Below are 57,671 nucleotides of genomic sequence, written 5' to 3' on the forward strand. Positions count from 1 at the left end.
CTCAGAAGCATCTTTGTACGCGGCCTTCATGTCGATCCGCGCCTGGTTCTCACTGAGTGAATGCGCGTTGGCCAAGGTCTTAACATCGCGTTCGAACCAGTTCTCGCGCGTCTGCCGGTCGACATCGGCGCCATTGCGGATGCGCGACAGCACCAGATCGCCATTGATGCCCATCGCTTCGAACCGCTCGGTCACTTGCCTGTCGGCGTCCTTCAGCACCGCATTGGTGGCCGCGCTGCGCGGATCGTTTGCATCAGCGCGCTCCCGACCATCTGAGCCTGCCCGCTCCTGTCCGATGGGCTGTGTGCGCGTTGGATCTGTTGCGTCCCGCGCTGCTGCCCGACGCTGACGTGTCGGATCCATGTCATCGCGGCCTACCTCAATTTCGTCATCCCGTTCCAGCCGCTTGCCAAAGAACGCCCTGGTCTCTTCATCCATAAGCGGCTCATAGTCCCGCAGAACCCGTGAAATCGCGGCCTCTGTCTGACTGCGCTTGTCTTCGTCCTCCATGACCTCGGCCTTGGCGTCCATGCCGGTGATAAACCTACGGACATCGGTTCCAATGGCCTTCATCTCATCGTCGATGGCCGGGGCTTGTGTCGGATCCATCTGGTTGGCGACTTGCGTATTCATGTCGATTTCCTCTGATCTCAGAACCCCGTCCGTCACCAGGATTGCAGCTGCGCCGAGTACAGCTTTGCTCAAGGCCCCCAGGGTCTCGGCACGCCCTGGGTATTGGGTTGTGAAAATGCCCTGCTCAAAACCGGCGTGATGCGACCGGAGTGTTTCGCCAAGGGCGGCATAGTCTGCATTGCGTTGATCGCTCATGACCTGCAGCTGGTCCGGCGCGGCGACTTGCTGTCGGCCGATGCCAAAAAACGGAAAACCGCTGCGCTGCTCTGGGGCCGGCCGCTCGCGCAGATCCCGGCCGTCGCGCCTTGCATGAACCCGCGCGCTGCTTTCACGCTCCGGGCGCAGGTTGCGGCTGAACCGGCTGGTGGCGGTCAGGACTATGCCAACGTCTCGCGCGGTCTCCACCTGCAGGTCACGCAGATCCTGCGTTGTGATCCCGTACCGGCTCAACTGAAGGGTCTTGCCAGACGCCCCTGCCCGGCTGATCACCAGATGGGTATGCGGATGGCCGGTGTCGTCGTGATGGGCCATCACATGTTTGTAGCGGTCGCCGTATTCGCCATTCGTCAGACGCGCGCCGAAACTGCGCGCGGCCTGCTTCGCTGCCTCCCGGTCAGTGTCCTTGGGGTAAGACAGGATGACGTGATAGGTGTAGTTCGTGACCCGGGCGTCCATCCGGTCCCAGTCCTTCGCCCATTCGTCCTGGACGTCGCGCAGACCCTCCATCCCATGCGTCAGCTCGCCGGTGTCGCCACGCTCCAGTTCGACGGTGCCCTTGCGTGTGATGTAGGACAGCTGGCCGCCCAGACGGCCGGATGCCGTGACACCGCCACCGCGAACAACCTTGACCACCGCCTGATTGGTCAGAAGTGCATTGGCAATCATTCTAGCCGCGCCACCTGACGAGCTCTGCCATTGCGGTGACCGACCCCGCGACCGCGCAGGGTTTTGACCAGGACGCGGTTTCAGGTTCGGGATAAGCTGAAACTCGCCAAAGAGCGCCTCCCAGGCCGGGTCATATGCCGTGGTCAGGCTGGTCATACTCTAGCCTTCGCCCTGGGGGATACACGTGATGCGCGCTGTTTCTCCGCCAACCGCTCGATTTCCAGCGCACGGGTAAAAGATCGTTCATGGGCAGCATCGGAATAGTCTTCGATCAGACGGCGCAATTCCCGAACCTCGACTTTCATGGCCTCGATCTGTTCTTCGGTGCGTTTGTTAAGGCGAAACTTCCCGGCATTTGCGGCGCGGGTCATCTGGTTGAGGTTGTTCGCCATACCGACCAACTGCACCAGGTGCTCTTTGAAGTGCTGTGTTCGAAACTCTTCTTTCGACGGAATACCAAAGGCTATGCGGATACAGACACGCACCAATCCTGTCACACTGCGCAGCTGCATGGCCTTGCTGCGTTGTTTGAGGAACGCCAATTCGTCCTCATCAAAGCGCATTGTTGTCGTGACTGATTTGGGTACGCCTTGTGGCATCGGGGCTTTCTCCACGATCAGAAATCGTGCGTGGCCCCGTCAGACCGCGCGTATGGTGTTTCAAGTTTAAGTTGATTTGGTAGCCGACTGCAAGTCCAACAGATTGTCGATAGCACAATCTGTATTATCCCGCAAAGTAAGCGTAGGATGTAGACGGTCCGTAGCGCGAGGCACAGCCGCTTGCCGCGTACTACACACCGACCGGCGTCTGCTCCATGGCGAATGCCATTACGCTGTCGCCGTCTGGCTGGCGGGCTTTGCCAGATGGCACATGGCACCGGACCATTGGCAAGTTCCAAATGCCTGATAATCGCCAACCATCTGGCATATGGCAAACGTCTGTTGGCAATACCCTTTTGGCATTCCTAGTTATAGACGGTTGAGTATTGCTTAGAAAAGCAATAGCGTAGTTTTCAGCGCGGGTGACGGGTCGCGCGATAACTTGCAATCGCGAGCCCGTTTGTGGCACGCCGCTGCGCGGCGAGGCTTTCGGGCGCAGACCCGGAGACCAAATTGAAAATCTATGCAGCCGCAAACTCCAAAGGTGGGGCGGGAAAGTCTTCCATGCTCGTCGCCTTCGCTTCCGCTTTGCACCATCAGGGCAAACGTGTCCGTATCCTTGATCTGGATTCACAAGGAACACTCTCGGAATGGTTGAATCCGAATAACGGGCTGGAGCCGCTCCCCGCCGATGAACTTCTGATCGAGGCCGGGCAGTTTGCCAAGGAAGACGCAGAAAATGCGAAACTCGCTTATGCCCACATTCTTGCGGCCGAAGAGGCGGGGGGCTTTGACTACCTGCTGATCGACACCAAAGGTGAGCCCAGCATGACCGCCGCGATGGCGATGGCTGTTGCCGACATGGTGCTCTGCCCGTCTGATGGATCATCGGCAGAATACAAGCCTATCCTGGTCACATACAGATCGTGTGAGGCGGCTTTGCAGCAAATTGGCAGCACTGCGGACCCGAAAGAAAAGTTTCGGATTGTGTTCACCCGGCAATCTGTCGCGCAGTCAGCCGGAATTCAGAAGGGCAAACAGGCGCTGGCAAAGCAGTTTCACTGTGTCGGCGGAATCGCCGACACAGCCGCTATGGATGACGCGCTGCGGACGGGCACAACGATCGGGCAGTTGATGGGCTTTGCTGAAGAAGCCATGGAACAGGCGGATACGCAGTCAGCCAGGTCGAACGCCCGCCGTATGGCGGATCGGTGCCAAAAGGCGCTGAGCAACGCTGATTTTGTGTTGAAGGCCTTGAAAGAAAGCGAGGCCAAACATGTCGCGGCCTAAGAGTATAGACAGCCTGCTAAACGGAGCTGCGTCAGACATCGCGCCAACTGTGACGGATCTGAGTAAGCGGGAAAAGACCGAACCTGCAGCTGAGGCAAAGCCGGAATCTGAGCCTGTCTTAGAGGCGAAGACTGAGCAGGTGGCAGACGGGACATCGACCGCAAAACCAAAACGGTTAAATCCGGCCCCTGCGAAACCAAAGCAGAAAGAACCTGCCCAGCCCGAAGACCTAGGTGCCACTGGGCAACCGATCAGGGTTCAGATATCAACTTCAGACGGCAGTGAGATTGCGGCGGCACTGGAAGAGGTCCGATCCAACATACCTGCCGCCTTCCAGAAAAACTTTAACCTTGGAGCCTTTTTCAAAGAGGTCCTGCAAGACAACGATGCCGCCATTGCGGCCATGATCCGGCACAACCTGAATGGGGATGCACGATGAGCAAGCGTAAAAAAGCCACGAATGAACCCAAGAGTGTCGTGCGGACTCCGATCCGGTTTCAGGTTTCAGCCCTTGAAGGCGGTGAAGTAGAGAGGGAATTTCTGGACCTGCTGGAAGATGTTCCGCCTGCATTGCGAGCGGGTGTGAACGTCGGAAGGTTGTTCCGGCAAGTGATGTTGGAAAACGACAAAGAAATTGCCAAGATGATCAGAAAAACGATGCAGGAAAGAAAGGTACATTGATCCCGTTTGATCTGTCGTGACAAACCTCCAATGTCACGCTGGTGGTCAGGGCACCGCTGGCCGAGGGTTAACCACAGGCTGACGCGGAGATATTTGGGGTCTCTGCTTACAGCCTGCTTCGGTCAGGCCAATTTCGCCCGGGGCTGAAATTGACCGGACTGGATAACCCTCGACCCCGCCAGCGGAGACGACTTTCCGAGAAAAATAGCCCAGCCTCAAAAGAGGCTGAGCTGGTCGCCCTGAATTGCCGGGCCATCACCCAGTGTTTTAATGCGCTCCTTGCGGGCCGCTTGCTCTTGTGCGGCACTTTCTGCATCAACATTGGCCTGAGCTTCCCGTTCTGCGCGTTGCTTCGCAAACGGATCACCATTCGCCGCAAAGAACACAGGCGCAGCGGCGGTGTACGCGCCCGCATAGGTTTCCAAACTGATGCTGTTGCCGTGAATGACCTGACCCGCTAGCCCGCGCGCGGTGAGTTGCAGGTAGGCCATGTGATAGGTCGCGCGTGACAACTCGGTTGCCCGGAACCAGACGCTTGTTTCCAATTCAAAGCCCATACCCTCGATGGTATCGGCCACGGCCAGCAACATGCCGCCCGCCCCGGCGGCGGGTTCGTCAATCGTTATGAACCCTTCCGCCTCGATGATCGCTTTGGCATTGGTCAAGGTCATTTCCGCCATCATGCGCGACACTTCATAAGGCGTGAAAAACTGGCCCAGCTTGGCATCCAGTACGCCAAGCTCACCCGCGACCATGCCGAGAAAATCACACCCACCGTTGCCGATCGTGCCCGCCATGATCGCCAGCAGTTCGGGCATCCGGCGGATGTCGTCTTTGTTGCGATAGCGCCCGACCACCTCCATATACTGGTTCTCAAGCGCGTCTCTTTGGGCTTCATCGGGGCAGGCACGCTTTGCCAAGGCGCAATAGGACAGTTCGCAGAAATCACGGAAAATCTCGTCCCGGTGCTTGGATCGGTCAAGCTCGTTGATGATCCGGACAAAATCATTGACCGCCGCAATCATGCTGACGCCTTGATTTCGGACGGGTCATGAACGGCCTGCTCATAGACTGAAACCGAATGGCCGCAATCGTCGCAGTCCCAAGCGTCATAAACCGCAGAAAGCTCCCATTGCTGTAGCTCTGCGTTCCATTCTGCATGGGCGTCCCGTCTCACGTTCTGCCCGCCGCAGTTCGAGCAATGGACGGTAAAGGGGGCGCTCATGCGCCGCCCCCTTTCAGTTCGGCCATTTTCTCGGTCAGCGTCCAAAGCGCGCGATTGAGCGCCTTGTTCTGGTCGATCCCGGCAACGGCGCGGGTCCGCTGACGGCGGGTCCGCCCATCGGCTGTCCGGACACGCCCGTAAATCCCGCCTCGGATGACATTTTCCTGAACCACGTTGAACGCGGTCCACAGATCGGCGGTGCGGTCGGTGTTACGGCGCGTGCTGAGCAACCGTGTCGCATCAATCGGCGCAGGTTTTCCACCTTCTTTGGCCGCATCGGGAAAACGCAACTGGTGTGCGGCTTCGGCCAAAATCTTCCGTTCCGCGTCGTTCACGGTGATGGCCTTGAAATCTTGCACCTGCTCCGTGATTTCTTCGGCATCGTCCAGAACGGTAAACGCGCCTTCAATGACTTCGGACACCGCGTTTCCCGAGTGCCGCACCTTCACCTCGTTAAAGGTATCACCCACCATCAGGCCATTGGCGCAGACAAACCGGAAATAGCCGGGGATCATCTGATAGCTGCTGGTCCCGTCATTGGCGTTGACCAGAACTATTTCGAAGGACTCGCCATCGCTGTTCGTGATCGAGCGGTGACGAAGCCTCAGCATGTGCTTGGTAAACGCAGCCTTGCCCGGTACACGGGTGTTCGCCTGCTGGGCATAGAACGGGTCAAACCCTTCTTTCCGCAACCCGTCCAGAACGTTTACGGTCGGAACCGGCACAAAGCGGTCGGATCGGCTCTCGTGACCTTCGGTTGCGAAAATTGACGGGACAGCATGGCGTAGCTGGTCGTTGGTCAACGCCTCCCCTGTCACCAGTCCGCCGCATGACATGCCCCGCATGTAACGATTGTAAGTCATCAGGAATGTTCCTCTGTGGTGATGCGGTGGCCGATCTGCGCCCGACCTGTCCGCTTGCTGTTGGTTGTGAACACAGCAGGCCAAGGAAACGGCCTGCTGGACTGACATCAGCGACCCTCGCCCCTCCGCGTGTTTCCCGGCGAAGGAGGGGGGCCGATGGAAAAGATCCGGATCTGATCAGAGGACTGGGGGTCAGGCTGAAAAACGGAAGGTTTGCGCGCTCTGCGCGTGAAAGCCGTTTTTCTGCTTGAGGCGCATGGGAAAGAGAAATGTGAGCCGCGCCCATGGCGCGGGTCTCTCTTCGCGCCTTCCCTCTGGGCTGGATCAGATACGAGAGCTTTTCGGCCCCCTGACGTTCGGGAAAACAAGCGCCGCAGACCGCTTGTCGGTCTGCGCTTTGCTCGATGTCTATCGAGCGTGGTCCTTGCAAAAGGCGAAGCGAACGGGCGTCACCCGAAGGGCCGAAACGGACGTGACCAGACGACTTGCGGCCGCGGTGAAGGCTGGCTCGGATGAGACAGGTTTCACAGCACTCGGGCCGCAGGGAGAATGGGCGTGTGTGGTTCGGGGCGTAAGCCGGTAAGGCCGGCTGGAGCCTAGCACGCGGTCATGCGCTGAAGGCGCGTGATTTGCCCTGATCACTATGTTGACTCCCGGCCACTCAGTTGATTGGGAAAAGCCCACTCAAGAATACCCGACGCGATCAGGCTATCAGGCGTTACTATTGATGCGTCGCTAAGCATGTCCCAAGACTGCTCTGCGGTGGCAGCATCTAGATCACCTTCAGGCGCTCTGGTTCCGGCCAGAAGCCGGAGCACAGGAACGGGCGACTTGCGCCGCCCTGCCCTTCGGCTATTCGGTTACGCCGTCCTCGTCGTTCCGCTTCGGGAAGGCCACCATTTCAACACCGGGGAACATGCTGTGTTTGACGGTGATCGACTTGATTTCGCCGGAAACGTCGTCGGTGTTTACGAAGAGAACCCCGCAGCGGTCCCAGTAGTTCGTACCATCTTTTTCACCGGTTTTGACATTCAGCTTCAGAGTTTGAGTTGCCATTTTCAGATCCTCGCTTTTGAGTGTTTCGATGAACATGGCTTTTGCGGGCACTAAGGGGATGTCAGCGGTTATTTTGTTTCGCGATGCAAAGCCGGGCTTGTCCGGCTGCGGAAAATAGCCGTTGAAGCTGCTGATCTGTTGCCAGATCAGCAGCGCCATTCCCGACTGCTCGCATATGTTCATCTTGAAGAAATACGGGGAGCGAGGATCATCACTGGCAACGGAGTGAAGACTGTCAGACCTGTGAAACGGCACGAACTACCGGGGCCGATGCGAGTGAAAGGCTTGAGCACCGATCCACATCTGATGGCGGCGAAACCAAGTCGATCCATCACACGCGCATTGCTCAGATCCGCGAGCTGATGGCCTTCTTGAAACGGGATGACCTACAAGAGATTGGTACAGCGCGTGGTTGCGCAAGTCGCCCTTTTCTATCAGCGGAGGCGGTGGGCCGCGGATGTCCTGGTGCCACGGTTCGGGGATGCACCGGACGCAATAGCGGCCGTCACAGCGAAGCGACCAGTCGGGCCGGCACATGGGGCAACGACCCCAGGTGCCAAGCGACAACAGAGGAACATCGACGCCGGTACAATGACAAAAGAATGGCCCGACGATGCGGGCCACCAGTCTAACCGAAGGAAAATCTGGAGGTAATGAAGCCAGCTTAGCGCTTGCGGGCCCGATCCACAACGCCGTCATATGTGATTGCCGCAATGCGATCGTCGGTGCGGCGGGACATTTCGATCCCGTCGCCGGTCATCGTTGACTCTGCGTGCGGCGTCCATTTGAAAATGCTGCCATCCGCTTCAACATGGGTTTCATCCTCGGCGGACCGGCGTTTAATCGACCCGTCATGCCGGATTTCAATGATCGTGTTGTCGGCCATGCGGACGGTCACCGAATGATCGTCCATCGCAACACCCTGCCACCATTTATCGGCATCACGACGCACAACGATCCGACTGGGATGCAGTTTGATTTGCACATCCTGGGTGTCTTCGGGATCAGCGGATTTGACGACGACAATGGCCTCCTGCTCGGTGACATCACTATGCAGAGATGCGCTGCCGTTCTTCGGCGGCCAAAGCTTCGGTTCCTCGCGTTTGCGCTTTTTCTGGTCCTTGTGGAACGCGATATACATCTGCGCAGATTTCCACACGCGGCGGATTGTGCTCTCTGCAGCGGGTGGCGTGGTGACTTTGGTCATGATTGCCAGTCCTCGTAGATCAGATTTTCAATCCGGCGAAACTCTTTGACATTGTTGGTGATGAGCGTCAGGGAGCGCGAAACCGCCTGCCCTGCGATCAACAAATCATAGGCCCCTATCGGCGTGCCTTTCCTGTACAGATCAGCGCGGATCAGGCCAGCGGCTTTCGCATCGGCGGCTGACAGGTCAAGCACTTCAAACCTGAGCGCATCCACACGCGCCACATTCTCAGCAACCTTCGCGCTTTTGTAAGCACCCCAATAGAGCTCATACATGACGACAGACGGCACCGCGAAGTCACCTGGAACATGCTCGGACAAGCTGGAAATCAGGCTGCTATTGGCCGCGATGATCCCAATGACGGCGTTGGTGTCGAGCAAGAATTTCACCTGAACACATCCAGTTCGGGGCGATCCTGCGGCGGTACATCTTCTTCGGCGGCCTGCGCCGCATCCTCATCGAGCGGACCCAGCTTGTGCAACTCGTCCAACCACTCCCAATCGTTTTCGATGGGTTCAAGAATGACCTTTGAGCCTTCGGCCCTGATCCGCACTTCATCTGTCTTGAACCGGAATTCTTTTGGCAACCGAACCGCCTGAGACCGGCCGGTCATGAACACTTTTGCAACCGCAGTATCTGGCATTGTCACCTCCATTTGGTATCTATCATAAATATATATCGCCTTGCCCCTCCATACAAGCTAAAGCTGACTGAAAACCCGCCTCCATCGGCTGTTTTCCGCGTTCGCTTTCAACCCGTTACCGCCTGCAGAAACATCATCGGCGTGGCAGGGCGCTTGCGCGCCCCGCCTGCGGTTTTTAGACCATGCCCTCGGGCACCCATGTGGCGATCCGCTTCTCGACCGCCTTGCTCAGCTTCATCGCCGCACGGGTCTCCGGGTCGTTGAACAGCGCATCCATCTTCTTGCGCTTTTCGCCCACCTTGAGGCTCTCGAAATTGTTCACCTGATAGTTGCCCTCCTTGAGACCCAGAACGGTGCGCCAGATGTCGTTGAGGTATGGTCCTGCAATCCGGCTAAAGAAGTTGTCGAAAGTTGGCGTCCAGACTGCGCGAATGTCGGTCTTGACCTCTTTGTCGATCAGGGTTTTCAGCGTCTTGTCGCCGCCGCTGAGAAGCCCCGCCAGATGCCGGATCAACTCAGCCTGAACGTGGTCGTCACCCTTTTTGCGGAACTTGCGGAACGCCTTCGCCAGATCGCGGTCAAAGGCATCGCCGTCCCATTCGGTTGGTGTCGTCAGGCGCTCATCCAATTCGTAACCGCTGCCCTCGGTGGTTGGCCAGTTCGGTACATCGCTTGCATTCAGGCCAATTGGATTGCCGTATTTCGTACCGCCTGAAACCTGAAAGGCCAGCAGGGCAAGGATCAGATCAGGATCGTTGACGGCGGCATGTTGGCGCGCACCTGTCACCACGCGGGCCAGATCATCAACCAGCGCCTGAGACATGCGCGGCTTACTGGACGTGTCGATGGCATCGGACGTCTTGTGCTTCGATGCGGCCAGTACGCCCGCAGCAACCGCCGCCTCTTTGTCCTCGGGCTTCACCAGCCCTTCGATCACGCTCAACTCACCCGAATTGCTGACATGCAGGATGATCCCGGCGCAATCCTTTTGAACGTCTGAGTAGCTTCCGTCCAGAATGGTTTGCAGCGCCTGCAACTCGGCTTCGCCTGCCGCGTCCAGAACCTCCGCCTCTGCAAGTTCGGCCAGTTCGTCATAGCGCTCGGCCTGTTCCTCGGTCAGGTCGCCTTGCTCGGCATAGATGCGGGCGCATTTCATCTGGTCGATATCGTAGCCGCCAAAATAGGTCGCATCGACGACCTCAGCCCATTTCCAACCCTGTTCCTGACGGACTGTGCGTGCGGCCACCGCCAGCTTGTCGGCGAAGCATTGATCAAGGATTGCCTCATCATCCAGCAGGGTCTTTTCGGCGAACAGATCGCCAGACACACGGCCACCGGCCTCTTTGTAGGCATCCAGACCAACATATTTTGCCCGCCGATCCGACGCGCTGACCGCATCCGGTTTCAGCATGTTCTTGATCTGGTATTCCGACAAGTGGCCTTTCCGGACCTGTTCCAGCACTTGCAAAATCAGGTCGGCGTCGTCGCAGATCGTAAACGCAGCCGCCTCGCCAAGGTTGATTTCCGTGGCAGCAAGTGCGTCAATCACCTGTTCCGGCAGGCCTGCCAGTTTCAAGCGCTTGTAAACATGGCCCTCTGTCACGGCAAAGGCGCGGGCGATGCCAGCGGCGGGCGCACCGGCCTTGTCCATCTTGCCATAGGCGCGGATTTCCTCGGCAGGTGACAGGTTCTTGCGCGTGATGTTCTCCGCAGTCGCCCATGTCTGGGCGGTTTCAACATCGGGCGCAATCATCACCAGCGGGTTCGCCAGTTCCGGGCGGATGTCGGCAAGGTCGTCGTGCTGTTCAGCCAGAGATTGCAGCGCGCGCAGGCGACGCCCACCAGCCACGATTTCAGCGCCGCCCTTGTCGTCGGCCAGACCGGCGATGCTCTGGATCAGGCCAACAGTCCAGATGGATTCCGCCAGTTCAACAATCTCGGCCTCTGGTACGGTCTGGCGCGGGTTGATGGGGGAAAGTGTCAGCGATGCCAGCGGAAAGCGGGCCTCGGTTGCAGTGATATTGGTTTGCTTAGTCATAGGGGTAACCCTTTTCTCATTGTGAAGTTTCGTGGTAAGGGTGCCCTACCCCTTCCGGGGTAGAGCGAGGCCGCTTAGGCGGCGGCGTGTTTCTTCAAGAAGGCGCGGGCGATCTTGGTGGAGAGGCCGCCCTTCTTGAGGTTCTTCCAAGCCAACTGACGTTGACGCTCAATGGTGTATGGGTTCAAATTCTCACCTTCCTTTCTGTTGTGGTGATGGTGGAGGAAGGGCGTTCATCGCCCTCCCCTTGGGCCTGCTCGACAGGCCAGCCTCGGCGCGGGTTAGAGAAACCCTGCTGCCGAACTCAATAATCGCTTGGGAATAAGATGGTCAGGACACGGCGCGTCTTGCTCAGATCGGTCGGCGCGGGTGTTCCGTACTGATATTTCTCGTCGTACAGATCGATCTTGAACCAGACCTTGTGGCCCATGACTTCCATAAATCCCATCTCATGGGTTCCGTGGGGATCGTTGTCCTCTTTGAAATCGTCATAGGTGGCGATTTGGTTCAGGCAAGCTGCAACAAAGCTGGAACCCATATTGTCGATAGCGGTTGTCTGAACGATGATCCCCTCTCCACCCTCGGGTAGACGCTTGCGGAAAGCGTCATTCTGCTGAGCGATGAGGGCATAATCGACCTGACCTGCTTCCTCGGTCTGTTTTGCGATTGCAGCCATAGTGGACCTCTCTTTCGTGGTGATGCGGTGGCCGATCTGCGCCCGGCCTAGCCGCTTGCGGTTTGTTATGAACACAGCAGGCTAAGGGTGAGGGCTTCACCCGAACGCCTGCTGGACTGACATCGACACCCGCACCCATTCAAGTTTTTCCCGGCGAAGGAGGGGGGCCGATGGAAAAGATCCGGATCTGATCCGAGGACAGGGGGTCAGGCTGAAATCGGGCAAATTTGGGAGGGACCTGCGCGCTGGCGCGTGGGAGGAACCGGGATTTTCACGATTTCTGCTTGAGGCGTACAAAAACGGAGAAATGCGAGCCGCGCCTGTGACGCGGCTCTCTCCTCACGCCTTCCTCCTGGACCGGATCAGATACGAGAGCTTTTCGGCCCCCTGACGTTCGGGAAAACAAGCGCAGCAGACCGCTCCGCGGTCTGCGATCGCAGTAGATGTAATGTCAGGGTTGGGGTGAGCGCGCGAGGCGCGTCGACCCCCTGCCCTGTCAGTTGATCAATGTGAGCCGCGCGCCGCGCGCGGGTCTCAATTCACCGTTTGCATGGTCCTGTCAGAAAACAAAAGCACGCGTGTTACCCTCCATCGGCGGCAACACCACATTTAGTATGCGATCTTTACAGTTGCACAATATCCTTGATTTTGAACCCCTTTTGTTCTATTCTTTAGTGACGCTGCCAAAGGGAAGAACACATGTCCGGATCTGCCAGTTCAGAAACACAGACAGCACTGCCTGCAACGGCCAAGCAACTTGCCTATGCACGCAAGTTGGCAGAGCAACAAAACGTCGTTTTGCCATGGGAAATCCAGCAAGATCGGCGCGCGATGAGCCAGTGGATCGACACGCAGAGGTCAGCACCTCGCGTACGCGACACCCGGCCAAGCTCCAAGCAGGTGGCTTTCGCGGAACGCATCGCCCGGATCAAGCGCAGTCCGGTTCCGGACGAGTGCTTTCGGGATCGCAATATGATGTCCCGCTGGATTGATAGCAACAAGCCCTGAACAATATCACGCTGGGTTGGCATCTTTAGCGTTGTATTGCCCTGTTGGAAGAACCTCCGATGCGGTGCTTTCATACATGCCTTGCTGCGTACCAATCCATTGAATAGAGCGCATCCTCTGACCATGAGATCCAACGACTATGCTCCGACCGGAACATAGCCTCGTCGGAGTTTTTGTGTTTCAAGTTTATGGAGCGCGTCAGCAGCCTGGGTTTCGACTTCGAGTAATCGCGCGCTAAGCTATCGTTACCGCCGTTCAATACCTTCATAGCCCCAAAGTCGAACAATGATGGTGTTCGTCGCACCAAGTTAGGGTGATGCAACCCTGACTCAACACGTTACGATTGGCACTCCCAGCATCCAAATCACTGCACCAAACTGGATTTCTATTGATTCCGTCCCCAGAATAAACGCCGCAACACACTTACCGAAGAAACAGATGCCCATATGTTTGTGTTTTTTCTGACTTCTAAGTTGGGTATGACGCGTATATGTTGTGCCTCCGGAAATCCGCTATAGAATAAATTGTGCATGTACGCATCGATTCAGATTCCCAAACCCACTGATGAGCATGTCCTTGAGCGAGCTCCAATTGAGTTATTCCGCAAGCTGCTAAACGATCCGAATACAAATACCTACGGCCGTCGCGGACAAGCTCAACAGGGAGTGGATATTGTCGGAAAACGCGACGGAAACCCAGAAAAATTCGTCGGCATTCAGTGTAAGCTAAAAGGGCACGACAAAGAGTTAACTGAGGAGATAGTAAGAGAGGAAGTCACTAAGGCTCTCTCGTTTTGTCCGCTTCTAGCGGAATACTTCATAATTTCCACAGCTCCAGATGATGCCAAGCTCCAAAAACTAGCACGCGAACTGGAGCTAGAAATAAAGTCGGAACATGATCGGCTAATTTCGATCCAAGTCTGGGGTTGGGATAGCGTCCAACGGGAAATTCAGAGGTTTCCCGAGGCTATAAAGGCGTTTTGCCCGGACTACACATGGCACTCAGACGGCATAAAAGATGGGATTAGTCAGATTGGCGCGGGCCAAGCTGCTCTGCATGATAAGCTGGATGCGTATATGCAGGTTACTCAAGCTGGAGCAACTGTCCCATTAGGTGCGCTTGGGGAAACGACACCCCCCGACCCACTTGAAAAACACATTGATCAAGAGATCGATAGCTATCGGGAAATTGCGAATTCTGGCCGTCCGCTTGATGCAATTGAGATGTTTAAGAACCTCGAAGATCGCCTCGAGAAAAATGTGGGTGGGCGCCTCAGGTTTCGCATAAAAGCCAACGTTGCTTCGTGTATGTTTGCACTTGGTGAGGGCGATGCCGCGTCAAAACTTCTTGTTGAGGCATGCGCACTGGCTCCCGAGGAGCCAAAAGCTAAGGCAAATTTGGCGATGGCTTATTTGATGCAGGGCAACTGGCGACAAGCACGGTCAGTTTGTGAAGAAGGGTTGTCAAAAGACGAAACCAACGAAGATCTCGCTGGGTATTTGGTTCAAGCTCTTCGGCAAGACCCAAAAGCGTCCAACCCATTGAGCTTAGTGCCGGAGTGCGTTCGATCATCAAAGCCAGTTCAAATTGCTTATCTCTTTTATCAAAGGCAGCGAGAGTTAACCCCGGATTGGTGGAAGTTTGCTAAAAACCTGCGCAATCAATATCCAGATGAAAACTATGTTCGTCAGGCGGCAGCGGAAGCTATCATTGACGAGGTTCTTACTGAGGAAGGAATTTCCAATAAGTACAACGTCCCACAACATAGAATTTCTGAACTCCAAACAGCGCAAGCTGATCTGCTCCACCTTTGGAAGCAGCATCAGGCGAGCCAAGCAGTTGTGCAGTCAGAGGAATTGGGGCTGTTTGCGAACCTGATACTAAGCTGTGATTTGCTAACTGATATCGATAACTTCACAACGCTGGTCAACGACGCTCACGACGACGTACTCGCGGACGAAGCGGTCGCGATCCGCGTAGCTCAGATGGCATTCAATATTGGCGACAATGAGATTTTCAAAGGCGCTATCGGTCGTCTTTCATCTGAAAAGCCAAAATTTCATTTTTCTTTTTATCACGCTCTCCAGGAGAGAGATTGGAACACGATTAAAGGCTTAGCGGGACAGGTAACCATACTGGCTGAGCCTCATGAGATAGAAATGTTCACGCTTGCGGTGAAAGTCGCACAGCTCGTCACCTTTGAAGGTGCCGTTTCGGCACAGCAGATACTTGACCTAGCGGAGGGAATAGAGAGCGATTTCAGATGCTATCTATTGCTGCTCAGCGCGCTGAACAAAAAAGGGTACGTCGACGAAGCGCATGATCTTTACTTGGCGGCTGTGCAGAAGATTTCCGCCTCAAACGAACATGCATCTAAAATTATGCTCGCGAACTATGCTTACAAAGAGCGTGACTGGGCAACCATCGTTCAGTCGCTTGGTAGTCTCGTGAACACTGAACGTGACAACGACGAACTACGTCTTCTTGCGACGGCATATGTTAATCTGATTCCGGCCTCAAAATCTGCAGTCAGATTTTTTGAGGGACTGCCCCCTGATCTCAAAAAACTGCCCTATTTTCTTGAGCGTGAAGCTGTCTTTCATTTTAACCGTGGTGCGTTGGCGCAGTCCGAACGCTGTTTTAGGGACGCGATAAAGCACTCAGAAGACCCTGATCTCGGGCTTTATCTCCCTCTTTTGTCATTGTTAGTGCGGTCGCGCAAAGAAAATGAAATTAATGCTCTTTCAGAAGAAATGAGCAAACTTGATTTAAGTGGTAGCGGTGAAGAGCAAGCGACCTATGCCCATTTTCTTATGTCTCAGGGCTATCCTGAGAAGGCAATGGTGGTTGCATATAGTTCACTTGCAGAGGCTCCAGAAAGCCCTGAAGTTCACAATGGCCTATGCACACTGATACTGATGAACACGAGACATGGGCCAAACGAGCGAGTTGTTCCATCCGTTTCAGTTGTCGAAAATGATTGTTGGGTTAAACTTGAACGTGCGGACGGTGAGTGTGTCGAACTTTTAGTTTGTGACGATCCCGAAAACGAGCCAAAACACTTATTTCCAAGAGCGGTCAGGGCTTCCGACAATCCGATTGCCAATCAATGCTTGGGTCATGCAGTTGGATTTGAGTTCGAGATCAAGGACGCCTTTGGGATCGATACAGTTAATTGGAAAATTACAAACATCGAGCATAAATACGGTCAGGCCTGCCGGAAAATAATGGACGGTTTTTCAGTTCTGTTTCCAGATTCTAGATTGATGGGCCAGATGAGAATGGCCGAAGGCGACGTTCAACCAATCTTAGAATACGTTCGCCAAAGAGCGGAATATCACCAAAACATCGCTGACTATTACATTGAAAACGGCTTCCCTCTCGCATTTATCGCAGCAATGCAAAGCTCCTCGGCAATACAGTTTGGGCATTATTTGCGTTCTTTGGGTGCGCAAATTATCGCTTGCAGAGGTTTAGATACAGAAAGGTCGGAAGCGTTTTCCTTAATAGACAGACGACGAATTGATGGAGTAGTTCTCGACGCTTATACTGCTTGGACGGTTGCTACGTTGGGTGCATTCAAAGCACTTAAGAAAGTATTTGGAACTCTATATATTCCGCAAACCTGTCTGGATGAAACAACAAGAATGCTTGTTGAGTTGGAAAACGAACCTGGTGAACGCTTCGGGTTAAGTTGGAAAAATGGAGAATTCTGGAAAGAAGAGCACTCAGAGACAGACGTGCGCCGTCAAGAGCAGTTCTTAAATGACGTCCACTCAGATATTTCCTCATATTGTCAGATTCTTCCGAGTGCAGCGCCCGATGACTTATCAGAAGCTTCGCGGGAGTTGCTCCAAAACATTTCACAAAGTGTATTTGATGCAGCATTTATTGCATCTGATGGAAAGCTTTTGCTGTCCGAAGACCTGCACTACAGAAACATTGCAAAGCACGAACTCAACGTTGATGGTATGTGGCTGCAAAGTGTTTTCATGTATGCATCGGCGAACAACTTTTTGGATTTCAAAGAATATTGCCGCTTCGTCATCGGTCTCGCCTATCGGGGACATGCGCATTTGTCGGTCAACGCAGGTGTGTTGGCGGAAGTTGCAAAGAATAGTGACTTTGAATTTGATGACTTTGAAGCCGTGGCAGATTTTCTGGGCACACGCGACGCGGACATTGTCTCGCATTATCATGTTGCATCTGATTGCATTGCTCTCATCTGGCGTTCTAGCAAGCTCAGCAAACATAATAAGCAAAAGTATTGCAGTACAATTTTGAGGAAACTGCTCAGATACCGGAGCGACGACTGGGCGACGACCCTAGCATTGATCTATGTAGCCGCATCAAAAAGCCTCAGAATTTTTGTATTCAAATGGACCAGAGGTCACTTTTTGCCTATCTCTGAGTTCTCTGAGGCGGTCACTAATGTTCTACAGATTCAATTTCCGGGTGAGTAGCTCTGAGCTGTGTTTCTGTGCGCCATCACTTCCCGCCCGGGTTGTGCATAGTCTCGAAAAGGTATTCTCTAACTGCAACCTTTGAACAGTTGCGCATCAAATATGAACGGTCGACATACCGAGATACTTTCCAAATGTCTGTCCATCGATCTGGAGGTGGATCCCAAAACCGCGAAGGTATTTGCATTTGCCGCCGTCCGAAACGATGAGCAACCTGCTTTGAAGTCGGAATCCAGCGCGCTGGAGAAAGATCTCGACCGCCTGGAAGAGGCTATCGCAGGTGCCCCACATCCGATTGGTCACAATTTCCTGCACCACGATATGGAACACCTAATTGCCGCCAGACCACGTCTGACCCAGATCATGCGGGCACCAATTGATACACTGTGGCTGAACCCGCTGGCCTTCCCACGCAACCCATACCACCATCTGGTCAAACACTATCAGGACGGGCGGCTGGCTGCGGGGCATATCAATGATCCAGAACTTGACGCCCGGCTTGTATTTGAGGTGTTCGCTAATCAGCTCGATGCCTTTCAAAACCTTGCCGAAAGCGAACCGGATGCGCTTGTAGCCTATCACTTCCTGACCACCCGAACCGAACAATCGGAAGGGTTTGATGCGGTTTTCAAGTATCTAAGAAAAGCCAATTGCCCGGCGCAGGATGAAGCCGTTGCCGCCATCCGTCGGATGCTGGACGGTCGGGCTTGTTGTAAACGGGTCGAACAGACTCTGGGAAGACTTAGCAATCCCCGAAACGGATGGCCTATGGCCTATGCGCTATCCTGGATCACCGTAGCGGGTGGGGACTCGGTCATGCCGCCATGGGTTCGGGCGCAATTTCGCGAGGCATCTCTGATTGTCCGGCATCTCAGGGATACGTCCTGCAAAGATCCCGCCTGCCAGTGGTGTGCTGAACAGAATGACCCGGTCCGTGCGCTGAACAGGTGGTTCGGGTTCGACAGTTTCCGCCCACAGCCTGTGGACCCAGATGGTCGCCCTCTGCAGGAACGCATTGTCGATGAGGCCATGTCCGGAACGAGCCTGCTCGGCATCCTACCAACAGGCACTGGAAAGTCCGTGTGTTATCAGGTGCCCGCTTTGTCGCGGTTCGACAAAATCGGGGCGTTGACCGTGGTCATTTCCCCGTTGGTCGCGCTGATGGCAGATCAGGTTCAGGGTATGGAGCGCGTCGGCATTTCCTGTTCCGTGACTGTGAATGGTCAGATGTCCATGCCCGAGCGACAAGAAGCCCTGAACAAGGTTCGCATGGGCGATGCGGGCATTTTGATAATCTCGCCCGAACAATTGCGCAGCACATCAATCCGGTCGGTACTGGCTCAGCGCGAAGTTGGCCTGTGGGCAATTGACGAGGCTCACTGCGTGTCGAAATGGGGTCATGATTTCAGGCCGGATTACAGATATCTGGGCAGGTTCATCAAAGAGTTCTCGGGCGATCAAGCCCCTGCCCCAATCCTATGTCTCACGGCCACCGCCAAACCAGAGGTCGTCGCCGATATCGTCGAGCATTTCCAGTCTCGCGCCGGGGTCGAGTTGCTCTCTCTTGATGGTGGAGCATCGCGGAAAAACCTGACATTTGATGTCAGGCCTACCACTAAGAACAGCAAACTAACCGATGTCCTGAACGTGATCGAAGAGCTGCTCCCCGCTGAGGGCCGATCCGGCGCCGTGATCTATTGCGCGACGCGTAAAGAGACCGAGCGCGTCGCCGAGTTTCTAAAATCACAAGGAATGGACGCGGCACATTTCCACGCTGGACTTGGGTCCGATGACAAACACGACGTCCAGGAACGCTTCCGGGTCGGAGACCTGCGGGTGATTGCAGCCACCAACGCTTTTGGCATGGGCATCGACAAACCCGACATCAGGCTGGTGGTGCACGCAGACATCCCAGGGTCCTTGGAAAACTACCTGCAAGAGGCTGGGCGCGCCGGACGTGATCGGGAAATCGCCGATTGCGTGCTTCTGTACGCGGGGGATGATGTAGAACGCCAGTTCAGGCTGTCCGCGGGTTCGCGTTTGGCACGGCATGAAATCGGAGCCATTCTCAAAGCCCTACGCCGGATCGACGAGCGCACACGCAAAACCGGAAAGATCGTCGCCACTGCGGGTGAGATTGTCCGGTTCGAAAAAGATCAAGAATTTGAACGGGACAGCGCGACTGATGACACACGAGTCAAGACGGCCGTATCTTGGCTTGAAGAAGCAACACTTGTTTCGCGAGAAGAGAACCGTGTTCGTATTTTCCCTTCTTCGCTAACAGTCCGCACACTGGACGAGGCGAAACAACGCCTTGCGGATGCAGAGATCACTCAAGCGCATCGCAAACAATTGCTGGCCATCGTGCAGCATCTGATCTTGGCCCCGGCGGATGAAGGGGTCTCAACCGATCAGCTCTGCGGCGTCAGCGGTTTGACACCCGGCGCGCTGACCAAGGCGATGGCCAATCTCGAAAGCTCTGGCATCGCGCGCAACGACGTTGCGATAACGCTCTTCATCCATGTCGGTGTGGCGCAGTCTTCCTCCGGGCGCCTCACAGAGGCCGCAAACCTGGAACGGGATTTGATCGCGTCGATGCGAGAGCTGGCACCGGATGCGGACAAAGAGGCTCCAATACCGCTGAACCTGCAGGAAACCTGCCAGCATCTGCGCAATCAGGACCACGCCGATGCCCGCCCTGATGTCATCGACAGGTTGATCCGGGGCATCGCGCGGGATGGCAGGGGGCAGGATGGTGGCACCGGCAATATCCGGTTGCGCAAAATCAGCCGGAACACTCTAAACGTGACGCGGATAAGATCGTGGGACGTCATTGCCCAGACCGCTGAGGTTCGGTGGCAAGCGGCCGGGATTCTTTTGACGTTTCTGACGGGTCGCCTCGACAAAGGCGCGCGAGGCAAAGACCTGCAGGTCGAAACCACCGTTGGGGATCTTCTGGCGGAGCTCACACAGGATGCCGTTCTTAAATCCAGCGGTCTGCGCGATATGACCAAACTGTTGGAACGCTCCCTGCTTTGGATGCATGAACAGGGCGTGCTGACACTGGGCAAAGGGTTGACCGTATTCCGCCCCGCCATGACCGTTTTCCTCAATCCCAAAGGTGGTCAGTTCACGCAATCGGACTTCCTTCCTCTGGAAGAACATTACGCCGAACAGACACTTCAGACCCATGTCATGGCAACTTATGCGGAAACCGGTCTCGAGAAGATCACAGACGCCGAACGCCTATCGGAAGACTACTTCCTGCTCAACAAAGAGCAGTTCATGAAACGTTGGATGCCGGGCATGGCACGAGAAGTCAAGCGACAGACAACCAGCAAGTCCTGGACCGCCATTGTCGAAGATCTGGGCAACAAGGTACAACAGGACATTGTCGCGGACGATCGGGACCAGACCAATGTGTTGGTTTTGGCCGGCCCCGGATCTGGGAAGACCCGTGTTTTAGTGCACCGGATCGCTTATCTATTACGAATGAAGCGCGAAGACCCGCGCGGTATCCTGGTACTGGCCTATAATCGCCATGCCGCTGCCGAAATCCGTGTTCGCCTACGAGCGCTGGTGGGCGATGATGCGGCGGGGGTCACGATCTCGACCTGCCATTCGCTTGCGATGAAGCTGGTTGGTACCAGTTTCGCGGGGGTTCAGGCCGCAACAGAAGACTTCGACAATGTCATCACGGAGGCGGTGCGCCAGCTCAACCCCGAAGGCCTGACAAAAGCCGAAGCAGAGGCGCAGCGCGAGAGCCTGATTCAGGGGTTTCGCTGGATTTTGGTGGATGAATACCAGGACATTGGTCAGGAGGAATACGCGCTCATTTCCGCCGTGGCTGGTCGTTCTCTGGAAGATGCCGAGCTTAAACTCAGCCTGTTTGCCGTGGGTGATGATGACCAGAATATCTATGCCTTCAACGGGGCTTCTGTCGATTTCATCCGCAGATTTGAACAGGACTATAAGGCCAGACCATCTTTTCTGATCGAAAATTACCGGTCGACAGCACATATCATCGAAGCCGCCAATCAGGTCATATCCAAAGCGCCTGATCGGATGAAAACAGATCATGAGATAAGGATCAATCAGGCGCGGGCATCACAACCCAAAGGTGGACGTCTGGTGCAGGCGGATTCCATTGCTCATGGGCGGGTCCAACTGCTTGATGTCCCGCCAGATGACATGGCGCAAGCCGCAGCAGCCATTGATGAGCTGATCCGCCTGTCCCGTCTGGACCCCAACTGGAACTGGTCCCGCGTTGCTGTGATTTCCCGAGACTGGAAATCACTGGATGCAGTTCGGACCTATGCCGAAGCACAAGGTCTGCGCGTGGACATGGCAAACGAAGACCTTCCAAATGTCTGGCGGCTGAGGGAAACGCAGAGTCTGGTATCCGGGCTGCGGAGGAAACAGGGCGATCTGCTGGGTATTCAGGACATTCTGACTGTCCTCAACGAACAGTCTCGCAACAAATGGGTCGATCTGCTGGCCGAGGGTGTGGCTGAACTGGCCCGGGAATTGGGCACCAAAACAATGCCGGTGCCCGACATCATCGAATGGATCGCCGAATGGTCCCGGGACACACGCGGCGAACAGCGCGGACTTCTGTTGCTGACCGCGCATCGGGCCAAAGGGCTTGAATTCGACCATGTTGCAATCCTGAACGGCGACTGGACACGGGTGTCGAAAGAGGAGGATAACGAAGCCCCTCGTCGCCTGTTCTATGTGGCAATGACCCGCGCACAGCAAAGCCTGACAGTGCTGACATCCGGGGCGCACCCCTTTCTGAAAGCGGGTTCAGATTCAGTTCTGATCAGGCGAGTGACGCCCGATCTCGACGAAACCTCGCTGCCCGCAACAAAGTACCAGATGCCTGCGCTCGATATTGTAGATTTGTCATTCGCCGGTCGCCAAGGGGATGCACATGACGTGCACAACGCCGTGCGCTCAGCGAATGTAGGGGACACCCTTTCCCTTGTGTTTCAACAACCTCATTGGGTTTTGCTGGACGCGCAAAACCGTGTTGTCGGACGTATGGCGAAATCGTGGAAACCACCCAGCGGGCATGTGTTCGCCTCTGGCCAGATCGGGGCCATCATTAACTGGCGCAAGATCGATAGTGGAGAAGAGTACGCCCACTACCATAGGCGCGATAGTTGGGAGACCATACTACCAGAGTTGATCTTCCGACATGAGAATGCCAAAGCCTCGCATAGTCAGCTGACACCAACAGCCCGAGAGGATGATCAGACGGACCGTGTCAGGGACAATCCATATCGACAAACTGCCTACCCTTCGGCACAGGCATTGGATACCTCGGTTCCAGAACCACAGGAGATTGATAATCCGCCGGAACTCGACCTCAAAGCACTCATCCGCAAATCCATTGACGACACACGCTCCTGGGGTGAGCTTTCGGCAGCGCTGAAAGATAAAGATATAGCACTGGCTGCCAAGGGTGGCGGCCTTGTGGTCAAAAACGCCTCAACCGGCGTGGAGATCGGAAAAATATCTGCGCTTGGGTTCAAATATATCGATCTGATCCGCCACTATGGCGAAGGTTTCCCTGATCACCATGCGACATGGTTGGTCGAGAAGGCGTTAAACGACAACTACGTACCCAAAGGCCCAAGACGAACCAAGAAAGCAAAGAACCGCAAAAGAAAACCGGGCGATGGTGAAGATTTTTCGCTGATCGAAGATTGACAAATGCGCGGCTGAAAATATCCGCGCAACGCCTCTCACCCTGCGCTGCTCAATCCATCAGATTGTGGATCACTGGTGGGTTTTCGCACACTTCTTTGGCGATCTCGACCACGTGGCGATGATGGGTCAGATAGATCGCTTGACCGTTTTGCCCTATCCTCTCCATCAAACGGCACGCAGCACGCGTTCGGTCTTCATCAAATGTTTCGAATATATCATCGCAGAAAAACGGCAACTGAACGCCCTGACTGACCATCTGCTCATATGCCGCCGCACGGAGCGCCAGATAGAGCTGAAACCGTGTTCCCTTCGACATATCCCCAACCTGCTTCGACGTGCCATTGCCATCAACCGCCAACAATATTTCCGACGCTCCTTCCGGCTGGGTCAACAGTTTTTGATAGGCCCCGTTCGTCAATTCAGCGAATGCGCGTTCAGTCGCGGCCATCATTTCACTTCGATGGCGGTCGCGGTATCGGCGGATAGCCTCTTCGGCGACGCGCAGACCAAGATCCCGCTCGACATAGTTCAAAATGGCGTCTTCGATCTGAAGGTGCAGTATCGCGCGACGCTCAACCAGTTCGGCAATTTCCGCGCTGCCGGAAATCGCCCCTAGGTCTTTTTCAGCATTCGCGCGTGCCACCGTCGTTTCTGACAGGGTGTCTTCCACCCGCTTGAGATCACCCTCCAAAGACTGCGCTCGGGCCTCAAGAACAGGTAGCGTGTGCTCCCCGGCTGCGATTCTTGCCTCATCCAGTGTCTCTTCTGAAAGATCGCTGAGGATTTGCTCCTCGATTTCAGCAACCTGCGCTCGGACCCTAATCACGTCTTTGGCCGTGCCTACAGCGTTCCGAAGAGCCTCAAGTGTGCTGACGTCAACCGTATCTGGAAATACGGCCCCAAGTGTCGTCACCGTTCGGTCAATGTCCGCCAATTTGTTACGGCAGTTTTCTCTGAGTTCGGTATGTTCGGCTTTTTTCCCGATCAGCTCAGTGTATCGTCTCTGATCGTCTTGCGCTTTTTCAGCGATTTGCCTGAGCCGGGCAAACGCGTCCAAGGAAGTGCTTTCACCAATTGCAAATTGGGTACTCAGCTCGGCTACCGCCGCCTCGAACTGTCGCTGATCCTCCTGCATCGCAAACACTTGCCGCGCAGCGCTTTGACGTGTCGCATCCCACTCGCGCAGGTGGCCCAACACGCCCGGAGACGCCGCAAGCCTGTCAGGCGATACCCGTGTGCCGAACAAATCGCCAACCTTGGATCGCCAAATCTCCCCTGCCCGCTCCAAGGCACTGCCAAGATCGTCCTGGCCGCTCTGGCGGCGCTCAAGCTCGCCCTGCAGTTCTGTCAGTTTTTCCGAGGTTTCGCGCAGAACATCTTTGTACGCGCGCTCGGAATCCGCCATGTCCCGGGCCGAAGCCAGCGCAGCATCAAATGTCGGGTCTTCCAAAGGAAGAAGCGGCGCAAGTTGCTGACGTAGACGCTCGGCGCGCTCAATCGTATCCTTGTGTTGCTCGGCAACCTCATTTCGCCGCCTGTGTGCTGCCAGCGCCGCTACGTGCAAATCAACCCAATTCGCAATAGCACGTGGTGACAGTTCGGGTAACCCGATTTTATCGGCGTAATCGATTATTCGGTCTTCAAATTCCTTTGCCTGCGCTACCCATCCTTCGCGCGCCAACAGGACCCGTTCCTTGCGCGCCTCGGTTTCTGCCTGATCCTGAGTCATCTTCCGAAGCGCACCAAGTTCGGCGGCATGGACCAAACGGCTTGCGTTGATGTCATCCACCCGCGTCATCGCAGGCTCAAAGAGCGCCGCACTTTGTGCTGTCAAATCCGTGCAATGGGCCTGCCACAAGGCATCTCTTTGCGCCTGCGCCTCTTGCGCCTCAGCATCTCCAACAACAGCGGAACCCTCAGCCAGAGCAGATATCTGGGCGGCTTTGATTGCGATAGATTCTTCGTAATCTTCCAGCCTCTCATCAAGGCGCGCTATCTTTTCCGTAAGCGATCCATGTTGATCGGCGAGGTCCTCTGCGGTTGATCGATCTACCGGGCAGGCAGGCAGCGCTGAAAACGTGCAATCGCCAACCGCAAGTGCGTTCAGGGCATCCCTGGCAGATGCTTCCGCGGACAACATGGCTTGAGAAGCCGTTGCAAATGCAGGGGCCAGCCTATCGGCATCAAAACGCACAAGCAGTTCATGCGCACCGCTTTGAAGTGGCGCGGCTTTTTGTACCTCGCGCAGAGTCTTTTCTGCCTGCGCAACGCGCAGCGCACACTCTTCCAACTCGCGCGCACTGCTATTGCGGGTGGTTACTGCATCCCGCATGTTGCCCCGCAGTTCTTCAAGCGCCGTAATTTCGGCTGCGGACACAACAAAATCACCGACATCCGCATCCTCCGGCGCCCCAAGTTCTGCCACCACCCGTTTCATGTCCGCCTCGACCTCGTCCAGCCTGCGTTGGCGCCGGGGAATGTCCATCGCGGCTGTCAACGTACGGCTGCGCAGCTCGTCAAGGTCGTCCAGCTTTTGAGACAGGTTCAGACGGCTTTCGTCCGGAGGCAGATTCTCGAGTTCCTTTTCGGCTTCGTTCAGGTTGCCTGTCAGGCGCTCCAAATCCGTTTCTGCTTGGCCCCGATCGGCCAGCAGTTTGACCAGCATTTCAGGATCTATGTCGATCCTATCGGGATAATGCGCCTTATCCGCAATCTCGGCTACAAGCCTGTCCAGCTGTGCCAATCTGGGGATCACGCGACGCAAAGCATCGGTTTGGGATTGCTCGACGCGTAGGTCATCGCGCACCTGACGCGCATTTTCCTCGGCGGCCTGAGCAGCCGCGAGCCCATCTTTCAGCTTGCGCCAAGCGGCGGCGCTGACATCCAAGTCCCGAATGTCGCGGTCGATTTCGCTCAACTCTCGTTTCAGTTCGGCAACGCGCGTCGAACTGGATCGTTTTTTGTACAACGCATTTGCCTCAACCCGCGCCTGATCCAGAACCGTATTCAGATCCGCAACACCTGCCGCGGCCGAGAACAACAGCTTGCCGATATCACCACGGGCATTTGCAATCTCTTCACCACCCTTCTCGATTGTATCATCGTCCAGACACAACAGGCTGCGGTAGTCATCGGCCGACAGCCCACCCAAATGCGCGGCAATCGCGGTCTCAGGCAGTATCGCGTCCGCGTCACCCCGCAAGTTGCTATTGCGGGATGGCAACCGGGTGAACAGGCGGGCGTCTCCGTCGATTTCCAGCAACCCCGACACCTTCAGGTTCGCGCGCTGATGTTTGAACCCATAGGTGTCACGATTAGGGAAACCGTAAAGCAACCGCAGATAGGCTTCCATCGTCGTCGTTTTGCCCGCTTCGTTTGGCCCGTAGATCAAATGAAAATCCGATGTGCGGCCAGCGGCCCCGAAGTCCAGAACCTTGCCTGAAAAATGGCCAAAAACATCCAAAGCCAGTCGTTGGATACGCATCAGGAAGACGCCCCCTTCATCTTCGCGATCAGCCGCTGCGCACCGCGTTCGGCAAGATGCAGTACCAGACGGTTGGTTTCGGCTTCATCTGGCAACAGCTCTGTCCGGCGCTGCGGTGGGATTTCTTTCAGAACATCTTCCAGTTCAGTGCGATAGTTTTCCGCAAACCCAGCTTGGTCGCGGATGGTCTTCATGATTACGGCCAGTTCATCCGTCGCGCTGTTTGCCGCCTCGTCATTCGCAGACAAATCAAAGACAATCCTGTCCAGCCACAACACCCCGGTTTCGCGGGCATATTGCGCCACAGTATCCATCCAGACATCTTGATCGCGTAAAAGCTGCCAGCGCCGCGGCGTGCGCCCCGTGAGCTTCAGTCGGATGACCGCATCGTCTGAAGCCAAACCGTCGGCGGCGTCACGCAACTTGCGGCGCAGCAGATCACGCAAGGCATCATCCGTTTCGAGGTCCTTCACGTCGACGGGCATTTCCAGAAACTCAACAACCGAAGTCGGCACCTCCTCGATGGTGATTTCGTCCGTGATGCTAATCAGCGTCGCGGATTTTGGCCCGGTTTCACCCATATCCCGCCCCTGCGGCATTCCGGGCATCACCACCCAAGGTGTCTGAGAGTGAATCTGGCGGCGATGGACATGACCCAGCGCCCAATAGTCATATCCTGAAGAGACCAGATCGCCCACACTGCAAGGGGCATAAGGATCGTGCCCCTCGGCCCCGGCCAGCGAACTGTGCAACATGGCAATGTTGACGGCCCCATCCACAGGGCCGGGAAATTTGGGCAGCAAGCTGTCAGGCGCATGGCGGCTGGCGAAACTGACACCGTGAATCCAAACCTCGGGCGACACCTGTACCTTGCCGCCGCGCCCGTCGAATACATGAACGTTGTCCGGCAGGTTCAGCTCACCCGTGACCGGGTTTTCAGCATCGTGGTTACCCTTGATGTAGAAAACCCGGATTCCGCATTCGCGCAGACGCTCCAACTGTATCACCAGAAAAGCCGCCGTACGGGCGCTGCGCTCGGCCCCGTCAAACAGATCTCCTGCAATCAACAGGGCGGTCACTTCTTCAGCAATGGCCGTGTCAACGATCCTGACAAAAGCGGCCCGGCTGGCAGTCTGTACGCGTTCACGCAATTCCGGGTCGCGCAGGGCCAGAGATTTCAGCGGCGAATCCAGATGAACGTCAGCTGTGTGCAGAATCTTCATTGCCCGTCTGGTCCTCGTACCACCGCATGATCTCCTCAATCTGTTGACGCGCCGACCCGCTGACCCGCGACAGGCCAAGGTGACGGGCCAAATCCCCCGCCGGATCCTCTGAGGCCTTCAGGTCCGGGCCAATCTCATCCAGAACCGCCGCAACCTCGGTGCGGGACACATCGCGGATGGCGCGGTTTCCCAGCCCGCGATACGGAATTCGATCCTGATAGGTGCCTGCCAGCCAGACAAACGGAGTGCCGAACTCATAATGCAGTTCGGCCACGCCAAGCGCGTGTTCCACCCTGTCCATGATCCGGCGCCCGGTTCGCTGCCACCCGTGGCGGTTAGCGACCTCGCGGCCCAGATTGCGCAGGGGCATTGGGGCTTGATCGACCAAAACCTCGTGAACGATCTGTCGCAGAATCCCCATGTACCCAAGATCAAAGAAACGGTCCGGGTCGGCCTTCGGCCCGTCAACCTTGGCCAACTCGGTCGCATGAGACCCTGAGGCGAAGAGCTGAGGCTCATCAGCCTCTTTCGGCGCAAACTTCGGCGGGGCGCTGTCGGTCTGAGGCGGCTCGGGTGCAGGCAAGGCCCGCACCTCTGGCGGGTCTTCTTCCTTAGCCTCATGCTCTGCTTCCTGCCGGGCCGCGCGGTCTTCTTCCAGCAGCGCTTCCAACTTTTCATGCAACCGGTCAGCCACCACCGCCGGGTCGCGGAACCAGTCGGTCGACCAGATGCGCAGGATCGTCCAACCCAATCCTTCCAGCACCGCCTGCCGCACCTTGTCCCGATCCCGCGCCGTGGCAGAGCTGTGATAGGTGGCCCCGTCACATTCGATCCCGGCCAGATAGGCCCCTGCCCGATCCGGGTTCACGATCCCAAGATCAATGCGGAAGCCCGAGACACCGATCTGGGTCCGCACCTCCCACCCTTTGGCTCGGAACGCCTCGGCAATGGCCTGTTCAAACGGGTTTTCAGCCGGTCCAAGCGATCCTTCCTCGCGCGCGGCCAGCGCAACCGGGCCACGCTCGGCATAGTCCAGAAAGGTTTTCAGATCACGCACCCCGGTCGCCCGGGTGCGCGACAGATCAATCTGATCATGGGTCAGCGAGGCGAACACATGCAATTCGCGCCGGGCCCGCGTGACGGCAACGTTCAGACGCTTTTCGCCGCCATCCGCATTCAACGCGCCGAAGTTCATCGACAATTTACCTGCAAGGTCCGGAGCGAACGTGATCGAAAACAGCATCACATCACGCTCATCCCCTTGAATATTCTCAAGGTTTTTCACGATCACCGGCTCTTCACGCTCTTCTGCAAAGAACCATTCAAGTTCAGGTGCATCGCGCCGCACTTTGTCCAGGAGGTCCAGGATCAGCCCCTGCTGCTGCGCGTTGAAGGTGATCACACCCAGCGTTGGCCGATCCTCCTCGGGGTGGTTCAGCCAAGCGGTCAGACGCTGGCGGATCAACGCCACAATCGCCTTGGCCTCATCCGCATTGGTCCGCCCTGCCCCGCGCGCATAGGTGCCGTCGATCTTGTGGAACGTCACAGCGTCGCTGCCCGTGCTGGGTGCAGGAAAGGTGACAAGGCCACCATCGTAGTAGAAGTGGTTCGAGAACGCGATCAGCGCCTCATCCCGGCTGCGATAGTGCCAATCCAGCCTGCGCGTCGGGATCCCTGCGGTCGCCACCTCATCCAGAATTGAAGGCATGTCGCCAATCATCCCTTCGGCGTCCTCCTCGGCCTCATCGCTGCGGCCAAAAAAGTTGGTCGGCGGCAACTGCTTGGGATCGCCTACAATGATCGACTGTTTCGCCCGAGCGATTGCTCCGATGGCATCCCAGGTCGTGATCTGCGACGCTTCGTCAAAAATCACAACGTCGAACGTCGCCTGACCTGCCGGAAGATACTGCGCAATCGACAACGGCGACATCAGCACGCAAGGGGCAAGTTTGGGCAGAACGTCGCCCAGATTCTCCAGCAGAGGCCGGATCGCCATCGAGGGGCGTTTCAGCCCCAACTGATGCCGTAGAACACCCAGTTCCGATTTTCTGGGCACCCCGTCCCTTGCGGGCAGGCGGTGATGAATGCGTCGCATGACTTCGCGCGGAGCATGTTCGGCGACCTCGTCATCCAGCTTACGGAAGGCCCCAACGATATCCTCATGCTCCCAATGCGCGAACTGGCGCAGCGGGTCCGAGGCATCCATAGCCAGAGGCAACCACCATCGGGCATATGCGCAGCGGCATTCGGCGACCGGATCGCCTTTCAACTGATCCGACTCAATTGCATCGACCAGAGGCGTCAGCCCCGCGGCTTTGGCCTTGTTCCGAATGGCAACCCAGCGGGTCCAGTCCGCAAGCCGCCCGCGTTGCGCCAGTGTCTGATCCACGGCCTCCAGAAGATCGCGTAAGGGCAGATCGGTGTCCACCAAGCCGCCAAGCCCAGCGAACTCGGTGATTGTCGCATTCAATGCGCTGTCCGCCGCCTGCCAGTCCTCCATTGCCTGTCGCAACTCGCCCGTGGGTCCTTCCTCCAACGCAGCGACAGTGGCACCGAACGCAACAGTATCGTTGATCTCAGACTGCGCACCGGCCAATGTCGCTCGCAACGAGATCGCCTGAGCCACCCGCCCCTTCAATCTGTGCAGCGACCGGTCTGCGCCGGCGGTATCGGCTACCGGGCTGTCCTGCAGCACTGCCAGCTGTTTGCGGCACTCTTCCAACGCTGGCAAATCCCTGCCCGGTTCAACCTGTCCCGAGCTGGCATAGGTTTGCAGCAGCTTGCGGGTCTTGCGCTTTTTCAGGGCGGAAAATGGCCAGAACCCCGCCTCACCCGCGCGCCATTCCGCATCCAGCTGATCCAACGGCAGGCGTTTCATATTGTCTTCGGTGTAGGACGCGCTCCATTGGTCCTGCGCGTCCATGAACGCAACAAGCGCGGTCTCGAACTGATCCACTTCGGCGTGCAGGTCACGCTCTGACAGGCGCGGCACCATGCGCAGATCGTCCGCGTCGGGATCAATACGGCGCGACAGTTCGGTCAGCAGAGCGCGACGTTCCGGCTTCAGCATCCGGTCCGGGGTCAATGCCAGCCGGCCTGAAATATCCGAAGATGATCGCATGGCACGGTCGATACACGCCCTCAGGGTTTTGGCCCGTTCAATGATCTGGTCTTCCCAGGCATGAGACCACTCGGCCTCTCCCACCAATGGCAGCGGTGTGCCACCGCCTACAGCTGCGTAGGTACGGCCAAGTTCCTCTGTGATCTCAAGCAACCGGTCAAAACTGTGCTGATCATGGGCATCCTTATCCGCATAGGACAGTTTCAGTCCCTTTGGTGCCCTCGCCGTCCATGAAATCGCGTCAAAGACCGAAAACCCCTGCGCACCCTTGGCGTGAACCGCCTGCACATAGGTATTGAGTTGGTCGCGCTTGATCCGCAGCTTCTCGGTGACATCCAGCCAGTCCTGCTCGCTGGTGGCCGAGGCCCTGTCCCATCCCCGGCCAAGCTGCGTCAGAACCCGCTTGCGGTCGGTCTTGTTGGAATGCAGCTCCAGCACCGCATCGCCCAACCCGTGTGCCTCAAGCCTGCGCTGCACAACATCCAAAGCCGCAGCTTTTTCGGCGACGAACAGCACCGTTTTACCATGGGCAAGGCACTGGCAAATGATATTGGCGATGGTCTGACTTTTTCCGGTGCCCGGCGGGCCGATCAATACGAAATCCCGCCCCTCAGCTGCTGCAACGACGGCTGACAATTGCGAGCTGTCAGCGGGCAGAGGTGTAACCAGATCCTTGGGTGCCAGTCGTTGATCCATCTGTTCGGCCGGGATCGCGTCCCCTGCCCCGCCCTCAAAGGTCTTGTCAGGGTTGTCGACCAGATGCGCCACCAGCCGGTTATTGCGCAACTGATCGGTGCGCTCGACCAGATCCTTCCACATCAGGTATTTCGAGAATGAAAAGGTCGAGATCGCGATCTCTTCCACAACCTCGAACCCCGGCACTTCGCGCACCCGCTGGCGCATCCATTCAAAGATACGCGGCAGGTCGATGCCGCTGTCGTCGCGGGGCAATTCGCCCTCAAGCTCGGGCAGGGTCAGGTCGAAATCACGCTTGAGAAATTCCAGCAAGGTCGAGTTGAACCGAACCTCGTCTTCGTGGTGCAGGATTCTAAAGTCTGACCGCGCCGATTTGCGTTCGAGCTTGATCGGGATCAGCAGCAGCGGAGCACGATAGCTGCGCTTTTCGCCCTCTCGCTGCCAGCGCAGGAACCCTGCCGCCAGAAACAGAGTATTTGTCCCACCCTCCTGGAGATCGCTCTTGGCTTTTCGAAACAGGGCCAGCAGGCGGTTGTCAGCGTCCTTGCGATCCAGCGGCATCGTGATCTGGCCGCGTTCGAACGCATCTTTCGTTGCGCTGGCGATGATCTCGTCCCTGTCCTGCCGCGACAGCTGACGCTCGCCAATGGGATCATCCTCCATCAGCGGATAGGCGCGGAACGCCTTGTCCGCGGCCAATGCATCCTCCAAAGCGCCAACATCAGGCACCAGGCAAGGTACAGTCTGTTTACTTGGCTTGAAGTTCAGCAGCCGGTTGCGCAGCGACAGGTCCAACAGCTTCGCCTGCCAACGTTCGATCCGTCCTTTGGGCGTGTTGGGAACTTGTTCGATCACTTCGGACGGCAACAGGCCAAAGTCGATAGGGTCCGGTAGTTTCGCGGGGGCAGCCTCAATATGCTCGGCCACACCGGCATCAGCCGCCACGTGGCTGGCCAGCGGACGGATCCGGGCCGAGCGCGCGCGGGTGATGTTAACAGCCATCAGGAATTCCTGCTCACGATCCTCGGACACACGGGACCGCCCGGCTTCGACCGCCTGTTCAAATCCGGCAGTCGGGCGTTGGGTCAACAGGGTGGTTTCAACCGGAATGAACTCTTTCGCGTGAGTCGCCTTGCGCACGGTGATCACGTCCGGCTCGGTCACGTGCCCAAAATCCCGATTGGTGATCCAGACCCCGGCCCAGGCGTGACCGCGACTAAACAGGACAACAGGATGCAACCCGGCCTGTTCCCACGCAGCGGCCAATAGCAGCGAACTGTCCAGACACGTGGCCAGCCCCTCGCTGCGAATTCGTTCGGGCGCACGGATTTTCTGCCCCTCAACCTCGAACGATGCAGGCGGGTTGGCATAAGTCAGCCCCATACCGGTCACGGCCGACCAGATTGCGCCAGCGATCATCCATGCGCGCTGCGGGTCACCGGATTGATATCCCTCAAGCGAGCCATCATGCCCACTACGTTCTAGCAACAGCGACGCCTCCTTGAGGATCACCGCCACCACGGGATCGTTCGGAGATACAAAGGCTGCCAGCAGCCGGTCCATGTCACCCAGCCCGCCCCATTGATCGCGGGCCAGCAGCTCCAGAGGCAGAGTTTCTGACGACAACGGACCATCGTCCGTCGAAGCCGTCAGGGTCAGAGATCCGATTTCCGTTTCATTGAGACCGGCCAGTTTCTGTACGTCCAGAGGCGTCGCCAGATCGCCCAGTTCAAGACTCCCCATCGGGGACAACCGGTCGATAATCCAGGTCCTCGATTTTATCACAGCGGGCTGTGCGGTTAGGGTTATCTGGATGTTATCCAGCGGGCCATCGGTCATATTGGTGATCGACAGCGTCTTGAGAACGGGGATGTCATTCTGTGCAGAGGCGAAGTTTACCTTTTTAGCCATGTCAAATTGCAGGCTGGTAGAAGGGGCTATCGTCTCGATTGTTTCGGCCGAGGTGTTGTCAGCTGTCGAGGATTGAGAATGATCTGTGGTCATAAGTCTTTATGTTTAAATTTTCTGATGCGATCGAGAGACGCGCTTGCCGATCTGGAATGATGGTAAATAACCTGTAATACATGTATCACTCTGTAACTTCGCGCAGGATACGTGGGGAATACCGTTGTGCAAGTGGTAAGCTCTTGAAATCCAATTCATAGTGACCACAAAAGCGCTTGAAAATCGAGCTTCGTCAGTTTCCCTGCCTCAATAATAGCTTACACCATTGTTTTTACGGCATTTTTCAAGTTGTCAGCTGACAATTCTCCGATTTCCCTTTGTTTTCCAAGGCCTTCAGCATTGGTATGCATGAAAATGTGCCCTTTTGCGCTTTTTGCGTCAGCTTGCGCAAGTAGGCGCCAGGGCTTCGGATGTCTTGCAGACGTTCAAGAATGCAAAGGACGGATGTTGCCGCGGTTGCAGCTCCCATACGGACTCGCGCTTCGTTGAAGACCGGAGGATCAATCCCAATCATGGGCGACAGTTTCTCAGCAACTGTTACCAACTCTGCCCATCCCGTGATCGGCTTTGGATAGTAGTCCTGAAACTCGGTGCATATATCGAGAACGATATGAAGATTGGCGTCATCAATTTTTTGGTCAGCCGGAATTCGCGAGTCCGAGCTCTGTTCTTCAGAGTCAAATTTAGATTCAGATGAATCCTGTATGTGCCGCTCATTTTGATTGTCAGTGCCGCTCAATTGAATGGTTCGCAATTCAGGCTGGTGGATAGCATTGCCTGTGTTTTGGTCGGCTGTGTCTTCCATTTCCTGGGTCAATTTATGCAGCGATTGTTCTGAGGACTTGCGACGCAGGATCAGGCGTGCGTTTTCGATCAGCGCGGTAAAGCGGCTGTCATTCAGAGCAATCAGCTGTTGCCGTGCCAGAGCGATCCGGTCACGCAGAGTTCTAATGCGTTCAGCGCGGCGGGTGGCGCGTTCAGCGGTCAGGAAAATCTGATCGGCATGACCGTTCAGCGGGGACAGGTCAAAGCCGAAAGCCAGTTCGACCCCCTGCCCTACCCGTCGGGCATATCGTTTGCGGTTGGGGCTGTCGTGACGGTTGACAAGACCCAGCTGCACCAGCCGCGCCAGATGGCGGCGCAGGGTGCTTTCGGGCATCCCGTTCAGGCGTTCGGACAGGGTGCGGTTCGCGGGAAACACAACCGCCCTGCCCGGCTCGGTCGGAATGTCCCGGTCTGGCAGAAAGGTCAGCAAGGCTTTCAGCACAGTCAATGTACGATGAGAGATGTCGAAATCCGCTGAGGCCGTGGTCAGCGCGGACAGCACTTCCCATTTGTCGACAGACGACAGGGCAAAACTTGCCCCTCGCCCAAAGTCACTTTGGGACGCATGTTTCATATTTTTCTCACGAAACACAAAAAATCCCTGCTCCGCGCAGCGCGCAGAGTTGACAGGACCGATTCGGAGGGGCTATTTCAAAGGTGCTAAGATTGAAAAGGGCCTTCCGGGATCATCTGTCCTGGGGGGCTTTTTTTGTGGTCTGCTCGTGCCTCCTGTGGTTGCTTCTCTGTGGTCTTAGTCTTCCGACCGTTCGTTTTTCCAGCGGTCGTGAAGTTCGGTGATCAGGGTCTCGGCATTTGTTTCGAACCAGGCGTCAAAGCCGTCTGCCGTGCGCGACGGAATGTTCAGGGTCACGCCGCGATTTGTCAGCCGGACATCGGCCAGAGCCTTGCCCGCGGCGTCACGCAAAGTGCGCGGTTTGGCTGCTGCTGGTTTGCTGGCGCTTGGTTTCTTCTGCACGTGTTTCAGGACCGCCTCAAACCGTTGATCCGAGTCCAGTGTCAGAAACTCGGGGCGGTTCATGAAGGTGCTGGCGCGGCTGGTGGCGGCTTTGTCTTTCAGGGCCTCGGCCAGTGTCATCCAACGGTCGCGGCCAATTTTGGGCGCAGACCCGATCTGGCGCAGGAAGGGCAAGGAGAATGCCGTCCCAACCTTGAGCATGCGCGTCACCATCGGCTGGTCGATCGACAGGGCCGCCGCGATGGTCTCGCGGTCGTAATCAGCCTCTTTCAACTGCGCGGCAAAGCTGGCCTTTTCGATAAAGGACAGATCCTGACGCGAGGTGTTCTCCTGTCCCTGCGCCAGAACCAGCGCGTGGTCGTCCAGTTGCCGGACCATCGCCTTGACCGGCTGGCCAAGCTCTTTCAGCGCCATCAGGCGGCGGCGGCCATAGACGATTTCGAACCGGCCCGGTTCTTTGGCGTGCGGTCGCAATAGGATCGGAACCTGCTGCCCATAAGTGCGCAGGCTTTCGACCAGTTGTCGCTGTGCCTCGCTGTCCATCCCCAACCGGTCTTTCAGCCCAGCATCGTCGATCAGGGAGCAGTCGATCTCTTGCACCGCGTTTTCCTGTAGTTTCGACAAGGAAGACTGCAAGGCGCCAACCGCACCGCGTGGCATCATCCGGGGCTTTTCGGGTTTTGCAGCCCCGCCGGATTGGTTCAGGTTGGTTGTCAGAATGCCTTTACGTGCCATCAGCGCCCCCATGCATGTTGAAGCAACGACTCGATCTCGTCATTGACAAGATTCAATGAGTCCACCGCACGATCATAGGTGTTGCGGTGAAATTGGCTGCGTTCGACCTCGTATACCGTCTGCTGAGTTAGTCCAGCATCGGAAATCGCGGTGGATTTCAGCATCGGCGCAACCATGACCTCATTTCCGAACAACTGCCGCAGGAAGGCGACAACCTGTTGCTGGGGTCCGTCGCTGGGTTCATAGCGATTGATTAGAAACCGCAGAAAGTCGAAATCCATCGGCGCACCCGCTTCGGCGACCACGTCCAGCAACTCCGCGCTCATTTGCAGGAACTGGGACATCGAGGCGATGTCCAGCATATTGGGCACGACTGTAATCAGCACCCCGGTCGATGCACACAGCGCGGACATGGTCAGATAGCCCAGTTGCGGCGGGCAATCGAAGATGATCACGTCGTAATTGTCCTCGACTTCCTGAAGGGCGGTCGCCATCCGGGAAAAAAACGCAGGCTGCACGTTGTTCAGCAATGCCTGCGGGGTCTCGTGCTCGAATTCCTGCAGGATCAAACCGGCCGGGGCCAGATCAATACCGGTGAAAAAGGTTTTCTGGATGATGCTGGAGAGGGGCAGGGGGTCTTCGTATCGGATGGCGTCGTAGATCGTACCTGATTGAAGAAAGTCGTATTCAGGGCGATAGCCAAACAGAGTGGTCAAAGACGCCTGAGGGTCAATATCGACGGTAAGAACCCGGTATCCTTTCAAGGCCAAACGCTGTGCTGTGTGGATTGCACTGGTCGTTTTGCCCGATCCGCCCTTGAAGTTGAGAAAGGACAGAACCTGCACCTTGTCACCCGTCTGGCGGCCTTTCAGATAAGTCCCAGTTGTCTTTGCGGTCGACTCCAGCTCTTCGCGTATGGTTAGCAGGTCTTCAGCGGAATAGTGGCGACGACCACCTGGGGTGGTATGTACATCGGGGATTCGGCTGTCGAAGTGCAGTTTGCGCAGAAAGCTGGGTGAGATACCCAGCAGACCGGCGGCTTCTCCGGCGCTGAACAGTCGAAGCTCTTTGCGCGCGTCGGGCGCAAACACTGTCATCATGTGGCTTTCCAAAGCCGCAGTCAGATTCTCAGCGTTTTCGCGAACACGCTGATTGATGTGGATAGGTTCAGCCACGTCTGCCCTCTTTCAGTAACGCTGTTTTTCGCCAACGCTGTTTTTATCGTTTTTTACGCAAGAAGGGGGTGGTTTGGCAACAACTTCTTCAATGTCGAGATATCGCAGGGTCTGCAATATATAGTAGAGGAGCGGCTTCTCAAAACAATACACGACGCAAGGCATTGAAAGGAATAAATAATTGTGAATCCCCATAGAATTCATGGAAAATCTCGTGAAACATCAGTGATAGTCTCGGATCAAGCTTTGAATCAGACGTTCGGGAATCATCCTAAGGCGGGGAAGAGGGCGAACACGGGCAGGATTCGCAGGTTTCTTTTGGTGTCAAAAGACATTATATTATCCTTAGATGATAAAATTTGCGCGAAAGGGCAATATATTGACCTTTAGCTTTGAGACCCCGACACCTGGTTCGGTGCAGGACAAGATTCGTTTTTCTGCCCGCGGTCTGCGCCTGGCTCATAACATGACACAGCGGGCTTTGGCCGAAAAATCGGGCGTGCCGCTGTCGACACTCAAACGGTTTGAACAAAGTGGCGAGATTTCACTGGCGGCACTTTTGGCGATTGCCGGGGCGTTGGGCGCGCTGGACGCATTCGAAGATCTGTTTCCAAAGCCAGCAGCTTCGTCACTGGAGGAATTGGGGTCCGCAAGGGCTGACCGCAAGCGGGCCGGAAAAAGGCAGGGCTGATGGCTGATCGTCTGAACATCGAACTGGACTTTGGAGATCATCGGCGTGTGGTTGGACAGGTGGCGTGGGTCAAGGACCAGCGACGTGCCGCCATTGAATGGGCGCCGGAGTTCGTCGCAAACCCGTTGCCGATTTCGCCATATGCGATCCGATCCTGGCAGGGGTTGCATTTTGGCGACCACACTCCGTTTGATGGGCTGCCGGGTGTCCTGGCGGATTCACTGCCTGATGGCTGGGGCCAATTGCTGATTGACCGTGAGATGGCACGGCGGGGCAGGGCGGTTCATGAGCTGACGCCAGTAAACCGTCTGGCCATAGTCGGCCAGTACGGCATGGGGGCGCTTTGCTATCATCCCGAAGAGGAACTGACCAAACAGGAAGATATCGACCTGGATTGGTTCGCTAAAACTGCCCAGCATATCGAACAGGACTTGTCTGTCGAGGACCTGTCCCGGCTTCGCGCAGGCAGTGGCGGCTCGGCCGGGGCGCGGCCAAAATTTGTCGCCTTGGTGAACACAGAAACCGGCATGTTGCGGGATCATCGCAACGGGGCAGGGGAGGGGTTCAGCCATTACCTCATAAAATTCCGATCCTCGTCCGACCCGTCCAGCGCCGCGCGTGAGGAACAAGCCTACGCGGAAATGGCGCGCGCGGCCGGAATCAACATGTCGGACACACGATTGCTTTCGACCGGTTCGGGTGAAGACCTGTTCGCAACCCTTCGCTTTGATCGACCCGAGGGTCGGCGGCTGCATATGCACACGGTCGCGGGTATTCTGAACGCCGATTTCACCGCACCGGTTGTGGACTATGAAACCTTGTTGAAACTGACCTATTTCATGACCAACCATCAGGGTGACGTTGAAGAGATGTTTCGGCGCATGGTCTTCAACGTTCTAACCCACAACCGCGATGACCACATCAAGAACCACGCCTTCCTGATGGACCATCACGGAACATGGCGCCTGTCGCCCGCATATGACCTGAGCTTTTCTGACGGCCCTGGCGGCGAACATCATCTGAGTGTGAATGGAAATGGCAGGAACCCGACTCATGAAGATTTGGTTGCAGCAGGAGAGGGGTGCGGCATTCGAAAACGACGCGTGCTTGAAATCATCGAGCAAGTGCGCCATGCGGCGAAACAGTGGCCAGTCTTTGCAGATGTAAGTGGAGTTCCTGAAGAACGAAGTAGAGAGATAGTAAAAAGACTGAATTCGGTCGGCAAAAGTTGATCAAGGCGGCCCCGACTTCTTTGGTGTGTGTCGATTTTCCCTAACTTGTAGACTGCTCTTGCTTGTCTTTATCGGTTTTCATGGTTGGCCTTGTGCTGTGTTGGTCCTTTACGAGTTGACTCGAACGGAATGTGTGCCGGTCTATGTTTACAAAATTGCAGGTCACGGCGCTGCATAGACTAAGGTTTGCTGCCGGAGCGGGGCAGGGGTCTAGGGGTTTTGGACCAAAGCCGTCGCGAGTCCATTGTTTAAGGAAAACCGACACATGGGGCCCATTCTGCGCCGGTTTCGGGGTCAAATCAATGACATGTGATAAGGGGTACTTATCGGGTTAGATGACATTTTTAAGATGTGATAAAAGTAACGAGCAAAAATGTTAGATTATGAGCGTAAAGAGGGCAGGGTGCATAAGATCAAAGCAAGGCTCTGTTGGAATGGACATCCCCTGATCTCTCATCTGGTAGGTTTTGGAGATGTAAACCATCAGAACCGTTTGAAGCATTGATCCGGGTTTTTGGGATATGAGCCAGGGTTGTCCCTGGCTCCTTGGTTTTCAGGCTGTCTTGGCTGTGGCGAGACGTCCCAGCCCCAGAGCTTCAATTGTCTGGCCTTGAATAGGCGCAGTGGCAGCGTTGACCGTGTCAGCGCCGAAACTGTTCCCAACTACCTTTCTCGCCTCGCGTTGGCCCGACGGGCTATCAACAAGGCTCATCACCGTATCAGCAACGTCTTGTGGATTGGGCGCATCCGCACCGGACATTATGGTCATGAACTGGTCAAACATGGCCGCCGGTATTTTTCCTATTTCGCCGTAGGATTCGATGCGGTCATGATCACCGGGCTGATCCGCGCTCGCGTACATTTGCGTGGGATACGCGCTTGGTTGGACGAGACTGACGTCGACACCCAGTTGCGACAATTCATAGCGATAACTGTCGCTCAGCGCTTCGACTGCAAATTTGCTTGCGCCGTAGAGTCCAAAGAACGGGAAGGTCACGCGGCCCAAAATGGAACCGATGTTGACGATTAACCCGGAACGCTGTTGCCGCATCGACGGAAGGACAGCTCGGATCATCCGATGCACGCCCAGCACGTTGACATTGAACAAGTGCGCGACCTGGTCATCCGAGAAAGCTTCTGACACGCCGACAGAAGCGATGCCAGCATTGTTGACCAGCACGTCGATCTTGTTACTGCGTGCCAGTATCTCGGCAACTGCGCGCTCGATAGATTGTGTATCGGTCACGTCCACATCGACGACTCTAATGCCGCTGTCGCGCAATTCTCTGGCGTGATCGGCATTTTTTGTTGCGGTGTCTCGCATAGACGCAAAGACAGTATGGCCGGCACCAGCCAATGTCTCGCTGATATGCCGTCCAAAGCCGGTGGACGAACCGGTGACAAGAATAGTTTTGGGCATGGGGTGTTCCTTTCCCGCAATGGATCTAGGAGATGCGACCGAATCTTAGAGCCGCTGCGGTAGTTATATGATTTGTGCTGATCGGGTGATAAGTTATCATGGTGGAACATAACCTTTGCGCGGAGCGCACAAATGGAAAATTTATCTTTGCTGCGGTTGTTCGTGAGAGTGGCGGACACCGGCAGTTTTTCAGCTGCCGCCCGCGAGATGCACGCGACCCCTTCTGCTGTATCCCGTCAGATTTCACGGTTGGAAGAAGAGCTTGGTACGCGCCTGTTACAGCGCACGACACGGCAACAGACCCTATCCGAAGCTGGTGAGGTTCTTCTGCGTTACGCGCGGCAGATTTTGGAAGATGTAGATGCAGCGCACCTTGCTGTAACACGACTGAGCGATGCGCCCTCCGGGACCCTGCGTATCACGGTTGAAGCGGATCTGGCGAACGCCCTACTTTCACCGATCCTGCCAGGTTTTCTTGCCCGCTACCCGGATGTGCGGGTGCGGCTGTTCACTTCTGGCTCTATGGAAGACTTGATTGACCGCAGCATCGACTTGGCAATCCGAATGGGGCATCTTGAGGACTCCAGCCTGATGGCCAAGCGTCTCGCTATGAGTCGATCACTTATCGTCGCAAGCCCAAATTACCTCGACCGTCACGGGATACCGCAGCATCCTAAGGAACTGTCGCACCTGGCTTGCCTATCCTACCAAGTCGGGGGTGAACAAATCCATTGGCGCTTTCGTTCAGGGCAGGAAGAGATCGAAGTGCCCATTTCCGGCAGTATCCATGCAAGTAGCCTGGTTTTTCTAAGATCTGCGGCTCGGTCAGCGCTCGGCATCGCAATGCTGCCGAACTGGATGGTGCGCAATGATCTGGAAAACGGTGTGCTGGTACCGATCTTGCCCGGCTTTCCATTGGTGCCGCCAGCCACACCCATCAGCGCTGTCTATCCAAGCGCACGCAATCTTGCCAGCAAGGTCCGCGTATTTATTGAATACTTTGGCGATCATATGAAACAGAATTTCGAATAGCGTTTCAGGGGGGTACGCACTTGGGTGAGGTAGTTGGCTTTTGCTTTGGAGAGTGCCCCAAATCTGACTCTGGTGGTCTGATCCGCTTACCTAAGCAGGCAGTAACCCAGTAAAGCATTTGTTCGAAACGGGTATGGATAGGACCTATTATATCAATGATCGGGCCGATATCAGCAGTGGGCGCCAGTACTGTGAAACCCAGTACTGGCGCCCACCATAGATGTTAGGACTGCTCGCCGATGATGAGAATTTCCATCCTTCTGAAGCCTTTACTCCGGTGAGGAATCAAATCCCTGTAAGCATCTTGCTCAAAGAACGCTTTTGCAGTCTGCGTGTCAGTGAACCGAAGGACCATCGCTGTTGTAGCGTGTTCAGAACCAGCCAGCGTTTCGACAACCTCTCCACGAAGCAAGGGTTTGGCACCGACAGCCGAAAGGAGCGGGCGAACGCCTTCGCCGTATTTTTGGCGACTTTCCGCGCCCGTGGGGTTAGGAGTCGATAGGACAAGGACATAAGCTGTCATGATCCGTTTCCTTGAAACGCGTCGGGAAGGTCGATGCGGATCAACCTATACGGATCGGCGGGGCCGGCAGTGGGATCAAAGAGGTGATCGAGCTGCCCTTCGACGACATAGGCCGCATCGCCGTGTGTATCGACAGTTGTCGGCACATTGAGATCCCCGGCAAGTGTTTCAACCGTTGCGCGATTGGTGTTATCAACTGTAACGCCAAGCAGCGCGCCGCGCGCGCCCTTGGCAAGCCCGCCGCCTTCGACCACCAGAAACCGACCATCGCCAAGCGCTTTGAGTCCGTCCGCTGCTTTGATTGGTTTTGGCAACGCAACCGCTACAGCGTCTCCGGCGGTTTTGTTTTTGAGGACCGGGATACGATGCATCGTGCCGGCGTTGTAACGCAAAATAAATACTGCGCCGTCATCGTAGGCGATGCCGTTGAAGTTAAAGCCTTCACCTGAGAGGTGCTCATCCTCGAGCCAGATTTCCAGCCTGTTTGCACCGGGGCGCAGAGCGTATATGCGTGGAACGAAACTGTCGGTCGCCAGGATGGTCCCATCTGGAAGCTCGGTGATATCGTTGCACAGCGCACCGCCCTCCGGCAGCTCATAGCGCCCTGCGGATGCGCCTGTCTCCAAGTCAAAACTTACCAGAGCTGGCGCCGCGGTGCCGGTCAGAGCACTTGATCCGGGATCAGAAGAGCATGCAAAGACGAGCTTGTCATCGGTCGAGATATGGACGCCAAGCACAGACACCATCCCGTTTTCACCAGCCGGTGCAAATTCGGTAACGCTTTTAGTTTGAGGCGAAATACGCACCATGCGCCCCTGCGTAAGGCTGCCGATAAAAAGCGACCCATCACTGCTGACTGCGATGCCTTCGGGGGCAAATTGCGGATCGGGAAGATAAATCGACGTGTCTGCTGTAGCAACAGGTGGGCTCAGTATCAGGACCCCGAGGCAGGCAGCGGCGACTTTGTTGGACAATTGCATATGAGCACTCCATTAAAAGATTGGTGTACCTTTCCCTATCTGTTTAACGGTATGATCTTCGCGCCGCGCTCGGTCTGGAATTCGCTTGAATCGGTCAATCTCGGCAAGCCCTGCAAAGCGAACGGTTCGCGCGCTTGGCGCGATCAGCCTGTGTCCATTGAAGCCAAGAAGACATCCGACCAACGGGTGTTGAATCGAATTTTCAAAAAGGTAGAGATCAGCGCTCTAAAAGCAGAGTCAAACCGCGTGACGCCGCTGGCTGAGCGGTATGACCCCGGCTGTGTCTGCGGTTTCTGACTGAGTTGCGCGGAGCTCCGTGGGGCTAAGAGAGTAGCGCAATCTGAACCGCTCAGCAAAGCGCGACTGCGACTGGTAACCGCAGTGAAAGGCAATCTGGCTGATCGGCATATCGGTTGCCATGACGAGATCAATGCCGTGATCAAGTCTGGCCTCTTCGAGCAAATCGCGAAATTGCTTACCTTCGGCATGAAGTCGACGGCGGAGCGTGCTTTCGCTTGCACCAAGTTGTGTTGTCATGTCGACGACCCGCCAATTGCGGCTTGGGTCGAGTGCAAACATGTGCTTGATCTTTTGCCCCAAGCTGGCCTGTTTCTGGAACAGGAGGTTTCCCGCCACGCCTTGCCGGGCAACAAGAAGCAACAGTTCGACCATGCGATGGCGTGTCTGTACCAGATCGGCACCAAACGCCTGCGAATGCGCAAGCCAATCGGCAACAGCCGAATACAGCGCCTCTGAAGCGCGCGCTTTCCACTGCGGTTGCATGCGCCAATCGCTCAGCTGATCGCCGTAGAGCTTGCTAAAAAGGTCAATCGTTTCGGCATCAAAGATCAACACGGCACAGGCAAATTGTCGGGTGTGACGGTCGGGTAGATTGTTGACATCGATCTCGGCGCCAGCTGGCAAAACAAGATACTCGCCAAGGCTCGCCTTGTAGTTTTGCTGACCGGACATGATCGATTTCGTCCCGGCAACTGGAAGCATCAGAGTTGGTACCCGAATTGTCATTCTGGTCAGACATTGGGCACTTCGGCACCGGTTGACTCCGACTCTACGGGCTTCGATCTCGCTAAGATCGAGATGTTCAAGCCCCTCTATTAGCCGAAAAAGAACTGGTTCGTTTACCATCCGTGTCTCCTTGACGACAGCTTAGGGTCTTACGCCAGCACCTACAATTGAGATCCATAATGCTGACCTCTGGAAGCGATACTTTGACGGTTAGAGGCGAATTCGTGCCCCCATAAGGTGTTCCAATCTGCAGGGGTTGCTTAGATCCAGCGGAAATTTACATAGAAATTCGGCCCTTACGGATTTGGAAGACAGCGCGCCTGACGTAGTGACACTGACTCCGGGATTGCAAAGATTTTGGTTTCGTTTGTCCAGTGGCACGCTTTGGTGCAGGAATCGCTACTGAATTGCCGCCTCGGATCCAATTTCGGTAATTCGTGAGGAAGACCAAAAGACATGCCAAAAAATTCAGGTCAGATGTCACAAACCGAGCCGCTTGTCCGTCCTCTTTATGTCACGATCAAAAGGAGACGAATATGTCCGATCAACATACTCAGCGCCTCGACCATTTCTGTGTAGCACCAGAACTGTTTCAACCGATGCTGGAACAGGAAAAACTGCTGCAGGAATGCGGGTTGGAACACAGCCTGATCGAGCTGGTGAAACTGCGTGCCTCACAGATTAACGGATGTGCTTTCTGCATAAATATGCACTGGCAGGACGCGCGCGCCCATGGTGAACGCGAAGAACGGCTTTATCTGCTGAATGCATGGAGAGAAGCATCTGTCTATTCGCCACGCGAAACCGCAGCGCTGGCGTGGACCGAGGCTCTGACCCGGATCGAGACAACGCAAGCCCCGGACGAAGACTATGAGGTGCTAGAGGCCCAATTCACCCCACGAGAACAAGTAGCGCTGAGTTTGCTTATCAGCGCAATCAATAGTTGGAACCGGATTGCCATCGGGTTTCGTATGCCGCACGGTTTGCCCAAGGAGGAAAAGGCTGCGTGAGTCCTGATCCGAACACCATTCATTTGACAGAATTTCTGTCGTTGCGGCCGCGCTTGTTCGCGGTCGCCTATCGCATGCTGGGCACTGTCAGCGATGCGGAAGATATCGTACAAGACTGCTTTCTACGCTGGCGGCAAGCCCAACAGGACCAGGTTAGGGATGCAAAAGGATTCCTGATCAGGGTTGCAACCAATCTCTGCCTTGATCGCTTGCGAGCCGCCAAAAAGCTTCGCGAGAACTATCCCGGCGAATGGCTGCCCGAGCCGATTTTAACCGACGATCCCAGTGAGCGTCTGGATCATGATGTCTCTGTCGCATTGTTACTGGCACTGGAGCGCCTAACGCCACTGGAACGGGCAGCATATCTGTTACGCGACGTGTTTGACACCGATTACTCCGAAGTAGCGGAGGTTTTGAGGCGCAGCCCGGCTGCCTGCCGCAAACTGGTGGCACGTGCGCGTGTCCATGTTCAAAAAACACAGTCGAGAAGCACCGTAAGCCAGACGGAAGGTATGGCGATTACACTCGCCTTTTTCAGGGCGGCCAGAACGGGCGACACAGACAGTTTATCGCGCCTTCTGGCTGAAGGCGCGCAGGTTACCACCGACGGAGGAGGTAAAGTTATTGCCGCCCGCAGAGCGATCTTCGGGCGTGAAAAGCTCGTTCGATTTTTTGCCGGGATTGCAAGGAAACAAGGTGGTGCATTGCCCGATGTTTGGCGGTTCTGCCTCATCAACGGACTGCCTGCCATCTTAAGTCTCGAGCCAATAGACGGTCTGGTCCAAGCCACGGTGCTGGAAATCGAGCACGGGCGAGTGTGCCAAGTCTACATTATAAGGAACCCGGACAAGACTGCGCATTTTGCGTCCGAGTTGTACGGATCATCTGCATCAACGTGATGATCGGGATTACGAAAAAGGGGCGGGTCGGCATGTCCTGCGATGCCAGTTTATGATCTTGCGGTTTTATCCATATTTGCGCCCTTGCGAATAATCACCTGTTACGCCCAAAACCGACATTTGCATTACACACGGCGTCCGCCAAGGATCGACTGAAGCGGGCATCGGTGTAAGCCCGACGGGCATAGGTTCTAGACCCATCATTTTGGCTGCCGCCACATCGGCTGCGTGAATCTAGACCCTGAGTTTTAAAGTTATAAAAGAGTAATCACTTCTGGCCGCCCGACGAGCAGATGGAGCGTCTTAAGCCCTATTTCAGAAGGGCCATCGCAAACCGAGGGTTGTTGTCTCTATGTATGTCTCAGCCACAAATAGCATCGTGTGTTGCAGCACGCTTGAGCCTGTGCCGAAGATCCGTCCAACCCGAAGGCAGATTGGCAGAATTGACATCGTCGGACACATGACCTAATTAGTAGGTCACATGTCCTAGAATCAGCTCTTGAGGAATAACATGACCCACTCCCTTTACTCTCCCTTCGCTCTTGCGGACCTGACCATCCCCAACCGCATGGTTATGGCTCCGTTAACGCGAAATCGCGCAGGCGACGAAGGTGTTCCGACTGGTATGATGGTCAAGTTTTATGCGCAGCGTGCGAGTGCGGGGCTGATCATTTCAGAATCCGCACCGATCTCTCAGCAAGGTGTCGGCTATCCCCATACACCGGGGCTGTTTTCTTCCGAGCAGACAGCAGGCTGGCTGCGTGTGGTGAATGCGGTCCATTCCGAAGGTGGTCGTATTTTCGCTCAATTGCAGCATTGCGGTCGAATCTCGCACCCAAGCCACCAGGTGGATCAAGCGACACCAATTTCTCCGTCGGCGATTGCTCCGTCAGGGCAGGCGGTAACAACCAACGGCATGCTGGACTTTGTGACGCCTCGGCGGCTTGACCAGAGCGAAATCCCTAGCATCGTGGCGCAGTTTAAGGCAGCAGCGGAAAACGCAAAGGCTGCTGGTTTCGATGGAATTGAGGTGCACGGAGCCAATGGCTATCTCATCGATCAGTTCTTGCGGGATGGCACCAACACGCGAACAGATGGCTACGGCGGAAGCGTTGAGAATCGAATGCGGTTTCTGAATGAAGTGATCGACGCGGTTACTGAGGTGTTTCCGCTATCCCGCATTGGCGTGAGGCTGACACCAGAAAACACTTTCAACGACATGAGAGACAGCGACCCGAAGCGCCATTTCGAGTATATTGTCTCTGGCCTTTCAGGTTACGGCTTGGCTTACCTTCATGTCCTTGAGGGGGACATGGCCGGGGGACCGAGGAGCGTTGACTATCGCAAATTGCGTGATGCGTTCCGTGGGAATTACATTGCCAACAACGGTTATGACAAGTCGCGGGCTGAAGCGGCGATTTCCGGCGGCGATGCCGATCTGATCGCATTTGGTACTCCGTTTCTTGCCAATCCCGATCTTGTGCGACGGTATCGTGATAACCTTGTCCTGAACAACGTCGATCATACAACGTTTTATGGTGGCGATGAGACGGGCTACACGGACTATCCTTTTATTGGGGACTTGCTGTCTTCGGCGGCGTGAGGGAGCCCATGACCCGACCAAACACAAGAGAAAAGATTGTCGGCGCCGCTGACCTGCTGTTCTATGAGCAGGGGTTTGAAAATACGTCTTTTGCGGAAGTCGCGAAAGAAGTCGGCATTTCCCGGGGGAACTTCTACCACCATTTCAAAACGAAGGATCAGATTCTGGAGGCGGTTATCGAACGCCGCCTTCAGGAACGGCAGGCCATGCTGGATCGGTGGGAGATCGATGGTGAAACGCCGCAGCAACGGATCGCCAGTTTCATTCGCCTTCTTCTCCTGAATGAAACCAAGATCCGCGCCTATGGTTGTCCGGTGGGAACGCTCTTTCTTGAACTGTCGAAAGTTAATCATGACCATCAAGCGGATGCACTTCGATTGTTTGATCTGTTTCGGTACTGGCTGCGCCGTCAGTTCTTACGGATGGGCCTTGCTGATGACGCGGATGATCTGGCGATGACTTTGCTCGCCCGTAGTCAGGGGGTTGCCACACTGGCCAGCGCCTATCCAAACGAGGATTTCCTGGAGCGAGAAGTCGCACGGATGATGGCTTGGTTGGACGCGATCGCGTCCAATCAACAAACCTCAATAAAGTGAGTTGAAAATGTTCCTGATCACTCTGAAATTTGCCCATAACAAGGCGGCAGCTAAAGATTCCATGCCTGGGCACAATGAATGGATCCAGCAAGGCATGTCCGACGGTGTGTTTCTTGTTGTCGGCAGTCTGCAACCGCAACAGGGCGGTGCAATTCTGGCCTTTGCCGAAGACCGGGCCGACATTGAAGCAAGGGTCGCAAAAGACCCATTCGTAAAAGAGGGTGTCGTTGCGGCCGATGTTCTCGAGATTATCCCGAACAGGGCCGATCCAAGACTGACTTTTTTATTGCCAACGGTCAAACAGGGAACTTCTTGATGACAGATAGTTTTTTGGGTCCGGACGGACAATCTCGGTGTCGCTGGAGTGGTAGCGCACCGGAGTTCCTCGACTATCATGACAAGGAATGGGGCTACCCTGTTGCCGAGGATATCCGGCTGTTTGAAAAGCTCTGTTTGGAAGCCTTTCAGTCGGGTCTTAGCTGGCGCACCATTCTGAACAAGCGTGAAGCTTTCCGCGCGGCCTTCGCTGGATTTGATTTTCGGCAGGTCGCGAAATTTGACCAAACGGATGTGGAACGTCTTTTGGCGGACCATTCAATCGTCCGCCACCAGGGCAAGATCGAAGCTGTCATCAACAATGCGGCCAGAATGATCGAGCTCGTTGCACAGGAAGGATCTTTTGCCGCCTTTGTCTGGAAATACGAACCTGCGGCAGCAGAGCTCAGCGCCCCACAATCACAGTCGCAAAGCCCGGCATCGGTTGCTCTGTCAAAAGAACTCAAAAAACGTGGCTGGAAGTTTGTCGGCCCGACAACTGTGTTCGCGTTTATGCAGGCCATGGGGCTGATCAATGATCACGCGCTGGACTGTGTTTTTAGAGCCAAGGCCACACGGGCGCGGCAGGTATTCGAGATAACAGTCTAGTATCCACGCCTTCAAGGAAACCCTCTGACTTCCAGCCGGACCTGCTACAGCATAAAGAGTCATGCTGTATGACACCCGCAAGCATTGCGTTTTCTATCAAAATTTTTTTCTTTTATGTGGCGCTTTGACACTCCGCCCATGGCATCCAAAAGGCCATGCAACACGTAACTTATGATACCTTTTAAGATACATATAGCGCAGGTTTCGACGAAGTTAGAGAAGCAGCTGGCCAACGGTAACCCCCGATATTAACCTGACAGCACGACAGATAATTGGGGCGCTCGTCCCAACAATTCGAGCAACAACCAACTTGACTCCACCTGCCCGATTTTAGCGCTGATCATTGTCGAATGATCGCTGTAGACGCAAGAACAGCAACAACAATCAAGGTGCTCCCGAACAGTTGGACAAGGCTTAGTGTTTCGCCAAGGAATATTGCCGCGCCACTTACGCCAAAGACGGGGATCAACGCAAGAAATAGCGCGGCGGTCGAAACCGGCAGTGCACGCAGTGCAACCAAGTAAAACCAAAAGGCCAGCGCATACTGAACAATGCCTGATCCGAATATGAGTAGCCAACCGTTGGCGTCAGGCCAGGTTTTGATGTGTTCAAAACCCAGCGCAATTGCACCTGCCAGAATCGCAATTGCAAAGACAAATCCAACGGTCTGCTGCATAACGGCCAGCACAAGAGGCGGTGTTCTGAGCACGAGTCTGCTGGTTATGACGACATAGAGCGCGGCGAAAATGGTCGCAGCAGCTATCAATGCATCCCCGGCAATCCTGGCTTTCGCGTCAGATTGTTCAAAGCTGACTAACGCCACGCCGACCGTGGCCACCAGAACCGTGGCCAATTGTCTTCTACTTGTTCGCACCTTGAAAAAAACGAATGCAAGCGAGATTACAACCAGAGGCTCGGTCGTGCTGATAAGGGAAGCATTGGAGGCCGTCGTCATTACCAGCCCTCCGATTCCCAACGCATAAGCCAGTCCGGGTTCCAGAACGCCACTTAATGCGGCAATTCGCGCGCTTCGATCCAGTAGTATACGCTGCCTGGTTGCCAGCACAACCAACCACAAAACAGCGACGCTTGCAGCAAGCTGTGCGACCAAAAGAGAGATAGGAGGCAGCAACTCGAGCGCGCCTTTGCTCATGACAGTGGCAAGACCCCAACATGCCGCGGAACAAATCATCGCTGTGATCGCTTTGCTTTTGCTGATCTCCGGTTGATGCCAAATTATTGGAATCGTCATGAGGGTGTATTTTCCACGCAGATTGCCTTTTGTTCGACGGGACAACAATTTGGCCGACAAACAGATTCGTCACAAAGCCGGCAAATGTGATCTGCCTGGGTGCGACCAACGGTGAGATTTTCCAGCAGTTTGATGAGGATTTCCGCTAACGCGTCTTGGCTGTTAGGCGCAAGACCAACAAGGCAGTCTTCCAATACGGCGCGCCGCGCTGTAGTCAGCCGAATTCTTAACCGTTTCCCTTTTGCGGTAAGGCTGACTCGCGCGTTACGGCGGTCTGCACCTTTGTCGCGGCGCGCCAGTTCCTTTCCGACTAGCCCGTCAATGGCCTTCACCGCTGCAGAATGACTGATCCCGAGAACCTTACTTACATCGCCGATACTTAACCCGGGATTGGCTCCGAGAGTTATTATTGCACTGGCTGCACTTGGGTTAAGGTCTGAAGCTTTCTTGAGAGCCGATACTTGCGCATCTGTGAGTGCGACCGAAAGAGCCCCGAGTAGGTTTGCAAGCTGATCGTGTTCCATTCTTGTTATATATGTATGCGGAATGCATATAAAACCTGTGAAAACAAAAAAATCGCGTAGTGCATAATCTGACTAGGGGGTTACTAATATTCTGAAACTGTCGACATCCTGAATTGGTGTTGCGCCGACACGTGCATAAAAACGCCGCGCTTCTTCGTTCAATTTCCACAGCTCAAGGTCAATTCCGTCACACCCGAGTGTGGCAGCGTAGTGCTTCAGCGCGTCGACGAGTTTTCTTCCTGCGCCTTCTTGTCTGTGCCTCTTGTCAACGCACAGATCACCAAGCCACAGGTACCGCCTGCGAGTATGTGCCTCGAACCTCTTGCAGAAAAGAGCGAAGCCGATGATGTCGCGGTTCTTTTCCAGAACGAGGCACTCAAACCAGCTCGCCGGTCCAAAGCCCCAATTTGCGAGATCACGGTGTCCTGCGCCAGGATCGGGGTCACATACGTGAGACGCAAGTTGACGGGACAACTCCGCCACCTTCGGCATGTCTGCAGGTGTTGCAAATCGGGTAATCATATCGGGCCATTGTCCGGAAATGTTGAGCCCAGCATCCTATCTTCACCTTGGCGGGCTACAACACGAATAGCGCAGATGTGAAGTGATCGGGCGCAGTCAGGCGGAACCTGTTTGGAATGCCTCCCATAGTTTTTGGGCAACATTGCCGACGCTTTCATTCGCGCGCCGCGCAACAACGATATCGACACTGTGGTTAGGTATCCGCGGGCCGGAAAGCGATACCAGATCTCCGTTTTCAAGCTCTGTCTCGATCAGGAATGACGGCATATGTCCCCAACCCAGCCCCATAAGGATAACCTGCTTTTTCGTGTGCTGGTCGCCGACGGTAATCCGGGCCGCTTTTTCCAGAACATGATAGTTTTGTTGCTCCCTGTCCTTTGATGTATCCCGCACAATACACTGAGTGTAAGCGGCCATGTCGTCGTAACTGAGGTCACCATCCAGTGGCGATGCAATGAAGCCTGGCGCAGCGACCGGGATCAATTGCACGGTTGTGAGGTCGTCATACTCGTACCGGCGATCCATCTTTTCGATGTGATGAACAATAATGTCGGCGGCTCCAGTCAACAGTCTTTCATTTGGGCCGCCAATGTTCTCGAACAGCAGGTTGATCTGAGTGTTCGGGTGGGTGTGGGAAAAACTCTTGATGACCGGCAAGGCAAGCTCCGGCGGGGTCACGTCGCCGATCACGATGTTCAATTCAACTTCATCTCCTGCTGCGATTTGCCGGGCATGGGACTCGAGGTCTTTCATCCCGTCCAGCAGGTGACGGCACTTTTGATAGAACTCCTGGCCTTCCCGCGTGAGCGTCGCGCGGTACGTGTGCCGGTTGATCAGGTTGAAGCCAAGATAAAGCTCAAGGTTCTTAATCGCAGTGATGACGCTTGGGTGGGTTTTGTTGAGAGATCGCGCCGCGCCTTGGAAGCTGCCCGACTCCACCACCGCGCGGAGGGTTGCAAGTTGTTGAAATGTCATGGTTTAACGAAGCTCAGTAAATAGGGTGTACCAGGATGGTAGAAATTTAGTTCTTTTTATTTACTAAGGCCACACACACTTTGTGTCCGGCAGGAGACAAAGGGGTAATCCATGAAAGCGATAACCATATCTGAATTTGGCGGACCGGAGGTTCTGGTTCCCGCCCAGATCGAAAAACCCTCACCGACCAATGAACAAGTTTTGATCCGGGTAAAGGCCTTCGGCGTAAATCGGGCAGAGACCTATATGCGCAGCGGGGCGTGGGGAGACGTCGCCCGGGTCAGCGGGATCGAATGTGTCGGGCAAGTGGAGTTTGACCCAAGCAACCGGCTGAAGCCCGGCGACAAAGTTGCCGCGATGATGGGAGGTATGGGCCGCACAATCAATGGCAGCTATGCCGAATATGTCGCGGTGCCGGCTTCCAACGTTGTTGCGATCGAGACCGAATTGCCTTGGGCTCAGGTGGCTGCGATCCCGGAATCTTATGGCACAGCCTGGTATTGCCTGTTTCGAAACCTTCTGCTCAAGCCAGGTGACACTCTATTTGTCAGGGGCGGAACATCTGCGTTGGGGCTGGCGGCCATCAATCTGGCCAAGAGGGTAGGGAATGTGCGTATTCTCGCATCAACACGCAGCGGCTTCAAGGCGCAGCTACTACGCGATCACGGCGCATCTGATGTTTTGATCGACTCTGGTGACTTGGCAGAGGACCTGAGGTCCAATGAAACGTCTGGCGTGGACGCCGTGTTGGACCTTGTCGGCAATACCACGCTGCTGGACTCTCTGCGGATGGCAAAGGTTGGCGGCACGGTTTGCAACGCCGGGTTTCTTGGCGGCGGCGACCCCATCGCCTTCAACCCGCTCACTGATATGCCATCGGGAGTGAACCTCAATTTCTTCGCAAGTTTCATGCTTGGCTCACCTGATTTTCCAATGTCCGACATTCCGCTGCAAGACATCATCAGACAGGCCGAAAAGGGGCACATCCTAGCCAAGCCATCGCAGGTGCTTGGATTTGACGAAGTCCACGAAGCGCATCGCGTCATGGAAAGCAACAACGCCAACGGCAAGCTTGTCGTTGAACTCTGAACCACGAATTGGAGACTGAAAATGCAGAACAAAACCATCAAGATCGAAAATGTCGACTTGTTTTACCGAGAGGCGGGTGATCCTAAGAACCCGACCATCGTGCTGCTACACGGCTATCCGGCATCTTCTCACATGTTCCGAGACCTGATCCCATTGCTGGCCGAGACGCATCATGTTCTGGCTCCGGATTATCCGGGGTTTGGGTTCACCAAGTCTCCGGCGCCGGCTGAATTCCCCTATACCTTCGCCAAACTGGCAGAAGTCGTTTTTCAGTGGTTGTCGAAGTTGGGTGTCGACCGATACTTCCTTTACATGCAGGACTACGGTGCGCCGGTTGGGCTGCGCATCGCCAGCCAGTCGCCGGATCGTATCCTCGGCCTGATCGTTCAGAACGGAAATGCCTATGAGGAAGGATTGACCGACGCCTGGGCGGGAATTCGCGCTTATTGGAACGAAAAGAGCTCTGAGAACGGTGAAGCGCTGCTTGAGCTTTGTTCGCCAGACTTCGTGCGCCTAATGTATACGGATGGTGTAAAGGACGCTGAGGCCATTGCCCCGGAATCCTGGGCGCTCGATACGCACTTCCTGTCGGATCCGGAACGGCGAGAAATTCAGGTGGCGCTTTTCTATGACTATCAAAGCAACGTTGCTCTGTACGATGCGTGGCAAAACTATCTTCGCGAACACAAGCCTCCAATACTGGTCGTTTGGGGACTGAACGATATGTTTTTTGCACGGCCTGGAGCGGAAGCTTTCGGTCGGGATGTTCCGGAAGCGGTGTTTAGGTTTTACCAAACCGGCCACTTTGCTTTGGAAGAATGCGCTGCTGAAATCGGAGACGAAATCCGTCAGTTCGTCCAAAAGCTTGATGTCGGTCACAAATGCCTACAGAAAGCCTGAACTTGGGCTCTGAACGCGCAAGCACGACGACACCTTGATCTTTGTGGCCGCCGCCCGATTGAAATGACTATCGGGCGGCGAACCCATCCTTCCGTTAGATTTGCTTTTACGGCTTGCACATCCCGCTCCACCACTTCCATTACAAACAATAGGCGGGTCTCTGGACCGAACCGTAGTTTGACGTGAAGGAATGCGCAAAGTCAAAATCTGGCAACGTCGGCAAGACGTCGAAACAAGGGGCAGGTACTTCAGTTCTGCTTAAACCGATATGACCACTTTGCCGATATGGGCACCAGATTCGAGGTGCTCATACGCCGCTTCAAGTTCCCCAAATGCGTACTCTTTATCTACCACGGGTTCGATGCGGTGCTCTTCCAGAAACGATACCAGATTCTCGAGGTAGGCTCGCGGCCCAACGAGAATTCCATTTATCGTAGCGCTTGCAGTGAGCAGCCCGTGCAAGTTTGGTTGCGGACCAAACCCGGTAAGTACACCAATCTGAGAAATTACGCCGCTTCCTGCGACTGCTGCGATAGACTGTTCAAACGTCTCTACACCGCCAAGTTCAAGGATGTGATCCGCTCCATGCCCATTTGTTGCCTCACGGACGGCCTCTGCCCAATTGGGTGTCTTTCTGTAGTTGATACCGATATCCGCGCCCAGAGTTTTGACCTGTTCAAGTTTCTCATCCGAAGAGGACAGAGCAATGACCTTTGCTCCGACCGCTTTTGCGAGTTGCAAGCCAAATATTGCTACACCTCCGGTTCCTTGAATCAATACTATGTCTCCGCTCGTTATCGGGTTTGAACGTTCAAAAAGTGCCCCCCAGGCGGTGACGGCAGCACAGGGTAAGGTCGATGCCTGCGCGAAACTCAAGTAATTGGGAATTCTTACAAGCGCGCCCTGCCCAATGGTTATCTGTTCCGCCGCAACCCCGTCGTGGTTGCCCCCCAAAGCCAAGCCGTGGTCGGGGGGGCTAAACCGACCGCGTTCCCAATTCGGAAAAAACGAAACCACCACGCGATCTCCAACTTTCCAGTCAGATACATCGTCACCGATTTCGACAATCTCACCGGCGCCATCTGACAAGGGTGCAAGCTTGGGCAAAGCTGAGCTGTCTTGTCCTTTCCTTACCAGTAAGTCCCTATAGTTTAGGCTGGCGGCCCCTATGGCAATCCGAACTTCGTCCGATGCCGGCGGTTTTGGTTTTTCCGAGACGATTGAAAGTTGGATGTCATCATCTTCGAATGAAAGTGAGTAGGCGTTGAATTCGCCGGAATGCATGTTCATGTCGCAGCCTCGTTATGTAGCGGTCGCTATATAAAGGCAGCACTTGCAAGCACTGTCAATATTTATATAGTGATCGCTATGGAAGCTAAGAATACGCCACGGGGCCGCCCCCGAAAATTTGACGAAGACAGAATACTGGACATTGCAAGAGACTTGTTCTGGCGCCAAGGCTATGAGGGGACTTCGATCAAGCACCTGACGGAAGCTACGGGCCTCACGCCTCCGAGTCTTTATGCCGCCTTTGGATCGAAGGAAGGATTATTCGTCCGGGCACTGGATCGGTATACGGATACGTTTGGAACGAAATTGATGCAGGGCATGGCCGAAGAGCAGCACCTAAAACGGGCCTTTTCCCGCCTATTGCGGAACTGCGTCGATCAGTTCACATCCAAGGGCAGATACCCCGGATGCATGATTTCGCTGGGAGTGCTCGTTTGCGCCCCAGAGAACGAACACATCGCCGAAGATCTGGCGCAGCGGCGATTGAGAGTTTCAGCGCAATTGTTGGACCGGCTAAAGGCGGATAGGCACCAATTGCCGGATGGGACTGACCTGGTTGCACTCGCAAATTTCTTCGCAATGGCGATAGAGGGATTGTCGATTCAGGCACATGACGGCCTGGACAAAAATGGACTAGATAAGCTCTCAAAGTTCATCATGGCAGGTTGGCCGAGTTAGGGTTTGGCCCAAAAACTCGAATGCCGCCAATTCGACTGCAAGAGTCAAGCTCCTGAGATTCATGGGTGCATACGAGCAATCTACTTGGACCAGTCAACTGAAGTTCCTCACAAGAGCGGGCTGAAAACCCAATCCAGCTTACACGGTAAAATGAGTTTGGATACCAGATCGCCAAAGAAGAAGATGACGCCGCTTTCCTAGATTTCAAGCCAACGCGGCGGATGCACAAGCCAAGAATAGGAACTACTAACGCTATGGACGTGTGGAATTATATCGCCGTTGCCACTGCTGCGTTCTACGTGCATTGCCAAACAAGTATAGTCTCAGATTTGCAGACGCTCTTTCTGGATGAGTTTGCTTACGAAGGCAACCGCGCGATTTATTTCATGTCGTCGGATGATCTGCCCACTGAGAAGTTGGACTCTTCACAGTCAGCGCGCTGACATACCACTGCAAATGAATAGCGTCGCAAATGCGGGCGACGTCCCAACACCCGGTCTCATATACCCTCTTCATAGCGCTTGCGTTCCGCATCCGTTGCGCGGCGCCACGCTGTGCGTAACAAGTCTATGCGGCGCGGGATGCCGTCCTCAAGCACCTTGGCCTCAACGATCCGTTCCGTCCGGAAATAGCGAAACCCCTCACGCAGTTCACACCAAGCGGCGATGATGCGGCTGGTGTCCCGATATCCCAGCAGTATTGGCCAGATTACCCGACGGGTTATCTGGCCTGAGTTGTCCGAATAGGTCAGAGCAATCTTTTTTCTGCGCCGAATGGCCAGACGAATGGCGGCCGCTCCGAGCACTTCATCCGGTTGCTCGACGGGCGCGACAGTGACCACCGGCTCAAGAAACGACGTCCGGTACTTGTCCGGTGCGACGGCTTTTAGCTTGGTGATCAGTTTTTCGGCGGCCAACGCAAGTTCGGGTTCGCCACGGGTTTGCACCCACAGCACGCCAAGCGTTACGGCTTCGATTTCGTCCGGGGTTAGCATCAGCGGCGGCATGTGGAAGCCAGGTTCCAACACGTAACCGACCCCAGCCTCTCCGTTGATCGGCACGCCCTGGCCAATCAGAGCTGTAACATCGCGATAGACGGTGCGCTTGGTTACACCCAGTTCTTTGCCAATGGCCTTAGCAGAGATCGGCCCCTTCGCACGTCTTAGTATTTCGATGACCTCGAATAGCCTGTCTCCACGCCGCATGTGATCTCCTTTTGACGATTCTGACTATACTGACAGTATGCTGACAACACGCTGTCAGCATAGGGGCGGTAGAAACAGGAAAAATATCAAAAAGGAGACCAAATCATGAAACGTATTAT

At 55.4% G+C, this 57,671-nt stretch carries 47 protein-coding genes (2 of these 47 cut by a window edge); 20 read left to right on the forward strand and 27 right to left on the reverse strand.

Features of this window, described 5'->3' with window-relative positions; genetic code table 11:
* Positions 1-1,674, reverse strand: partial view of a relaxase/mobilization nuclease domain-containing protein gene (locus ACOQFT_RS01770; protein ID WP_421596354.1) — the 5' portion only. 1,107 nt of this gene lie to the left of the window's left edge; only the first 1,674 of its 2,781 coding nucleotides appear in the window; it begins with the start codon at positions 1,672-1,674; the stop codon falls past the left edge of the window.
* A complete protein-coding gene (locus ACOQFT_RS01775; protein WP_421596355.1) occupies positions 1,671-2,117 on the reverse strand; it encodes a MobC family plasmid mobilization relaxosome protein in 447 nt (148 codons plus the stop codon). Before ACOQFT_RS01775 ends, ACOQFT_RS01770 begins: the two co-directional genes overlap by 4 nt.
* A gap of 462 nt (positions 2,118-2,579) precedes the next feature.
* On the opposite strand from ACOQFT_RS01775, the gene ACOQFT_RS01780 reads away from it, so the two are divergent.
* Genes ACOQFT_RS01780 through ACOQFT_RS01790 form a run of 3 tightly spaced genes read left to right on the forward strand, consistent with a single transcriptional unit; the run spans position 2,580 to position 4,088 of the window.
* Positions 2,580-3,407 (forward strand): AAA family ATPase, encoded by an 828-nt coding sequence (locus ACOQFT_RS01780; RefSeq protein ID WP_421596356.1) that lies wholly within the window; start codon positions 2,580-2,582, stop codon positions 3,405-3,407.
* Positions 3,394-3,846, forward strand: coding sequence for a hypothetical protein (locus ACOQFT_RS01785; protein WP_421596357.1), 453 nt, complete (start codon positions 3,394-3,396; stop codon positions 3,844-3,846). The genes ACOQFT_RS01780 and ACOQFT_RS01785 overlap by 14 nt, the downstream gene beginning before the upstream one ends.
* Positions 3,843-4,088, forward strand: coding sequence for a hypothetical protein (locus ACOQFT_RS01790; protein WP_421596358.1), 246 nt, complete (start codon positions 3,843-3,845; stop codon positions 4,086-4,088). Before ACOQFT_RS01785 ends, ACOQFT_RS01790 begins: the two co-directional genes overlap by 4 nt.
* A gap of 215 nt (positions 4,089-4,303) precedes the next feature.
* On the opposite strand, the gene ACOQFT_RS01795 is transcribed toward ACOQFT_RS01790, so the two are convergent.
* From ACOQFT_RS01795 to ACOQFT_RS01835, 9 genes are all read right to left on the reverse strand, one after another.
* Complete coding sequence (locus ACOQFT_RS01795; protein ID WP_421596359.1) at positions 4,304-5,113, reverse strand: N-6 DNA methylase; 810 nt, start codon at positions 5,111-5,113, stop codon at positions 4,304-4,306.
* The gene (locus ACOQFT_RS01800) at positions 5,110-5,313 is read right to left on the reverse strand and encodes a hypothetical protein (protein ID WP_421596360.1); all 204 of its coding nucleotides are present in this window, start codon (positions 5,311-5,313) and stop codon (positions 5,110-5,112) included. Before ACOQFT_RS01800 ends, ACOQFT_RS01795 begins: the two co-directional genes overlap by 4 nt.
* Positions 5,310-6,176 (reverse strand): DUF932 domain-containing protein, encoded by an 867-nt coding sequence (locus ACOQFT_RS01805; RefSeq protein ID WP_421596361.1) that lies wholly within the window; start codon positions 6,174-6,176, stop codon positions 5,310-5,312. The genes ACOQFT_RS01800 and ACOQFT_RS01805 overlap by 4 nt, the downstream gene beginning before the upstream one ends.
* Before the next feature lie 852 nt (positions 6,177-7,028).
* Positions 7,029-7,391 carry a hypothetical protein gene (locus ACOQFT_RS01810; RefSeq protein WP_421596362.1) on the reverse strand — a complete coding sequence of 121 codons (363 nt, stop codon included), beginning with the start codon at positions 7,389-7,391 and terminating at the stop codon, positions 7,029-7,031.
* A gap of 505 nt (positions 7,392-7,896) precedes the next feature.
* A complete protein-coding gene (locus ACOQFT_RS01815; RefSeq protein ID WP_421596363.1) occupies positions 7,897-8,439 on the reverse strand; it encodes a hypothetical protein in 543 nt (180 codons plus the stop codon).
* Positions 8,436-8,828 carry a type II toxin-antitoxin system VapC family toxin gene (locus ACOQFT_RS01820; RefSeq protein ID WP_421596364.1) on the reverse strand — a complete coding sequence of 131 codons (393 nt, stop codon included), beginning with the start codon at positions 8,826-8,828 and terminating at the stop codon, positions 8,436-8,438. Before ACOQFT_RS01820 ends, ACOQFT_RS01815 begins: the two co-directional genes overlap by 4 nt.
* Complete coding sequence (locus ACOQFT_RS01825; protein WP_421596365.1) at positions 8,825-9,082, reverse strand: antitoxin; 258 nt, start codon at positions 9,080-9,082, stop codon at positions 8,825-8,827. The genes ACOQFT_RS01820 and ACOQFT_RS01825 overlap by 4 nt, the downstream gene beginning before the upstream one ends.
* Positions 9,083-9,257: 175 nt before the next feature.
* Positions 9,258-11,120 carry a ParB/RepB/Spo0J family partition protein gene (locus ACOQFT_RS01830; protein WP_421596366.1) on the reverse strand — a complete coding sequence of 621 codons (1,863 nt, stop codon included), beginning with the start codon at positions 11,118-11,120 and terminating at the stop codon, positions 9,258-9,260.
* 304 nt (positions 11,121-11,424) lie between these two features.
* Positions 11,425-11,796, reverse strand: a complete 372-nt coding sequence (locus tag ACOQFT_RS01835; protein ID WP_421596367.1) for a DUF3768 domain-containing protein — start codon at positions 11,794-11,796, stop codon at positions 11,425-11,427.
* Positions 11,797-12,495: 699 nt separating this feature from the next.
* Between ACOQFT_RS01835 and ACOQFT_RS01840 the strand changes: the two genes are divergently transcribed.
* From ACOQFT_RS01840 to ACOQFT_RS01850, 3 genes are all read left to right on the forward strand, one after another.
* A complete protein-coding gene (locus ACOQFT_RS01840; RefSeq protein ID WP_421596368.1) occupies positions 12,496-12,804 on the forward strand; it encodes a hypothetical protein in 309 nt (102 codons plus the stop codon).
* 530 nt (positions 12,805-13,334) lie between these two features.
* Positions 13,335-17,267 carry a tetratricopeptide repeat protein gene (locus ACOQFT_RS01845; RefSeq protein WP_421596369.1) on the forward strand — a complete coding sequence of 1,311 codons (3,933 nt, stop codon included), beginning with the start codon at positions 13,335-13,337 and terminating at the stop codon, positions 17,265-17,267.
* Between the two features lie 102 nt (positions 17,268-17,369).
* On the forward strand, positions 17,370-22,982 hold the full coding sequence (locus tag ACOQFT_RS01850) for a RecQ family ATP-dependent DNA helicase (protein ID WP_421596370.1): 5,613 nt from the start codon (positions 17,370-17,372) through the stop codon (positions 22,980-22,982).
* 49 nt (positions 22,983-23,031) lie between these two features.
* On the opposite strand, the gene ACOQFT_RS01855 is transcribed toward ACOQFT_RS01850, so the two are convergent.
* From ACOQFT_RS01855 to repA, 6 genes are all read right to left on the reverse strand, one after another.
* A complete protein-coding gene (locus ACOQFT_RS01855; RefSeq protein WP_421596371.1) occupies positions 23,032-26,466 on the reverse strand; it encodes an AAA family ATPase in 3,435 nt (1,144 codons plus the stop codon).
* The gene (locus ACOQFT_RS01860) at positions 26,466-27,689 is read right to left on the reverse strand and encodes a metallophosphoesterase family protein (protein WP_170431542.1); all 1,224 of its coding nucleotides are present in this window, start codon (positions 27,687-27,689) and stop codon (positions 26,466-26,468) included. Before ACOQFT_RS01860 ends, ACOQFT_RS01855 begins: the two co-directional genes overlap by 1 nt.
* On the reverse strand, positions 27,667-33,417 hold the full coding sequence (locus ACOQFT_RS01865; protein ID WP_421596372.1) for a DUF3320 domain-containing protein: 5,751 nt from the start codon (positions 33,415-33,417) through the stop codon (positions 27,667-27,669). The genes ACOQFT_RS01860 and ACOQFT_RS01865 overlap by 23 nt, the downstream gene beginning before the upstream one ends.
* 337 nt (positions 33,418-33,754) lie before the next feature.
* Positions 33,755-34,870: a plasmid replication protein RepC gene (gene repC / locus ACOQFT_RS01870; RefSeq protein WP_421596373.1), complete on the reverse strand. Its 1,116-nt coding sequence runs from the start codon at positions 34,868-34,870 to the stop codon at positions 33,755-33,757.
* Between the two features lie 177 nt (positions 34,871-35,047).
* Complete coding sequence (gene repB, locus ACOQFT_RS01875) at positions 35,048-36,007, reverse strand: plasmid partitioning protein RepB (protein WP_421596374.1); 960 nt, start codon at positions 36,005-36,007, stop codon at positions 35,048-35,050.
* Positions 36,007-37,182, reverse strand: a complete 1,176-nt coding sequence (gene repA / locus ACOQFT_RS01880) for a plasmid partitioning protein RepA (RefSeq protein ID WP_171724949.1) — start codon at positions 37,180-37,182, stop codon at positions 36,007-36,009. The genes repB and repA overlap by 1 nt, the downstream gene beginning before the upstream one ends.
* A 379-nt stretch (positions 37,183-37,561) precedes the next feature.
* On the opposite strand from repA, the gene ACOQFT_RS01885 reads away from it, so the two are divergent.
* Together ACOQFT_RS01885 and ACOQFT_RS01890 are read left to right on the forward strand one after the other, a co-directional pair.
* Positions 37,562-37,873, forward strand: a complete 312-nt coding sequence (locus ACOQFT_RS01885; protein ID WP_421596375.1) for a helix-turn-helix domain-containing protein — start codon at positions 37,562-37,564, stop codon at positions 37,871-37,873.
* The gene (locus tag ACOQFT_RS01890) at positions 37,873-39,105 is read left to right on the forward strand and encodes a type II toxin-antitoxin system HipA family toxin (protein ID WP_421596376.1); all 1,233 of its coding nucleotides are present in this window, start codon (positions 37,873-37,875) and stop codon (positions 39,103-39,105) included. Before ACOQFT_RS01885 ends, ACOQFT_RS01890 begins: the two co-directional genes overlap by 1 nt.
* A gap of 553 nt (positions 39,106-39,658) precedes the next feature.
* On the opposite strand, the gene ACOQFT_RS01895 is transcribed toward ACOQFT_RS01890, so the two are convergent.
* Entirely contained in the window at positions 39,659-40,525 is an 867-nt protein-coding gene (locus ACOQFT_RS01895; RefSeq protein WP_421596377.1) for an SDR family oxidoreductase, read from the reverse strand.
* Positions 40,526-40,657: 132 nt separating this feature from the next.
* Between ACOQFT_RS01895 and ACOQFT_RS01900 the strand changes: the two genes are divergently transcribed.
* Entirely contained in the window at positions 40,658-41,557 is a 900-nt protein-coding gene (locus ACOQFT_RS01900; protein ID WP_421596378.1) for a LysR family transcriptional regulator, read from the forward strand.
* Positions 41,558-41,780: 223 nt separating this feature from the next.
* Here the strand turns inward: ACOQFT_RS01900 and ACOQFT_RS01905 are convergent, their stop codons facing one another.
* The gene (locus tag ACOQFT_RS01905) at positions 41,781-42,080 is read right to left on the reverse strand and encodes a DUF1330 domain-containing protein (protein ID WP_421596379.1); all 300 of its coding nucleotides are present in this window, start codon (positions 42,078-42,080) and stop codon (positions 41,781-41,783) included.
* A complete protein-coding gene (locus ACOQFT_RS01910; protein WP_421596380.1) occupies positions 42,077-43,060 on the reverse strand; it encodes a hypothetical protein in 984 nt (327 codons plus the stop codon). Before ACOQFT_RS01910 ends, ACOQFT_RS01905 begins: the two co-directional genes overlap by 4 nt.
* Between ACOQFT_RS01910 and ACOQFT_RS01915 the strand changes: the two genes are divergently transcribed.
* Entirely contained in the window at positions 43,061-43,357 is a 297-nt protein-coding gene (locus ACOQFT_RS01915; protein ID WP_421596381.1) for a hypothetical protein, read from the forward strand. It begins immediately after the preceding gene.
* Here ACOQFT_RS01915 and ACOQFT_RS01920 read toward each other — a convergent pair.
* Positions 43,298-44,032, reverse strand: coding sequence for a helix-turn-helix transcriptional regulator (locus ACOQFT_RS01920; protein WP_421596382.1), 735 nt, complete (start codon positions 44,030-44,032; stop codon positions 43,298-43,300). The genes ACOQFT_RS01915 and ACOQFT_RS01920 overlap by 60 nt on opposite strands.
* Positions 44,033-44,622: 590 nt before the next feature.
* Between ACOQFT_RS01920 and ACOQFT_RS01925 the strand changes: the two genes are divergently transcribed.
* The 6 genes from ACOQFT_RS01925 to ACOQFT_RS01950 all read left to right on the forward strand — a co-directional run bounded on the left by ACOQFT_RS01925 (position 44,623) and on the right by ACOQFT_RS01950 (position 49,118).
* A complete protein-coding gene (locus ACOQFT_RS01925; protein ID WP_421596383.1) occupies positions 44,623-45,096 on the forward strand; it encodes a carboxymuconolactone decarboxylase family protein in 474 nt (157 codons plus the stop codon).
* A complete protein-coding gene (locus ACOQFT_RS01930; RefSeq protein WP_421596384.1) occupies positions 45,093-45,995 on the forward strand; it encodes a sigma-70 family RNA polymerase sigma factor in 903 nt (300 codons plus the stop codon). The genes ACOQFT_RS01925 and ACOQFT_RS01930 overlap by 4 nt, the downstream gene beginning before the upstream one ends.
* Before the next feature lie 511 nt (positions 45,996-46,506).
* Positions 46,507-47,598 (forward strand): alkene reductase, encoded by a 1,092-nt coding sequence (locus tag ACOQFT_RS01935; RefSeq protein ID WP_421596385.1) that lies wholly within the window; start codon positions 46,507-46,509, stop codon positions 47,596-47,598.
* Positions 47,599-47,606: 8 nt separating this feature from the next.
* A complete protein-coding gene (locus ACOQFT_RS01940; protein WP_421596386.1) occupies positions 47,607-48,194 on the forward strand; it encodes a TetR/AcrR family transcriptional regulator in 588 nt (195 codons plus the stop codon).
* 7 nt (positions 48,195-48,201) lie between these two features.
* Positions 48,202-48,510: a YciI family protein gene (locus ACOQFT_RS01945; protein ID WP_421596387.1), complete on the forward strand. Its 309-nt coding sequence runs from the start codon at positions 48,202-48,204 to the stop codon at positions 48,508-48,510.
* Positions 48,510-49,118, forward strand: a complete 609-nt coding sequence (locus ACOQFT_RS01950; protein WP_421596388.1) for a DNA-3-methyladenine glycosylase I — start codon at positions 48,510-48,512, stop codon at positions 49,116-49,118. Before ACOQFT_RS01945 ends, ACOQFT_RS01950 begins: the two co-directional genes overlap by 1 nt.
* 340 nt (positions 49,119-49,458) lie before the next feature.
* Here ACOQFT_RS01950 and ACOQFT_RS01955 read toward each other — a convergent pair whose 3' ends face one another.
* The 4 genes from ACOQFT_RS01955 to ACOQFT_RS01970 form a co-directional block, all read right to left on the reverse strand.
* Positions 49,459-50,370, reverse strand: a complete 912-nt coding sequence (locus ACOQFT_RS01955) for a DMT family transporter (protein WP_421596389.1) — start codon at positions 50,368-50,370, stop codon at positions 49,459-49,461.
* Complete coding sequence (locus ACOQFT_RS01960) at positions 50,367-50,894, reverse strand: MarR family winged helix-turn-helix transcriptional regulator (protein WP_421596390.1); 528 nt, start codon at positions 50,892-50,894, stop codon at positions 50,367-50,369. Before ACOQFT_RS01960 ends, ACOQFT_RS01955 begins: the two co-directional genes overlap by 4 nt.
* A 72-nt stretch (positions 50,895-50,966) precedes the next feature.
* Entirely contained in the window at positions 50,967-51,416 is a 450-nt protein-coding gene (locus ACOQFT_RS01965; RefSeq protein ID WP_421596391.1) for a GNAT family N-acetyltransferase, read from the reverse strand.
* A 96-nt stretch (positions 51,417-51,512) separates the two neighbouring features.
* On the reverse strand, positions 51,513-52,391 hold the full coding sequence (locus ACOQFT_RS01970; RefSeq protein WP_421596392.1) for a LysR family transcriptional regulator: 879 nt from the start codon (positions 52,389-52,391) through the stop codon (positions 51,513-51,515).
* Between the two features lie 111 nt (positions 52,392-52,502).
* On the opposite strand from ACOQFT_RS01970, the gene ACOQFT_RS01975 reads away from it, so the two are divergent.
* Together ACOQFT_RS01975 and ACOQFT_RS01980 are read left to right on the forward strand one after the other, a co-directional pair.
* Positions 52,503-53,480, forward strand: a complete 978-nt coding sequence (locus ACOQFT_RS01975; RefSeq protein ID WP_421596393.1) for a zinc-binding dehydrogenase — start codon at positions 52,503-52,505, stop codon at positions 53,478-53,480.
* Between the two features lie 21 nt (positions 53,481-53,501).
* Positions 53,502-54,380: an alpha/beta fold hydrolase gene (locus tag ACOQFT_RS01980; protein ID WP_421596394.1), complete on the forward strand. Its 879-nt coding sequence runs from the start codon at positions 53,502-53,504 to the stop codon at positions 54,378-54,380.
* A gap of 258 nt (positions 54,381-54,638) precedes the next feature.
* Here the strand turns inward: ACOQFT_RS01980 and ACOQFT_RS01985 are convergent, their stop codons facing one another.
* Positions 54,639-55,670: a zinc-dependent alcohol dehydrogenase family protein gene (locus tag ACOQFT_RS01985; RefSeq protein WP_421596395.1), complete on the reverse strand. Its 1,032-nt coding sequence runs from the start codon at positions 55,668-55,670 to the stop codon at positions 54,639-54,641.
* Positions 55,671-55,748: 78 nt separating this feature from the next.
* Between ACOQFT_RS01985 and ACOQFT_RS01990 the strand changes: the two genes are divergently transcribed.
* Positions 55,749-56,348: a TetR/AcrR family transcriptional regulator gene (locus tag ACOQFT_RS01990; protein WP_421596396.1), complete on the forward strand. Its 600-nt coding sequence runs from the start codon at positions 55,749-55,751 to the stop codon at positions 56,346-56,348.
* Between the two features lie 499 nt (positions 56,349-56,847).
* On the opposite strand, the gene ACOQFT_RS01995 is transcribed toward ACOQFT_RS01990, so the two are convergent.
* Complete coding sequence (locus ACOQFT_RS01995; RefSeq protein WP_421596397.1) at positions 56,848-57,552, reverse strand: helix-turn-helix transcriptional regulator; 705 nt, start codon at positions 57,550-57,552, stop codon at positions 56,848-56,850.
* 105 nt (positions 57,553-57,657) lie between these two features.
* Between ACOQFT_RS01995 and ACOQFT_RS02000 the strand changes: the two genes are divergently transcribed.
* On the forward strand, positions 57,658-57,671 hold the 5' end (the start) of the coding sequence (locus tag ACOQFT_RS02000) for a VOC family protein (protein ID WP_421596398.1). 424 nt of this gene lie beyond the right edge of the window; 14 of the gene's 438 nt are visible here — the first part of the coding sequence; its start codon is at positions 57,658-57,660; its stop codon lies off the right edge, out of view.

The sequence above is a fragment of the Ruegeria sp. MALMAid1280 genome (assembly GCF_049195285.1).
Taxonomy (GTDB): domain Bacteria; phylum Pseudomonadota; class Alphaproteobacteria; order Rhodobacterales; family Rhodobacteraceae; genus Ruegeria.

Bases quoted from the DNA above. Each gene is read 5' to 3' on its own strand.
- ACOQFT_RS01790 (WP_421596358.1), top strand. From the start codon at position 3,843: ATGAGCAAGCGTAAAAAAGCCACGAATGAACCCAAGAGTGTCGTGCGG.
- ACOQFT_RS01915 (WP_421596381.1), top strand. From the start codon at position 43,061: ATGAGCACTCCATTAAAAGATTGGTGTACCTTTCCCTATCTGTTTAAC.
- ACOQFT_RS01985 (WP_421596395.1), bottom strand. From the start codon at position 55,670: ATGAACATGCATTCCGGCGAATTCAACGCCTACTCACTTTCATTCGAA.
- ACOQFT_RS01970 (WP_421596392.1), bottom strand. From the start codon at position 52,391: ATGACATTTCAACAACTTGCAACCCTCCGCGCGGTGGTGGAGTCGGGC.
- ACOQFT_RS01895 (WP_421596377.1), bottom strand. From the start codon at position 40,525: ATGCCCAAAACTATTCTTGTCACCGGTTCGTCCACCGGCTTTGGACGG.
- ACOQFT_RS01965 (WP_421596391.1), bottom strand. From the start codon at position 51,416: ATGATTACCCGATTTGCAACACCTGCAGACATGCCGAAGGTGGCGGAG.
- ACOQFT_RS01990 (WP_421596396.1), top strand. From the start codon at position 55,749: ATGGAAGCTAAGAATACGCCACGGGGCCGCCCCCGAAAATTTGACGAA.
- ACOQFT_RS01845 (WP_421596369.1), top strand. From the start codon at position 13,335: ATGTACGCATCGATTCAGATTCCCAAACCCACTGATGAGCATGTCCTT.
- ACOQFT_RS01775 (WP_421596355.1), bottom strand. From the start codon at position 2,117: ATGCCACAAGGCGTACCCAAATCAGTCACGACAACAATGCGCTTTGAT.
- repC (WP_421596373.1), bottom strand. From the start codon at position 34,870: ATGAAACATGCGTCCCAAAGTGACTTTGGGCGAGGGGCAAGTTTTGCC.
- ACOQFT_RS01910 (WP_421596380.1), bottom strand. From the start codon at position 43,060: ATGCAATTGTCCAACAAAGTCGCCGCTGCCTGCCTCGGGGTCCTGATA.
- ACOQFT_RS01975 (WP_421596393.1), top strand. From the start codon at position 52,503: ATGAAAGCGATAACCATATCTGAATTTGGCGGACCGGAGGTTCTGGTT.
- ACOQFT_RS01840 (WP_421596368.1), top strand. From the start codon at position 12,496: ATGTCCGGATCTGCCAGTTCAGAAACACAGACAGCACTGCCTGCAACG.
- ACOQFT_RS01835 (WP_421596367.1), bottom strand. From the start codon at position 11,796: ATGGCTGCAATCGCAAAACAGACCGAGGAAGCAGGTCAGGTCGATTAT.
- ACOQFT_RS01950 (WP_421596388.1), top strand. From the start codon at position 48,510: ATGACAGATAGTTTTTTGGGTCCGGACGGACAATCTCGGTGTCGCTGG.
- ACOQFT_RS01805 (WP_421596361.1), bottom strand. From the start codon at position 6,176: ATGACTTACAATCGTTACATGCGGGGCATGTCATGCGGCGGACTGGTG.
- ACOQFT_RS01900 (WP_421596378.1), top strand. From the start codon at position 40,658: ATGGAAAATTTATCTTTGCTGCGGTTGTTCGTGAGAGTGGCGGACACC.
- ACOQFT_RS01890 (WP_421596376.1), top strand. From the start codon at position 37,873: ATGGCTGATCGTCTGAACATCGAACTGGACTTTGGAGATCATCGGCGT.
- ACOQFT_RS01995 (WP_421596397.1), bottom strand. From the start codon at position 57,552: ATGCGGCGTGGAGACAGGCTATTCGAGGTCATCGAAATACTAAGACGT.
- ACOQFT_RS01980 (WP_421596394.1), top strand. From the start codon at position 53,502: ATGCAGAACAAAACCATCAAGATCGAAAATGTCGACTTGTTTTACCGA.
- ACOQFT_RS01945 (WP_421596387.1), top strand. From the start codon at position 48,202: ATGTTCCTGATCACTCTGAAATTTGCCCATAACAAGGCGGCAGCTAAA.
- ACOQFT_RS01855 (WP_421596371.1), bottom strand. From the start codon at position 26,466: ATGCGTATCCAACGACTGGCTTTGGATGTTTTTGGCCATTTTTCAGGC.
- ACOQFT_RS01955 (WP_421596389.1), bottom strand. From the start codon at position 50,370: ATGACGATTCCAATAATTTGGCATCAACCGGAGATCAGCAAAAGCAAA.
- ACOQFT_RS01920 (WP_421596382.1), bottom strand. From the start codon at position 44,032: ATGTCCGGTCAGCAAAACTACAAGGCGAGCCTTGGCGAGTATCTTGTT.
- ACOQFT_RS01940 (WP_421596386.1), top strand. From the start codon at position 47,607: ATGACCCGACCAAACACAAGAGAAAAGATTGTCGGCGCCGCTGACCTG.
- ACOQFT_RS01830 (WP_421596366.1), bottom strand. From the start codon at position 11,120: ATGACTAAGCAAACCAATATCACTGCAACCGAGGCCCGCTTTCCGCTG.
- repB (WP_421596374.1), bottom strand. From the start codon at position 36,007: ATGGCACGTAAAGGCATTCTGACAACCAACCTGAACCAATCCGGCGGG.
- ACOQFT_RS01825 (WP_421596365.1), bottom strand. From the start codon at position 9,082: ATGCCAGATACTGCGGTTGCAAAAGTGTTCATGACCGGCCGGTCTCAG.
- ACOQFT_RS01815 (WP_421596363.1), bottom strand. From the start codon at position 8,439: ATGACCAAAGTCACCACGCCACCCGCTGCAGAGAGCACAATCCGCCGC.
- ACOQFT_RS01905 (WP_421596379.1), bottom strand. From the start codon at position 42,080: ATGACAGCTTATGTCCTTGTCCTATCGACTCCTAACCCCACGGGCGCG.
- ACOQFT_RS01795 (WP_421596359.1), bottom strand. From the start codon at position 5,113: ATGATTGCGGCGGTCAATGATTTTGTCCGGATCATCAACGAGCTTGAC.
- ACOQFT_RS01960 (WP_421596390.1), bottom strand. From the start codon at position 50,894: ATGGAACACGATCAGCTTGCAAACCTACTCGGGGCTCTTTCGGTCGCA.
- ACOQFT_RS01865 (WP_421596372.1), bottom strand. From the start codon at position 33,417: ATGGCTAAAAAGGTAAACTTCGCCTCTGCACAGAATGACATCCCCGTT.
- ACOQFT_RS01935 (WP_421596385.1), top strand. From the start codon at position 46,507: ATGACCCACTCCCTTTACTCTCCCTTCGCTCTTGCGGACCTGACCATC.
- ACOQFT_RS01925 (WP_421596383.1), top strand. From the start codon at position 44,623: ATGTCCGATCAACATACTCAGCGCCTCGACCATTTCTGTGTAGCACCA.
- ACOQFT_RS01850 (WP_421596370.1), top strand. From the start codon at position 17,370: ATGAACGGTCGACATACCGAGATACTTTCCAAATGTCTGTCCATCGAT.
- ACOQFT_RS01785 (WP_421596357.1), top strand. From the start codon at position 3,394: ATGTCGCGGCCTAAGAGTATAGACAGCCTGCTAAACGGAGCTGCGTCA.
- ACOQFT_RS01860 (WP_170431542.1), bottom strand. From the start codon at position 27,689: ATGAAGATTCTGCACACAGCTGACGTTCATCTGGATTCGCCGCTGAAA.
- ACOQFT_RS01800 (WP_421596360.1), bottom strand. From the start codon at position 5,313: ATGAGCGCCCCCTTTACCGTCCATTGCTCGAACTGCGGCGGGCAGAAC.
- ACOQFT_RS01810 (WP_421596362.1), bottom strand. From the start codon at position 7,391: ATGGCGCTGCTGATCTGGCAACAGATCAGCAGCTTCAACGGCTATTTT.